We start from the raw sequence: 57,671 nt of genomic DNA, 5'->3' as shown, positions 1-57,671 counted from the left end.
TAGGTGCCAGTTTACAGGAATTGAAGCTAAACAATAAGAAAGTTATGGAAGATTTACATCCATTAAAATATAGCGATACCTATGCTTCTTCCATTTTATTTCCATTTGCCAATAGAATAAAAGATGGCACTTATTCATTTGATGGCAAACAATATGCCTTTAAAACCAACGAAACTGGCAATAACAATGCACTACACGGTTTGGTTTTCAACAAAACGTTTCAGGTGGTCAAGGAAGAAAAAAACGAGGATTTTGCTTCCGTTACATTATTTTATAATGAAGAAAATGAATCTATTGGATTTCCGTACACCTACGCTATCCACGTGGAGTATATTCTGAAAAAAAATGCTTTAGACATCCATATCAAAATTGTTAACACCGATTCAAAAGCATTCCCATTTACTATCGGCTGGCACCCTTATTTTACAAGTAGTAATTTATATAACAGCACCTTGCATTTTGATAGTGATAAACAAATTGTGTTTGATGACAGATGCATCACCACTGGTGTAACCGATATTGAAAACACACCTGTATTTGAAATTAAGGACAAAAAATTGGATGATTGTTTTATTTTAAACACCAACCAAACACAGTTTAACACACCTGATTATCAGCTTTTTATCAGTGCATCTTCAAAAGAAAATTTTTTACAGATATATACCCCACCAAGAGCCAACACCATTGCTATTGAGCCTACTACGGGCGTATCGGATAGTTTCAACAACAACATAGGGTTACAAACATTAAAGCCTAAAGAAACCTATCAACTAAACTGGAATGTTACTATAAAAGATTAAATTACTAACAAAACTTTAAGTACATGACAAAAATTTATTAACATCAAATCATTAAAAGAAGCTCCTTCAATAATTCCTCCCCTTTTTTCAAGGGGGAGCCTGTACCGAATTTATTTCGGTATGCCGATAGGCGGAGGGATCAACTTTAATAGTTATTTTAATGAAATGTTTTTTTTGTCATGGATTAAAAACAAAACAATACTATGGACACAACACTGGTTAATGACGTGAAAACAGGTTTTAAAAGTAAATTTGGAGCAGAGCCTCTGCTTATTTTTTCCCCTGGAAGAATTAATATTATTGGCGAGCATACCGATTATAACGACGGATTTGTGTTTCCTGCCGCTGTTGATAAGGGCATTGTGGCAGCCATTCAAAAAAGCGATTCAAAAACATGTATGGCGTTTGCTATTGATATGGATGAAACCATTGCATTTGAATTGGATAAACTAAAACCTTCGTCTGAAGGAAGTTGGGAAAATTATGTGTTCGGGGTTATTGCCGAAATTCAAAATAGAAATAAATCGGTTGGCAATTTCAATATTGCTTTTAGCGGCGATATACCTTCTGGCTCTGGTATGTCATCGTCCGCTGCTCTGGAAAATAGCGTGGTTTATGGTTTAAATGAACTTTTTAATTTAGGGTTGACCAAAACCGAAATGATTTTTATTTCGCAAAAAGCGGAACATAATTATGTGGGCGTAAACTGTGGTATTATGGATCAATATGCCAGCATGTTCGGTATAGAAAACCATGCGCTTTTATTGGATTGCAGAAGCATTGAAGCGAAACCTTTTGAAATCAATTTTAAAGACCACGAGCTTATTTTAATAAACACCAATGTAAAGCACAGTTTATCGGACAGTGCTTATAACGACCGACGTTCAGCCTGTGAAAACATTTCAGCCTTGTTGGGAATCAAAGCATTAAGAGATGCTACAGAAACCGATTTATTGAAAATTAAAGACCAAGTAACTCCTGAAAACTATCAAAAAGCACTGTATGTGATTCAAGAAAACGACCGCGCCGTAAAAGCTTCCAAAGCGATGACCGATGGTGATTTAGAAACACTTGGTGCTTTAATTTATGCATCGCACAACGGCTTGTCCAAACAATATAAAGTGAGTTGCGATGAATTGGATTTTTTAGTGGAACAAGCACAATTGAACGGCCATGTTTTAGGAGCAAGAATGATGGGCGGCGGCTTTGGGGGTTGTACCATAAACTTGGTGGCAAAAAATGCTTCAAAGGCTTTTAAAGAAGCGGCTTCAAAGGCTTACAAAGAAAAATTCAACAAAGACTGTTCCATTTATTCCGTAAAACTATCGGACGGCACGCACGTCATTAACTAATTAAACACCTTATTAAAATGAATTCAGATTTACAGGATTTTTCACATAAACGATATAATATATTAACAGGCGAATGGGTTTTAGTATCGCCTCACCGTGCGAAACGCCCTTGGCAAGGACAAAACGAAGCGATTTCAAACGAAGTACGACCTGCACACGACCCCAATTGTTATCTGTGTGCCGGAAACACGAGGATCAATGGCGAGGTAAACCCACAATACCAAAATGTTTTTGTTTTTACAAACGACTTTGCTGCACTTCAAACGGGTTCAAAAAACTTTAATGTGAATGATGGCTTATTGATTGCGCAAAGCGAACAAGGTATTTGTAAAGTGGTTTGCTTTAGTCCGGACCACTCTAAAAGTTTAGCCGATATGGATGTTAAGGATATTGAGAAAGTGGTTTTTGCATGGCAGAAAGAATACACCGAACTCGGTAACAATCCGCTTATAAATTACGTCCAGATTTTTGAAAACAAAGGGGCTGTTATGGGCTGTAGCAATCCGCATCCGCATGGTCAAATTTGGAGTCAAAGTACCTTGCCAAATGAAGTTGATAAAAAAAACAGTCAACAATTAAATTACTTTAAGAAAAACAAAAGTAGTCTTTTAGGCGATTATCTTGCTCAAGAATTGGATAAAAAAGAACGCATTATTTTTGAAAACGATGCCTTTGTGGTGCTTATACCGTTTTGGGCCGTTTGGCCTTTTGAAGCGATGATAGTTCCTAAAAAACATCAAAAAAGTATTTCAGATTTAAAAGAAAACGAGTCTTTCCTGTTTGCCGAAGCTATTTCGGTTATTACAAAAGCTTATGATGCATTATTCAATACTTCGTTCCCATATTCGAGTGGTATCCATCAAGCACCCACAGACGGAAAAGACAACGGGCATTGGCATTGGCACATGAGTTTTTATCCGCCCTTGTTGCGCAGTGCTACGGTAAAGAAATTTATGGTTGGTTACGAAATGTTTGGTTCGCCACAGCGTGATATTACGCCCGAAGTGGCCGCTAAAATGCTTCGCGACTTGGTGTAAATATTATTGGGAAACTAAAATCATCAAACCCTCCTCATTTCTATAAATCGAAATTTGTCCTCCCTTGAAATAGAAGTGAGGAGATTAAATGCGGCCCTGTTTTTAGATAAACTTCATCAAATTAATCCGTAACATACTAATTCATAATTTCAAAAGTTATATTTTTGAAATGTAATTAAATTTTCATGATGCGCTATCTCTATTTCCTTTTAACCTTTTGCTTTTTAATACTTTGGAGTTCTTGCCGAAAGGATTTTGATTTTTCCCCAAGTACAGGAACGCTTCAATTTTCAAAAGACACCGTGTATTTAGATACTGTTTTCACTAATATTGGCTCCAGTACCTACAATTTAAAAGTATATAACCGAAGCAATAATGATATATTGATTCCTTCCATCAAACTGGCATTGGGCAATAGCTCTAATTACCGATTGAACGTGGACGGGATAGCAGGTAAAACCTTCCAAAACATTCAAATACTGGCTAAAGACAGTATTTTTATTTTTGTTGAAAGCACCATTGATTTCAATAATTTTTCAAATCCGAATGGCAAATTTTTATACACCGATCAAATAGAATTCGATGCGGGTGCTAACCTCCAAAAAGTAGAACTCGTCACTTTAGTGCAAGATGCTATTTTTATTTATCCCAACAGAGATAATTCCACCAAGGTTATTGAAACCCTAAAGCTCAATGTAGGTGGCGAAATTTTGGAAACAGCGCTACAAGGTCGGGAACTACGACCAAACGAACTGACCTTTACCAATACAAAACCCTATGTTATTTACGGCTTTGCGGCGGTACCAAATGGGGAAACCTTGACCATAAATGCTGGAGCCCGTGTGCATTTTCATGATAATTCTGGGCTTATAGTTGCCGAGGGCGCTTCCTTAAAAGTGAATGGTGCTTTTAGTACCGACCAAAAACTACTGGAAAACGAAGTTATTTTTGAAGGCGACCGTTTGGAACCCGGTTTTTCGGATATTGCTGGGCAATGGGGCACGATTTGGCTTTTTGGAGGAAGTTTGAACAATACCATAAACTACGCAACCATTAAAAATGCCACCGTGGGTATTTTATGTGATGGCAACCCAAATGTGCCGACCGAAAAATTAAAGATCACCAATTCGCAAATATATAATTCGAGTAGTTTTGGGATATTGGGCAGAAACACCTCCATTAAAGGCGAAAATGTGGTGGTAAACAATAGTGGGCAATCATCGGTAGCGGGTACTTTTGGCGGAAAATACAATTTTACCCATTGTACCATAGCCAATTATTGGAATGGTTCCAGACAATTGCCGTCTTTACTTTTAAACAATTTTGTTTTGGATGAAGACAATAACGCTACCATTACCGATTTAACACAAGCCAATTTCAACAATTGCATAATATACGGAAATGACAATCCTGAAATTTTATTGGATGAAATTGAAGATGCCTCGGTAGTTTTCAACTTTAAGTTTACCAATTGCTTGATCCGTTTTCAAAACAACAACAATAACTTTAAGGGGCCTAATTACGACTTGACTGATACGAACCATTACGTTGGAAACATTTTTAACAAAGACCCAAATTTTAAAAATGCCAATGAAAACATGCTGATTATTGGCGAAAAATCGGAAGCGAAAAATAAAGGACTACCAAGCTTTGCAACCCAAGTTCCTTTTGATATTTTAAATGTGAATAGAACGGCTGCTCCTGATATTGGGGCGTACCAATATATTGTTTTTCCTACTGGAAATTGATGGCAAAGAGATAATACAGTGTTGGTAGCACATTATGAACTCATTTAAGCTTTTCCAATTGGCTAAAACCTGTTTACCGGCAGGTCGGAATTATCCTTTTGCACCCATTTCTGCGTGCCAAAACCGCAACTTCACATCCACAAAACACATTATCCAACAAAACCCAACAACCTTATCTTTTGCAAAAAAATAGATTATATTTGATTTCCAACTAAAAAAATATCATGGAGGAGTTTCTCATATTAATTGTCATAGTTTTAGTCATAATTATTCTTTCTAAAAACAATTCACACCGTAAGGAAATAAACAATTCCATTGACGGCATCCATCAAAAGCTAAATCAACTCAGAAAGGAACTGTCATCTCTTCAAAATCCTGATTTTAAACCTAAAGAAGAAGCAAAACCAACTCCGAAAGTTGCCCCGGACATTATAAAACCGGTAGAGCAAAAACCCGTAATTTTATCACAAAAACCAATAGCGGCCGATGTTGTTTCAAAACCCATTGCTGTACCAAAACCTTTACCAGTAACCAATCCTTTAAAACCCCAAGCACCAATGATGCCCAAAAAATCTTGGTTTGAAAATTTTAAAGAAAACAATCCCGATTTAGAAAAATTTATTGGAGAAAATCTTATCAATAAACTCGGGATTCTGATTTTAGTTTTGGGCATCAGCTTTTTTGTAAAATATGCCATTGATAAAAACTGGATTAATGAATATGCACGTGTTGGCATAGGGATTTTATCTGGCTCGTTGGTAATGGCAATTGCACACAAACTCAAAAAAAATTATGCTGCTTTTAGTTCGGTCATGGTGGCTGGTGCTGTAAGTATCTTTTATTTTACCATTGCCATTGCGTTTCATGAATACCACTTGTTCAATCAAACGGTAGCGTTTATTATCATGGTGGTTATTACCGCCTTTAGCGTATTGATTTCGGTGGCTTACAACAGGCAAGAATTGGCGGTTTTATCATTGATTGGCGGATTTGCAGTGCCATTTATGGTAAGTACCGGAAGTGGCAATTACATGGTATTATTTACTTATATCACCATTTTAAACATCGGTATTTTAGCAATTTCATATTTTAAAAAATGGAACATCGTTACCATATTATCATTTCTTTTTACCACCTTACTTTTCTTTTCGTGGGTTGTAAAAGAACTTTTCAACGACACCTTACCGCATAGTGGCGCATTGGCCTTTGCCACCTTATTTTATTTTGTTTTCAGCATCACGGTTGTTTTAAACAACTTACGGAACAAAGGCACTTTTTCATTGATTGAATATGGAATCCTGATTGCGAACACCTTCTTTTTCTTCGGAATTGGGATAACCATCATTCATGATTGGGAGCTTCAAATAAAAGGGGTGTTCACACTTTCGTTGGCGGTATACAACCTCATATATGCCATTATTCTTTATAAAAAGTTTGGATTGGACAAAAATGCCATTTATCTACTTATAGGTTTAACATTAACCTTCGTTACCTTAACAATCCCAATTCAATTTAAAGGAAATCACATTACGTTATTTTGGGCAGCCGAAGCGGTTTTATTGTTTTGGCTATCACAAAAATCAAAAATCAATGGCTTTAAATGGGGTGCGATGGTCGTTCAATTTTTAAGTATTGTTAGTTTGGTAATTGATTGGGGGCAAAAATACGCGTACACAAATGAAGATGATGCATTGCAACTCATTTTAAACCCCATATTCATTACGGGCATCGTGGTAATGGCAGCATTAATTGCCACCTATACTATCATTAAAAAGGAAAACGTAAGTTTTAAATTTTTAGGTTTCGATTTATTCCCTTATTACAAAAACCTGGTATTGATTGTAGCCATTGGTATGGGCTATTTGGTTGGTTTATTGGAAATCGTTTACCAATCCAATCAATTTATTGCCAACAAGCCATCGGCACTTTCATTTGCGGTTGTGTATCATTTTGCGTTTAGCGCGTTCTTGTTGTACTTTGGCTTAAAAAGTAAAACCATCTTCTTTAAAAAAGGAGTTTTATTGCTTGCCATTGCCAATATTGTTCTTTACATCCTGTTATTCTACAAGCTTGCTTCAAACGAGATGGTGGCTAATTATAATTTGGAATTGAATTATAACCATGCTTTTATTTTCCATTATATCATTCTTGCGTGTTTGGTTTACTTTGGGATTTGTCTGCTAAAATATTCCAAAGAAAATCCGGTTTTCAACTTTTTAAGTCCAAAATTGGCACTTTGGCTTTTTGCTTTCGCCATTGTTTATGTTTTTAGTGTCGAAGTGATTATCCATAGTCTAAAATTCGCCCCACAATTGGTTGATGTCAACCAACTCAACAGCAGCTTTCCTAAAAAAGCAATCGATAATCACTATTTTGACGACTACGGCAGGATCCAATATATAAACAGTGCATTTGATGCTGTAAAACGCCAAATCATCAAAATAGGCTATCCTATTCTGTGGGGAGTTTTATCGTTCCTGTTTTTAATTATCGGAATAAAAAGACAATGGAAACAACTCCGTATCATTGCCCTTTCCCTTTTAGGAATCACCATCATAAAACTTTTTGCTTATGACATTAACAACGTATCTGAAACAGGAAAGATCATCGCCTTCATCCTTTTAGGGGTGCTTATTTTGGTCATTTCCTTTGTATATCAAAAAATTAAAAAATTAGTGGTAGATACCGATACTCAAAACCACCCCGATGCTCATGTATAAAAAGCTTATAAAACTGTTCTTATTGCTTTCAACGGCAACCCTGGTTTCCCAAAACTATAGAGGAACCATTTCAGAAATAAAAGAAAACGGATTCCATAAAATATTGCTGTTACCAGAAGTGCGTTCAGCAAGTGTATCAAACACCAATTATTTTCGAGTTTTAGACAGCAATAAAAATGAAGTGCCTTATGTATTGCTGAATGATGAAAGCACTCTGCAATCTTCATATATACCATTTACTTTCGAAACTGAAAATAACACCAAAGATTCTGTTACTACCATTATAATTGAAAATAAGAATAAGCTAGAACTAGACCACTTTACATTTAAAATCGCCAATACCAAAGTCAAAAAAACATATAGCATCAATGGCAGTAATGATAAAAAAGAATGGTTTGGGTTGGCTACCAATCAATTGTTTTTCGGGTTGAATGAAGCTGAAAAAACCACGGTGGAGCAAACTTTTTCGTTTCCGTTAAATGATTATGCATTCCTGAAATTTGAGTTTAATAACAAAGAATCGCTACCGCTTCAAATTCTAAATGTTGGTTTTTATGAAAATTTGTTTTCAACGGTTCCTCAAGTGGAAATTATCGATTTCAAAATAAAAAACAGTACCAATAAAAAAAATAAGACAACGCAATTAACGATCACTTTCACTAGGCCACAACATATTGAAAGCATGGCTTTTGATATTGAAAATGAGGTGTTTATGCGTAAAGCAAAAATTTTGGCGAATAAAACCAGAACCATCAAAAAAAGAACAGAATCCTATCAAGAAAATGTGTTTGATTTTGAACTGCACTCTGGCACCCACAATACCTTTGAATTACCTTATATTTTTGAAAAAGAGATTATTATTGAAATTGAAAACAATGATAATCCGCCACTAAATATCAAACATTTAAAATTTTTCCAAAAGCCCCTTTATGTGATTTGCTATTTAAAGAGCCATGAAACTTATGAAGCCATCGTTGATTCCACATTACAAAAACCAATCTACGATTTGGTTAATTTTAAAACCACTTTTAATGCTGATTTACCACAAGCAATCATTACAAATTTTAGTAAAATAAATACTGAAAATAAATCTGCTTCAGTCGAAAAATCATTTTGGCAATCCAACGCCTTTATGTGGGCCAGTATTCTATTGGCTATATTGGTAATTAGCTATTTTGCTTTAGGCTTGTTAAAGGATTTGAAAAAATAGTACTTAGTTTCTTAAAAAACCAATGTTGTACGCTGTTAATGGTATGTCGTTAATTTCCCTAATTTTTGCTTGGTTATTTTTGTACCTTACCTGCGGCAGCTACCGTGTACCCATATCTTTTAAGGCAATAGTTGTTTTGTCCATAGGGCATCAAGCATTGTGGAAACAGATGGGTCCCTAATATTATACTCCGTAGGAGTTATACCCCTACATACGATTTTAAACGCCAGTTATGTAATATTGATTTTTTTATCAATGAACTAAAGCTTTTTACTTTACCAAATTTATCTCAACTCTACGGTTTTCGGCACGTCCAGTGCTTGTAGCGTTATCTGCCATGGGTTTGCTTTCACCAAAACCTCTTGAGGTCAATCGATTTGAAGCTACCCCTTTTTCAATCAAGAAAGTCATTACAGAACTTGCTCGCTCTTCCGATAAGGTTTGGTTCAATTTATCACTTCCAACACTATCGGTATGGCCTTCTATTGAAAACTTGGCATTAGGATACTGTCCTAGAATAGTAACAATTTCATTTAAAACACCATGAGATACAAACTTGATAGTTGATTTGCCAGAATCGAACAAAATGGTTTTTGCATAGGTATTTAATGTTTTTTGAACTTCTTCGGTTACTTCTGGTGTTAATTCTGGGCATCCCTTGTTGGCAACAGTGCCAGGTACATCCACACAATCATCGTCTTTATCCAAAACACCATCTTTATCGGTATCTTTCCAGGGGCAGCCATGGTTTTCTTTTGGCCCTGCCACTTCCATACAATCATCAAGAAAATCTAAAACACCATCCTCATCTTTATCGCCCCATGGACAACCATGGTTTTCAATGACACCTGATACGCCTGGGCATTCATCAACATTATCCGGCACACCATCCAAATCTTTATCACCCCATGGGCAACCATTGTTCTCAATAGGGCCTGCATCCTTTGGGCAACCATCTAATTTATCGATCACCCCATCGCCATCCCTATCTTTGGTTCTTCCTTGGTAAATAGGTATTTTTAAACCTGCATACACATCGGCACCTTTACTGTTATCGCCCGTTAAAGCAGTAATAACCGAACCTGAACCAACATACAAGGGCCCTGCCCTTAAACCAGCGCCCGCTTGAAATCCGTTATTTTCTACCATGCTTATTGGCACATAAAAACTAAACCATTTACTTTCAAAACGGGGTGTTAACGACACGATGTTTGAAATACGGCTTGCGTTTTCCTTATCTTTAGAAATAAGCGAAAAATCGGTGTTTAAATTAACATAAAACTTGCTATTGAAACTCCAATCGGCGTTTAAGTGAAGGGCAGTAGGCAGCGTTGCCTTGATGCCTTGAGAACTTGATTGTAAAGTATAGAAAGTGCTTAAAATATCATCAATATCATCGGCATTATCAAAATCTTCTTCACTCACCCCTGTATTTGTAATATCGTAAATATCCTGTAACCCTTCTTTATATTTAATACTTCCAAAATCGGTAATAGATAAACCTATCTTTAATTTGTATTTGTTTTTATCTTTTTGGGTATATGTATCACCATCTGAATTGGTTGTGGTATAATTTGCATGGTTTGGTCTCCATTCATAAACAAAACCTAAATCGGCGCCAAAACCAGTAGCCTCCGGAAGTTCATAATCATAACTATCATTATCAAAATTGGCATAACGGCCGTAGGTTACTTGACCGGTAGATGAAATACTACCCGCTGTGTTGCCACCTCCCAAATCGGTTCCATCGGCATCATAATCTATGGTAACATTTTTACCAACAGCATAAGCGGTACCACCACCTTGAAGATATTTTAGGGTAAGGCCGCCTTTTAAAAAGTGTTCGTCCTTGGTAAATAAAACTCTAGCATACGTAGCACCAAGTTCTGCCCAAGCATGGGAAAAAATATTAAAATCGCCTTCGTTTACGTTAAAATCATCTGTAGTATCATCATCAATAGCGTCGATGGTGGTTCCATTAATGTTATTAACATTCACAACAGATCGTGCTCTGGTAAAAATGGCAATGGAGCTATTATTATTTAAATTGAACATAAATGCGGGTCCCATAACATCCATATTCACGCCTAAATTATTATTTGTAGATGGATATTTTTTTGCTTCCAAATCAAAGTCATAACCATCTTTAATAGCATCCATAATGTTTACACCATAATAATCATTTCCGCCAAACACACTAACGCCTATAAGGTTAATATCGGTTTTAAAACGAGAATCCGTTATGGTGGCTGGGTTGGAAACAACACTGTTTACACCACTGTAATTATCGGTAAGAAACCCGACATAAGATTGTGCCTCCACACACAAAGCACTTATGGCGAATGACACTAAAAAGGTGATTTTTTTCATAATATTTAATTGTTAGATTTGGTTATCAATTTTGAGGCAAAAATAAACGTTTCTTGTTAAAATATGTTAAAATTCTTTATAAAATACAATCATTGGTCTAAACTTCCATTATGATGTTTCTATTTATCAAAATTACTTATTGAATTCGTGACGTGAAGATGCAGAAAAATAGTATGGTTTTATCAAATACCACCTTTAGCACAGTTTGACTTTATTAAAAAAAATATAACTTCCTTTAAATTTAGGATATTAAACATAAAAAGATGCTTTTACTAGTAGCTAGAGACAACTTAAAAACCTTCCGTCAAAATTGAAATACAAATATTTTTAAAAAACTTATTGTTTCCCATTTGGGAAATTTTTATATTTAACAAAAATTCTGAATGAAACAAAATTTTGAAATAGAATTGTTACCAGAAGCTGTTGAGTTTTTGGAAAATCTCGACAGTAAAGCACGAGAGAAAATTTATTACAATATCAAAAAAGCACAATTCACAAACAATAATGAACTCTTTAAAAAGCTGAATGAGTTTATTTGGGAATTCAGAACTTTATATAATAACAAAACTTATCGACTTTTTCCTTTTTGGGACAAAGCTGGAGAGCAAGAAACGTTTGTAATTGCAACCCACGGAATAATAAAAAAGACGCAGAAAACACCGCCAAAGGAAATTAAGAAAGCGGAAGATATTAGAATCAAATATTTAGAGAATAAGATAAATAAAAAATAACTATGAAAAAGGAATTTAAAACAGTTTCGCTCGATACAATGATTGACAAACACATTGGTAAGCGCGGAACGACCAAACGGGATGCTTTCGAGAATGAATTGAGAATCGATTTATTGGGAGATGCAATTAGGCAAGCCAGAAAAGAACGCAATTTGACACAAGAGCAATTGGGAAAACTTGTAGGTGTTCAAAAAGCTCAAATTTCAAAAATAGAAAATAGTGTCAAAAATGCCCGATTTGAAACTATTTTGAAAGTATTTGAAGCATTAGGAGCCAAAGTAAATTTCAATGTAGAAATGAACAACAAAAAATTAGCATATTAACTGAAAAGAAAGGCAAACGCTAGCACGGTAAGCTATGGCTCAGTTATTGCCCACTTGGAATCCCGATAACTATTGGACTGCAAATTTCCCAAAGCCAATTTTATCAGAAAAGGCTCGTGCCGAAACATGCAGCTCACATACACAAACGTTAAACGAACTGTTCCTAAAACATAAATTCAACATGTTTCTTGACATCTAATCATCCTGATTTTATTTGCTTCAGTTTTAAAGAATAATAAGCAAAAGCTTCACAATAGAAAAGGTGGAAGTTTTAGAGAAAACTATAGAAATAAACTACCTCGACCCATGGGTGCGAGGTATTATCCCGAAATTTCGGGACCAAAAAGGCAAAAACTAAATTCCAAAAAAAAAAATAAAAACGAGGCAAGCCTCGGGGTATTAAACCCAAAAAATGAATAAAATAAGGGAAATAGAAAAAATAAAAATTTGTGAATTTATTCGTAATATAATCATTTTATCTTTTGTGACAATCGTTTAGTTGCTAAGTCGTCCAGTTTATTCTAAATTTGAAAAAAAACTTGGCGCCTTTGCGCCTTTGCGAGAAAATAAGATGAAAATTTACACCAAAACAGGCGATACAGGTACCACGGCATTATTTGGTGGCACGCGCGTACCAAAACACCATATTAGAATTGAAAGCTACGGAACGGTTGATGAACTAAATTCACATTTAGGATTGATTCGTGACCAGAATATTGATGGGCATTACAAAGATATTCTTATTCATATACAAGATAGATTGTTTACGGTTGGGGCTATTTTGGCAACCGACCCAGAGAAAGCGATTTTAAAAAACGGCAAGGAACGATTGAATATCCCTAAAATATCCAGCGAAAACATAGAATTATTGGAGCATGAAATGGATGCAATGAACGAAGCTTTACCGCCCATGACGCATTTTGTGTTGCCCGGTGGCCATCAAACGGTGTCATTCTGTCATATTGCGCGTTGCGTGTGCCGAAGAGCCGAACGTTTAACAGCGGCACTTAATGACATTGAAGGTGTTGACCCTAACGCTTTAATGTACTTAAACCGTCTATCTGACTACATATTTGTGTTGGCACGAAAGTTGTCCAATGACTTGCAAGCAGATGAAATTAAGTGGATTCCTGAGAAAGTACGAAGTTAGAAGTACAAAGTATTAAGTAGGATAACTTAATAACCACATGATTTGGAATTGTGATTTGCGTTAGGGATTGAGGCATTGTTGGAGCTCCTCGCAGAGAGCGACTGCCGAAAGCCCGACCTCCCGATAGCTATCGGGAAGGGTAACGCCCAAATTAACAAACTTGATTTCAGTTGTTTAGATAGTAAAAACAGACGTTCTTAAAAATAATAATTAAATATTTCATTTTTTCCTTGTGTGTTTAAACTAAAAATTTATTTTTGCACAAAATTAAAACGCATAAAAAATGTATTGGACTTTAGAATTAGCATCTTATTTAAGTGATGCGCCGTGGCCAGCAACAAAGGACGAGTTAATAGATTACGCTATTAGAACGGGCGCGCCTTTGGAAGTTGTTGAAAATTTACAGTCTATTGAAGACGAAGGTGATGCCTACGACTCCATTGACGAAATTTGGTCTGATTATCCAACTGATGAAGATTACCTTTGGAATGAGGATGAATATTAAATAAAGCATAAAGAAAAGTTAAAAAGTCTCGGTTTGAGGCTTTTTTTTTGTCTTAAATCTTAATTAAACATATAACAAAATGTATCTTTGATTGCTTTTTAAAGAGCATGAAAAAACAACCTAAAAATCTAGATCTGCTCTAGAATAACATAACATACACACCATGAGTTTTTTAAATTCTGTACTTAAAGTATTTGTTGGCGATAAATCGAAACAAGATGTAAAAGCCATCACCCCTATTGTAAATCAAATCAAAACCTTTGAAGCTGCCATTGAAAGCTTGTCGCACGACGCATTAAGGGCCAAAACCGCTGAGTTTAAGGCGACCATTGTCGAGGCCATCAAACCCATAAACGAACAGATTGACAGCTTATTGGTTGAGGCCGAAAATACCGAGGATATTGACAGGCGCGAGGATATTTACCAAGATGTGGATCGGTTAAAAGACGAGGCTTATAAAATTACCGAGGATGTTTTAAACGCTATTTTGCCCGAGGCTTTTGCAGTGGTTAAGGAAACTGCAAAACGTTTTAAAAACAATACCACGCTTACGGTTACTGCCAGTACGTTTGACAGGGAATTATCGGGCTCAAAAGACTATGTAACGTTAGATAACGACCAAGCCATTTGGTCCAACTCTTGGGATGCTGCCGGTAAAGCCATTACTTGGGATATGGTACATTACGATGTGCAGCTTATTGGTGGTATTGCCTTGCACCAAGGTAAAATTGCCGAAATGCAAACGGGTGAAGGTAAAACCTTAGTGGCTACGTTACCCATGTATTTAAATGCGCTTGCTGGAAAAGGCGTGCATTTGGTAACCGTTAATGATTATTTGGCGAAACGTGATAGCGCGTGGATGGCGCCTATTTTTCAATTTCATGGCCTGACGGTGGATTGTATTGATTACCACCAGCCTAATTCTGAATCGCGAATAAAAGCATACAACGCCGATATTACCTATGGCACCAATAATGAGTTTGGTTTTGATTATTTGCGTGATAACATGGCACATTCTCCTAACGATTTGGTGCAACGTCCGCACCACTACGCCATTGTGGATGAGGTGGATTCAGTGTTGGTAGATGATGCCCGTACCCCATTGATTATTTCTGGGCCGATACCACAAGGGGAACGCCATGAGTTTAACGAGTTAAAACCTAAAGTGGATGATATTGTTGCGGTACAACGCAAGTATTTAACAGGGGTTTTAGCCGAAGCTAAAAAACTGATTACATCTGGCGATACTAAAGAAGGCGGTTTTCAATTGCTTCGCGTGTATCGTGGGATGCCAAAAAACAAAGCGCTTATTAAGTTTTTAAGTGAAGAAGGTGTTAAACAACTGCTTCAAAAAACCGAGAACTTTTACATGCAGGACAACAACCGCGAAATGCCAAAGGTGGATGCGGAATTGTATTATGTAATTGAAGAAAAAAACAATCAGATAGAACTTTCTGATAAAGGTATTGAATACTTATCGGGGAAAGACAATCCGAACTTTTTCATCATGCCTGAAATTGGTATTGAAATTGCGAAAATTGAAAACCAAAATTTACCGTTGGCTGAAGAAGCTAAACTAAAAGAAGAATTATATAAAGATTTCGGCATCAAATCAGAGCGTATCCATACGCTTAACCAATTGCTTAAAGCCTACGCGTTGTTTGAAAAAGACATTCAGTATGTGGTAATTGACAATAAAGTGATGATTGTTGATGAACAAACGGGCCGTATTATGGACGGGCGTCGTTATAGCGACGGATTGCACCAAGCGATCGAAGCCAAAGAAAACGTAAAAATTGAAGATGCCACCCAAACCTTTGCAACCGTTACCCTTCAAAACTACTTTAGAATGTACCGCAAACTGTCGGGTATGACGGGTACTGCGGTTACAGAAGCTGGTGAGTTTTGGGAAATCTATAAATTGGATGTGGTGGAAATTCCCACCAACCGTGCCATTGTGCGTGATGACAGGGACGATTTGGTCTATAAAACAAAACGCGAAAAATACAATGCGGTTATTGATGAAGTCACGCAATTATCCTTAGCGGGTCGCCCTGTTTTAATTGGTACTACCTCGGTAGAAATAAGTGAGTTACTTGGTAAAATGCTTACCATCAGAAAAATTCCGCATAATGTGTTAAATGCCAAACAACATAAAAAAGAAGCAGAAATTGTAGATCAAGCCGGTAAATCCGGGCAAGTAACCATTGCAACCAATATGGCTGGTCGTGGTACCGATATTAAATTGACCGATGAAGTTAAAAAAGCTGGTGGATTGGCCATTGTTGGTACAGAACGCCATGATTCCCGTCGTGTGGACCGCCAATTACGTGGTCGTGCCGGTCGTCAAGGCGATGTTGGTAGTTCGCAATTCTACGTGTCGTTAGAAGATAACTTGATGCGTTTATTTGGTAGCGAACGCATTGCGAAAATGATGGACCGCATGGGCTTGAAGGAAGGCGAAGTTATTCAGCATTCCATGATTTCAAAATCCATTGAACGTGCCCAGAAAAAAGTGGAAGAGAACAACTTTGGGGTTCGTAAGCGCTTGCTGGAATATGATGATGTTATGAACGCGCAACGTGAAGTGGTTTACAAACGTCGTCACCATGCCTTATTCGGGGAGCGTCTTCGTGTCGATTTAGCGAATATGATTTTTGATACTTCTGAAGGTATTGTTGAAACCAATAAAATGGCTAGTGATTTTAAAAATTTCGAGTTTGAATTGATTCGTTATTTCTCCATGAGTTCACCGATTTTTGAGGCTGAATTCGGGAAGCTTTCGGCACAAGAAATTACCGGTAAAATATACAAAGCAGCATTCGACCATTATAAAGAAAAAATGACCCGCAATGCAGACCTTGCATTCCCTGTTATTAAAAATGTGTATGAAACGCAACGCGATAAATTTAAACGTATTGTTGTGCCGTTTACAGACGGTTTAAAAACCTTAAATGTGGTTACCGATCTTGAAAAAGCATACGAAACCAACGGTAAACAATTGATTACCGATTTTGAAAAAAACATCACGCTTGCCATAATTGATGATGCATGGAAAACCCATTTACGTAAAATGGACGAGTTGAAACAATCGGTACAATTGGCGGTACACGAACAAAAAGACCCCTTATTGATTTATAAGTTTGAAGCCTTTGAATTGTTTAAAACGATGATTGATGAAGTGAATAAAGATGTGATCTCCTTTTTATTTAAAGGTGAATTACCTCAAGAAACACAAAGCACCATCCATGAAGCGAGAGAGCGCAAACGGGAAAAATTGAATGTGCAAAAAGATGAAATCCCTAATTTAGATGAACGCTCGGTACAAAGTAGGGTCGCAGGCAATACCCAACGCCAACCCCAAGTGGTAGAAACGATTGTGCGCGACCGACCAAAAATTGGACGTAACGACCAAGTGACCATCAAACATGTGATCACAGCCGAAAATAAAACCCTTAAATACAAACAAGCCGAACATTTATTGGCCAAAGGTGATTGGGTTCTGGTTGAAGATTAACAAAGGAACCGCCATGGTGAGGAGGCACGACTTGGTCATATCATGAATTAACAGTTGTAGCTTAAATTAAACGGATTGCCACATCATGCAAAACCAAAAAAAGCATGATTCGCAAATTGATAATGTTTTATTAGAAACTGAACTGATCTTGACTTTTTCTATTTCCTGAAAAATGTCTGAAATTCGCCCATATTTCGTCTATTTTCTTATGCGTAGCGATGCTATGCCTCTCAAAAATAGTCTCATCTGAACATCCCGACATATCGGGATTCGGTTAAAAACAAAAAGTCAAGATGAGTTCTTCATTAATATTTTCATGATCGTAATCAAATTGTGAAAAACTGTAATCATTCAAATCTATCATTCCCCAGTTTGTAGGTTCAGGGATTTTAGAAGCTATTTTATGAGTTCCTCCATTTTTTATAGAGCTTCCAATTACAATGATTGTTTCCAATTTTAAATTTTTTAGATTGCACAAAACTTGCGTGCAACTCATTATCCCCTAAAAATTTCAGATAACAATATATTGTGTTCCTCTTTTTTGGATTTAGATTATTGCTTTACGGTATGCTTGCGTTAGCGATAGGAACGGTTAGCTTTTGGCGAGTATGCGCAGCGAGCCAAAACTGGTAGTGTATTGCGCGCCCCCTGTGGTAACGCCCAAATCATTAAAATCCATTTGATTACCTATTCCGCCAGAAAAAAGGCGTGAATAAAATAAGTACGGTAAAAAGTTCCAACCGCCCAATAAGCATTAAAAACGAGGACCACCATTGTGCCAACGGTGGTAATGCCGCATAGTTGTTTACGGGACCAAATTTACCAAGTGCCGGCCCGATATTCCCCAAACTGGACGCCGACAACCCGACGGCGGATTCAAAATCGATATCGAACATGGAGAACACCAAAGCACCGATAATAAACGATAGCATATACAAAATAAAAAACGCCAACACATTAAAAACGATAAACCGGTTGATGGCTTTGTTGTTATACCTTACTGGCACAATGGCATTGGGGTGAAGGGTGCGTTTAAATTCTAAAAAACCGTTTTTTATAAGGATTAAATGGCGTACTACTTTGACGCCTCCAGAGGTACTGCCCGCAGAGCCACCCAAAAACATGAGCCCGAAAAAGAATACCGTTAAAAAAGGGGTCCATAAAGTATAATCGGCACTTACAAATCCGGTGGTTGTAATAATGGTAAGCACTTGAAACAACGAATGCCTAAAAGCACTTTCGGCTTTGCCCCAAACCATGGCATGATCTATGGACGATATGGACACATCTGCTTTAAAATATATAATGAGTGCCGCAATGATGGTGAATACTACGACGAATTTAAAGTACAATTTAAACTCTTCGTCTTTTATTATTTTTTGGACTTTTCCCTTAAACGCAAAATAACCCAGCACAAAATTGGCCCCTGCCAAAAACATGAAAAATATAATAATGTATTGGATAATAGGTTGATTGTTCCAATAGGCCACACTGGCATTTTTTGTTGAAAACCCACCCGTGGATAAGGTTGCCATGGAATGGTTTATGGCATCGAAAAACGACATGCCCGCCAGTTGAAGCAATACCGTTTCGGCTACTGTATAACCCAAATAAATAAGCCATAAACGTTTGGCGGTATCTGTAATTCTTGGGTGCAGTTTATCGCCGCTGGGGCCTGGGGCCTCGGCAGCAAAAAGTTGCATCCCTCCTATTCCCAATAAAGGTAAAATAGCAATGGCAAGTACAATAATACCCATGCCCCCAAGCCAGTGTGTGGTACTGCGCCAAAACAAGACCCCTTTAGGTATTATTTCAATATCATTTAAAATAGAGGCCCCTGTGGTGGTGTACCCAGACATGGTTTCGAAAAACGCATTGGTAAAACTTGGCACACTCTCGGTTAAAACATAGGGCAAGGTGCCGGATAATGACATGATAATCCACCCAAAAGTTACCACCACATAACCTTCGCGCTTGTTCATTTCCTTTTTATGCCTTGCCGTAAAAAGCATGGTTACAATACCCACTATAATGGTAAAAAGACCTGCAAAGAATATCTGTAAGGTTACACCATCATCATACAAATAGCTTACAAGCGATGCCAATAACATAAAACCACCATTGAACAACAGCAGTAATCCTAAAAAGTGTAAGATGATTTTATAGTTTAGTTTCAATTTATTTTTTGTTGCTGTTTTTTATTTGCTACGAATAAACGAATATTTTTTAATTTCAAAATAACTACTAAAATTGCCACCTCCCCCTATCGGCATACCGAAATAAATTCGGTACAGGCTCTCCCCTTAAAAAAAGGGGAGGAATTATTGAGGGAGCTAATTTTTTATTCACACCACTTTTTTTAAAGAAATAATTTCTCAACACGTTTGATGGATTGCAGTAAACAGCACACCACCACACGATCGCCTTCTTGAATTTTAAAATTACCGAGTGCAATCATGCCCAAACCGTCTCTTATAACACCACCAATAATGGCAGACCTTGGAAAATCGATCGCTTTAATGGTTTTGTTACAAACGGCAGAAGTTGCTTTTACTTCAAATTCCAACAATTCTGCATTCAAATTGTTAAGTTTTGTCATGGCAACCACTTCGCCCCTGCGTATATATCTAAAAATATTATTGGCAGCCAACAGCTTTTTATTTACAAGTGTGTCGATACCAATGGAATGCGAAAGCTCAAAATAATCCATGTTTTCAACCAAAGCAATGGTCTTTTTTACCCCTTTGGATTTTGCTACCAAGCAAGACATGATATTGGTTTCAGAATTAGCGCCCACCGCTACAAAAGCATCCATTTCATTAATGTTTTCTTCATCCAATAAATCAACATTCCGTCCGTCGCTATTAATAACCAGTACTTTGGTCAGTACTTCAGCTAGGTCAAAGGCTCTATCTCTATTGCCTTCCAATAGCTTCACATTAAATCCTTTGTCACTTAAATCCCGAGCGGTTTTAAACCCAATTTCAGTACCTCCCAAAATCATAACGTTCTTTAAATCCCTGTTCACTTTTCCGGTAAGTCTGCAAAGTTCGTCGGCACCACCTTCGGAAGTTATAAACACCACACTATCACCACGCTTAAATTTGGTATCACCTCGTGGGATAATAGTAAATTGTGTACCAAAACGTTGTATGGCGATGGGTACAAAATGGATTTCGGGAAAAATCTCTGCAGCTTCCTTTACGGTTTTTCCAACAAACGAAGCCGACCTAGACAATATTAAGCCCGCCATGGTAAGCGCACCACCTTCAAACTCGTAATTTTCGTTGAACGACGATTGTTTTAGTGCCAATTCAATTTCCGATGCGGCTAAAGCTTCAGGGGAAATCAATTCATCGATTCCAAATTTGGAAAAGCCAATTTCGTTTTTATGCTGAATAAATTCGGTATTGGAAATTCTGGCAATGGTTCTTTTAGACCCCAGTTGTTTTGCCAAAACACACACCGTAATGTTGGTGGTTTCGCTGGAAGTAACGGCAATAAATAAATCACTGTTCTCTACACGGGCTTCCTTTAAAATAGCGATGGATGTTGCGTCGCCTTTTATCACTCTAATATCCAAATGCGTATCGGCGTAGGCTAAACTGGTTTTATTCGGGTCTATTAAAGTAATCTCTTGAGATTCGTAAGATAATAATTTGGCTAAATGAAACCCTACTTCACCCGCTCCTGCAATAATTATTTTCATCTGTTTTTTTCTATTGTTTTTTTATGCCAGAACTACCGGCAGGTGTTGCATCCATATAATCATTCCCTGTGTGACAAAAATATAACCACGGATGTTTCATCTGTATATAATCATAAAAAAGTAGTACAAATATACTATAAAATAAATATCAGTTTATTGAAGTCGTAAATCGCTCGTTGATCAACTTATCGTTTACAATATAATATTACACACACAATCGCCTACTTTGAAGTTAATTACTGTCAGGGGAAAATCACACTTTTTATTTGCCACGAATCCACGAATCCACGAATAAAAATAAAAATCGTTATAAAGATAATTGTCACGAATAAAAAAATCTATAGATTTCTTAAAAATTAGTGCAGATTTTTGTTGCATTTATTTATAATAATGAAAATTAGTGTATTCGTGGCGTTTTTTTTTAAACAGAGTGTGCGTTTGTCCTGTTATTACTATTTTAAAGTCGGAATAAATTATGTAGGTTTGCCAAAAAAAGATACAGCCTTGTCAAAAATTAAGCCTTACAAAAACAGCGATTTAGGAAAAAAAGAGCAGGTAACCAAAATGTTTGATACCATTTCTGGAGATTATGATGGGTTAAACCGCGTCATATCTTTTGGAATAGATATTAAATGGCGTAAAAAAGTGGTCAAAATGGTCAAGGAAAACAACCCTGATACTATTTTGGATATTGCTACCGGCACGGGCGATCTAGCCATTAATCTAGCCGAAACCAGTGCTACTAAAATTGTGGGTCTAGACATTAGTAGTGGCATGTTGGACATTGGAAAAGAAAAAATAAAGAAGAAAGCGTTAGAGTCTAAAATAGAGATGGTTTTGGGCGATAGCGAACTTATGCCTTTTGAAGACCATAGTTTTGATGCCATTACCGTGGCTTTTGGCGTTAGAAATTTTGAAACGCTTGAAAATGGCCTAAAGGAGATATACCGCGTGCTAAAACCAAACGGAACTTTTGTGATTTTAGAAACCTCTATGCCCACTAAATTTCCGTATTTGCAAGGTTATAGGTTTTACACCAAAAATATTTTACCCCTTATTGGAAAAGTATTTTCCAAGGACCGGAGTGCCTATAAATATTTATGCGAATCGGCATCAGTTTTCCCTTATGGGGAAGCTTTAAACAATATTTTGCGAAAAATTGGGTTTATTAATGTTGAGGATTTTCCGCAAACCTTTGGTGTTGCAACTATTTACAAATCATCAAAATAATACCATGAAGCACTTTTTTGCATTAATATCATTAATATCCATCATACAAACTTCCAATGCCCAGTTATTTAGAAAAGAAAAGGTATCGTATGACGCGAACCAAGGAAGGGGCTCTACCGATAATAATTTATTGCGTTGGGGGTATTTTTTAGGTGTCAATAATTATGATTTCAATTTTGATTACAACGAAGATTTACGGGATATTTACGTAAAACGAAGCCCAGGATTCAGTGTGGGTTTAATAGGAAATGTACGCATTAACAGTTTTATCGATTTACGATTGGAACCCGGTTTATTGATCAGTACCCGAGAATTGTATTATAGCCAATCTTATTTTCAAGGCATTCCTGTTACAGCCGCCGATTTAACCCGGGAAGTAAAATCAACTTATGTCCACATTCCATTGTTGGTAAAAATTTCAACAAAGCGTATCAACAATTTTAAACCTTTTGTTGTTGGTGGTTTTTCAACTGCTTTAAATTTATCGAGCAACGAAACCAACCCGAACGATAACAGTAACGGGCAATTTAGAACCACTTCGAATAACTTGTTTTATGAACTTGGTTTTGGTATCGACTTTTACTTATATAATTTCAAATTCACGCCTTCCATCCGTGGGCTTTTTGGAATCAATGATGAATTGGTGCGTGATGAAGACCCCAATAGCCCTTGGACCAGCAACGTAAACAGTATGAAATCTAGAGGTGTTTTTGTGAATTTTACGTTTCAGTAGTTTCAGTTTTCAGTCGCAGTCGCAGTCGCAGTCGCAGTTTTCCGAGAGACCAAGAAATGATTCAATGGTTTGTGCTAATTATCAAAATTCGCATTTAAAAAAGGAAAATCAAGAACCTTGGGGCAAGTCCACAAGGTATGGCCATAAAAAGGCCTTTTCATTCGAGGCAAGCCTCGGGGTATCAAAACCCTCTGGTGGGAATCAAAGGGTTACATGTAGTTTTAGAATGCACTATTGCGCTTGGATTCACATAGATTCACAAAAATATAATCCACTGAATATTTTTTTGCCCGTATGTTTCTCTGCGTATCCCTTAAGCTTATTGTAATTATGTGGAACAATTTCTTATAAAAGACCTAAAGATTCTAAACCTAACGTGACAAACTGAAAACCGCAACTGAGGCTGCGACTGCGACTGCGACTGCGACTGAAAACTATTTCGTGGCTCGTAACATTTGGCTAGCACCGAAAGCTCAGGGCCTTTTCGTGGCTCTGAGCATTTCCCTCTTCCCCGGAGGCCCTGGGAGTTTTTCAACTTTAAAACCAACGGCTTGCATGGCTCTACGAACGCTTCCTTTGGCGGCATACGTCACTAACGCACCGTTTTCTTTTATGGCGTCATACATTTTTTTGAAAATGGTTTCGGTCCATAATTCGGGTTGTACGCGCGCTCCAAAAGCATCAAAATAAATAAGGTTGTATAATGCTTTATCTGCTATTTCTGAAAAAAAGCGATTTTGTTTCGTCAGCGAAAAAGTTTGTGAGACAGGGTGCTTTTCTTCCCACGGAAGCTCGTGCATCGTTTTAAAAAGCGCTTCGTTGCTTTCGGCTTTCAATTGGGTTGGATAGTTAAGTTGCACAATTTCATCCATTAAAACAGGAAAGCCTTCAATACCCACATAATCAATATGAACGCCTAATTTTTCAGATTCCAACAGCGTTATAAAAGCGTTTAGGCCGGTGCCGAAGCCTATTTCTAGGATTGAAATAGTTTGATTCAATGTTTTCGGAGACTTATCGACTGCGCTCGAAGAGACATCATGAGGACAATTTATTCTATTACAAAAATGATACAGCCCATGTTTTATAAACACATGGTAGGCTTCTTGTATGGCACCGTGTTTGGAGTGGTATTGTTCGTCCCACTCGGGTAAATGTATGGTTGATGAACCATCGGCAGTAATAACGATTTCTCTTTCCAAATTTATTGTTTTAAAAAAACCACCCACCTCATAAAAAAGGTTCCGGTTGGGTAATACCGGCAATTTCGTCAGCAGTTTTACCAGCGTCTTCCGTATAACGGCATTGCTCGTCTGCCGAAACTTCATTTACAAAAGCTTTTCCATTTACTATCACCTACCTGCATGGATTTGTAATGGGTTGCCATAGACGTTGCCTGAATAGCATAGACGGCAATAATTTCTTTTCCAAACGATTTATAGACTATTTTGTCCCCTTCTTTTGCCTGTGCCTCCGCATTGTCTTTGCAAGAACCCATTACCAAAACACAAATACAGGTAAACAGTGCATTCTTCATAACATTAAAATTTTAATTTTTAATGGAATTGTTGTAAATATACCCCTTTTTTAAAAACGATTTTACTTAAATTTGTATCCAAATAACAAGATTTATGAACGCAATAATCAATGACATAGCGGTTATTAAAGCCAAAACCACCAAAATAAAAGAGGTAGATTTTGATAATTTAAAATTTGGCCATGTTTTTTCAGACCACATGCTTGAGTGCCATTTTAAAAACGGCACTTGGGAAGCACCAAAAGTAGTGCCTTACCAAGCGATTACCTTAGACCCATCAGCAAAGATTTTTCACTATGGGCAATCTGTTTTTGAAGGTATGAAAGCTTATAAAGATGCCCATGGAGATGTCTGGTTATTTCGTCCGTTAGAAAATTTCAAGCGTTTGAATATTTCATCAAAACGCTTGGCTATTCCAGAATTGCCAGAAGCCTATTTTATGGATGGTTTGAAAGCGCTTTTGGAAGTGGACAAAGATTGGATCCCTACTAAAGAAGGCAGTTCTTTATACATTCGCCCCTTTGTTTTTGCTTCGGGAAAAGGCTTCCATGCTTCTCCTGCCGACGAATACAAATTCATCATTTGTACCGCGCCATCAGGTGCTTATTTTTCGGGGAAAGTAAAGGTTTTAATCGAAGAAACCTATTCGCGTTCCGCCAATGGAGGCGTGGGTTATGCCAAAGCTGGCGGTAATTATGCAGGACAGTTTTATCCAACCCAACTGGCGGTTGAAAAAGGCTATCAACAGGTTATTTGGACGGATGACACCAACCACGAGTATATTGAAGAGGCTGGGGCGATGAATATTTTTATTAGAATAAACGATACCCTTATTACAGGACCAACGAGCGACCGTATTTTGGATGGCATTACCCGAAAAAGCATCATCGATTTAGCTAAATCTGAAGGTATTCCTGTAGAAATTAGAAAAATATCGGTAAAAGAAGTGGTTGAAGCTGCTAAAGATGGGAGTTTAAAAGAAATGTTTGGCGCAGGTACTGCGGCGGTTATTTCGCCAATTTCCGGATTTGGATATAAAAGTGAAGATTTTGATTTACCTGAATTAAACGAAACCTATGCCAGCTATTTAAAAAAACGTATCACCGATATACAAACCAACAAATCGGAGGATCCATTTGGATGGCGATATAAGGTTTAATAGCCCATCCCTTGCCCTTCCGGAAGGAAGGAAATCCATACCTTATAAAAAAAAGGTTGTGTAAAATGTAAATGAAAATCGTCATTGCGAGACCCAATAAAAAAAATTCAAGCGGTAAAAATGACATTTCATAAATACTTGATATTAAATTAGTTAAATACGATGTCAATGGTAGTTTTTTCATTAGAAAAAAAGCGAAGCAATCTTTTTTAATGGAGTTCAAGGTGCTTTTGGTTAATTGATAAACAGATTGCTTCGTTGCTTGCAATGACGTAAAAATATATTTTTAGACAGTCTCTTTTTTTTATTTCTTCAATATAGAATCTATATCTGGCTTAAAGTAATTGGGCCCTTTCAGCACCTTACCATCTTCTCTGTAAATAGGATGGCCGTCTTTACCCAATTTGCTCATGTTACTGCGCTGAATTTCATCAAACACTTCTTCAATTTTGTATTGCATGCCATGTTCTATGATGGTGCCACACAAAATATAAAGCATATCGCCCAAGGCATCGGCAACCTCAACCAAATCGTTATTGTTTGCGGCATCCAAATACTCCTCATTCTCTTCTTTCATCAAGTTGAAACGCAAGGTGTTTTTTTCTTTTCCTAGATTGGCTTTAAGCGTTTCGCTGTGCCCTAATTTAAATGCGGTGTGAAATGCTTTTACTGCTTCAATTTTGTTTTTCATAGATAATAGATAATTATTTTGTCATTCCCGTGAATCCCGATCTATCGGGAGGAAATCTTTTAAAGGATTTCATTAAATTTGCATAAAAATAACTATATGTTCAGTAAAGGTCAAATCATTTTCGGAGTTTTATTTTTTATTGTCTTCGCCATCGTTATCGCCTATACCTACCGAAAAGATTTGAAACTGCACAAACGCTTCTATGCGGGGAGCGTGTGGGTACTTATAGCCTTCATCTCTTTTATTTTATTTATTTCGGCCATTAAGTTTTTTTTTAAATAAGCTGTATTTTTCTTAATACTTTGCCTGCCTGCTTGCCTGCCAATCTTTTAAATTGAGTCTCTATTGTATTTTGTTTATAAATTAAACAGATTGCTTCGTGATGCTCCTACCATTGACAAGTATTTTATATAATTGATTATCAGATATTTATATATTATCAAAATTTTAAAAACACCCCTAAAGTCTCCTCTAGGTGGCAATCCATGTTTTCAAATTTTCAGTTTCAAATTCAATTTAATGGTCAACAATAGCGCTTGATGATTTTTTTTATCTGATGCCTCGCAACGAACCCGTTCACTTCTTCTTGGCTTAATTTAATACGATACCATATCATTGTTTTCATCCAAAGACAGCAAAGTAAGTTTAATAGCCCTAACATAATTAACTGAACGGTAGACTAAGTTTTACTATTTTTGTTTTCTAAGAAGGACTTAAAAATGAAAAAGCAAGCATTCAAATTTTTAGCAAAGGTTAACAAAGTGATCTTACCCAGTTATTCTAAAAAAAAATTGGATTTAACTAAAGCCAGTAAACTACAAATGGCCATCATTGGTTGGAGATGGTTTGTTACCAAAAATGCTTTAGGGTAACTATTACCAAAAATGCTTTAGGGTAACTATATACTTCGCTTTCTAGTTTTAATTTAAAAAAAACTCTACATAGGTTTTATGCACAAAACAGCGCATATTTGGCAAACATGAATTGAAACATAAAGATTAAATGGCTATTTTTGTTTCATACCAATTAAATGTTTCATTTGTGATCTGTCCTTTTAAAAATCCCATTAAAAAAAGTTTACTTCTTTTAAAATCATCACTTTTTATATTTGCTTTCATTATTATTTCATGTAAAAAAGAATCCAAATACATCCCAGTTTCAGAAAATGACATCTTTGCATCCACAGAACAAATTCCAGACAGTCATTTTTTAGGAGACCAAAACTGTAAAGAATGCCATAAAGACCAATTTAAAGCATGGAAAGGATCAGACCATGATAAAGCGATGCAGTTGGCAGATAGTACTTCTGTATTAGGTGATTTTAACAATGAAAAATTTACCAGCCAAGGTGTTACTTCCCGTTTTTATAAAAAAGAAGGTGGTTTTTATGTGAATACCGAAGGCCCTGACGGGAAAAACCACGATTATAAAATTGTTTACACCTTTGGCATTACCCCATTGCAGCAATATATTGTTGCGTTCCCCGACGGGCGTTTTCAATGTTTAAGGACCGCTTGGGATTCCGTAAAAAACAAATGGTTTGATTTGTATCCCGATTTTAAAGTGGTGCATTCCGAATGGTTGCATTGGTCCAGAGGCGGATTGAACTGGAATACCATGTGTTCCGACTGCCATTCTACAAACGTCCGGAAAAATTACGATTTCAAAACAAATAGCTACCATACAAAATATGCCCTGATAAACGTAAACTGTGAAGCTTGCCATGGGCCTGGGAAACAACATGTGGACGATGTTAAACGCCTAGGGAACAACTATACAGCCACAGGAACCATGCAGATGACACTAAATACCAAACCACATGATTTAGTGGACCAATGCGCCCGTTGCCACATACGTAGGGAGCAATTTTCGGAAGCCTTTAATTTTGAAGGCACCTTGTTAGACCACTATTTTCCTCAATTAATTGAAGAACCCATTTATTACCCAGATGGTCAGATTTTAGACGAAGATTATGTTTACGGTTCTTTTATCCAAAGTAAAATGTACCAAAACAATGTGGCGTGCAACAATTGCCATGATTCGCATTCGTTAAAACTGAAATTTGAAGGTAATGCTTTATGCGCTCAATGCCATATTCCCGAAAAATTCAATACCCCTAAACATCATTTTCACGACATGGGGACTGAGGGTGCTCAATGTGTTAATTGCCACATGCCCGGAAAATATTATATGGGCAACGATTTTAGGCGCGACCATAGTTTTAGAATACCCAGACCCGACCAAAGCTTACAATACGGCACTCCCAATGCCTGTGCCGGTTGCCACAAAAAAGACAATACATGGGCTTGGGAATCATTTCAAAAACTATTCGGAGCCGTTGATTCCATTCATTTTTCCGATAAATTGGCTCCTGGCATTACGGGCCAACCAAATGCCCATACCGGACTCATTGAACTGGCAAATAACATAAAACAACCCGAAATGGCAAGAGCTTCCGCTGTAAAAGCTTTATCCAATTATAATACAGAAAATTTTATTAACAACTATCTAAAATGGTTAAATGATGCATCTCCATTGGTAAGAGGTGCCAGTGTGGATGTTTTGAGCGAAATCAACAATGCCGATCTTGTCAAGTCATTTTTACCCTTATTGAACGACCCTAAACGAAGCGTTAGAATCAAGGCTTTTTATGGTTTGAGTGCTTTAAGCGAAAGTCAAGTTCCTGAAACATATAAACAATCCTATCAAAAAGTGAAGAAAGAGTTTTTTACGCATATAAATACGAATTCAGATTTTGTGGGTGGACGCATTAAAGAAGCCAATTATTATTTGAAACAAGGTAACATGAAAAAAGGCATTGAAGGTTATGAAAGTGCGTTGAAATTGGATAATATCAATAACCAAGCGCGATTGACCTTAGCTAATTTATACTATAACAATAAAGAGTATAATAAAGCCGAAGCCGCCTTTAAAACGGTTATGGAACAAGAGCCGGAATATGGGCCCGCATATTATTCTTTAGCACTTATGTTCGCAGAATTGGAAAGAACGGATGACGCCATTGTTCAATTGAAAAAAGCAAGCGAAAAAATGCCCGACAACATTCGGGTTTATTATAATTTAAGCTTGCTCTACGATAAAAAACAAGACCAAAAAAACGCCGAAAACAGTCTTGTCAAAGGCTTGAAGATTGATGGAAACAACGAAAGTTTGTTATATGCATTGGCATACCATTATTCTAAACACGACCAACCGGAAAAGGCTAAAAACATATTGGTTAGATTGGTTCAATTATATCCCAACAATCCACAATATGCCAATTTTTTGCAACAGCTGAGCCCCAAAGGTTAAACTACCATATCCAATTAAACCTTTTTTAATATGAATCGTCTAATTGGTATATAAATTGAATTTCTTATGAAATGCCCTTTTTGAATTCAGGAAACCAAGAATCTTAAAGGCATTGAATCTAACCGTTGAAAAACAACACCTATAATCAGATGGAAAACAGGCATATCCAACATCTATATTTAAGAGCAGGATTTGGCATTGGTTATGATAAACTACATTTGCTGAAATCCAGATCCAATTCTGAAATTTTATCAGAATTGTTTTCAGAAGCCAAAAACATCCAGCCAATAAAACTTGACCTTTCAGAAATGGAAAGTCTGATCAAGGAAAATTATAAAGATGCAAAGCTTAAAATGGACAAAAAAACCACCATGGCGTTGCAAAAAATGAATCGGGAAAAAATCCAGGAACTGAATTATGCCTGGATCGACCGATTGAAAAACCCATCTTCCGTTTTAAATGAAAAAATGACCTTGTTTTGGGCCAATGTTTTTGTTTGTAGAGACAATAGTGTTTATCATATTCAGCATTACAATAATACCTTAAGAACTTATGCCCTTGGTAATTTTAAAGCGTTTGTAAAAGCCATTGCAAAAGAAGCATCCATGAGCAAGTATTTGAACAACCGCCAAAACGTTAAGGAAAGTCCCAACGAAAATTTTGCCCGGGAATTGATGGAACTTTTTACCCTGGGCATTGGAAATTACAGCGAACAAGACATCAAAGAATCGGCCAGGGCTTTTACGGGTTGGTCCTTTAAATTTAATGGCGATTTTTTTCTGCGGAACAACAAACACGATTACGGCGAAAAAACATTTATGGGCAAAACGGGTAATTTTGATGGCGATGCTATTATTGATATTATTTTGGAACAAAAGCAATGTGCCAGATTTATATGCGCCAAAATTTACCGCTATTTTGTGAACCCTACCATAAATGAAAGGCACCTGGAAGACATAACAAATGTATTTTATAAAGATTACGATATAAAAAACCTCATGCACTATGTTTTCAATTCCAAGTGGTTTTATGATGACGAAAATATAGGGGTTAAAATTAAATCGCCCATTGAGCTTTTGGTTGGCATACAACAAATAGTTCCTGTGGAATTCCAAAAACCGAAACAACTGCTTTACCTTCAAAAATTAATGGGACAGATATTGTTGAACCCACCAAATGTAGCGGGCTGGAAAGGCGACAAAAACTGGATAGACTCCAATACGTTAATGTTCCGGTTAAAATTACCATCCATACTTTTAAACAACGCTGTGATAAATTTAGAGGAAAAGGGCGAGTTCGAAGATTCTTTTGAAGACTATTATAAAATTCAGAAAAAGAAAGATACCTATATAAAAACCACCAAGTCTTGGGATGCTTTTGAAACCCAATACGGTAAATTATCCCCCGAGGAATTGAAAACGTTTTTAATAGTTTCTGTAATAGATGAAGATACGGATGCTTTTCTATCAAATCTAAAAATTGCGAACAACAGGGATTTTTGCGTTCAACTCATGTCAATTCCCGAATATCAACTTTGTTAAATTAAGGTTATGAAATCGCAATTACAATTATATTTATTAATAACTGTGAGTCTATGGCGATTGCATCTGACTTTTAAAACAATAAATTTTAACAGATGAAAAGAAGAAATTTTTTAAAGCAAAGTACGTTAGCGAGTAGCTTATTCTTTGTGCCAAGTTTTGTGAAAGCTTTTGAAAGTGTAGCGAAGGAATCTTTAGGATTTAAAAAGCTGGTTATTATTCAATTATCCGGAGGAAATGACGGTTTGAATACGATTGTGCCTTATAATAATGACATCTACTATAAAAACAGACCTTCCTTATCTTTATCAAAAGATAAAATCATCAAAGCCACAGATGAATTGGGGTTTAATGAAAACTTAGGAGCGCTCAAAAATTTATTCGATAAAGGATACCTTTCCATTGTCAACAATGTTGGCTATCCAAACCCAGACAGATCACATTTTAGGTCAACCGACATTTGGCATACCGCCTGCGATTCCAATGAATATTTAAATTCAGGTTGGTTGGGAAGATATATTGATACCTACGGAAAAATGCCCTATTCAGGCATTGAATTGGATGATAGTCTTTCTTTAATCATGAAAGGAAATTCCATTAACGGTATTGCCACCAAAAACCCGGCTATCCTGTACAATAATATCCAAACGCCCTACTTCAAAAAAGTATTGGACCACCAGAGTGATGCGCATTTAAGCGAGCACAACTTAGGGTATTTGTACAAAACGATGATTGAGGCAAAGTCATCCGCAAAGTATATTTACGAAACCTCTAAAACATTTAGCACCAAATTGGAATACCCAAACAATCCTTTTGGGCAACAACTAAAAACCACTGCGGAGTTTATCAATTCCAACCTTCAAAGTAAAGTCTATTATATTTCCATGGGTGGTTTTGATACGCATGCTGGACAAGTTAACAAACAAGGTAAATTGCTACAAACATACAGCGAAGCGATGGAAGTCTTTGTGAAGGATTTAGAGCAAAACGATACTTTTAAAGACACGTTGATACTTACATTTTCAGAATTTGGAAGACGTGTAAAACAAAATGCCGCCGGGGGAACCGATCATGGTGCAGCAAACAATGTGTTTGTTATAGGGAAAAATTTGAAAACCCCAGGGTTTTATAACGATGCCCCTAACCTACTGCAATTGGATGAAAATGGTGATATAAAACATACGGTAGATTTCAGGTCGATATATGCTACGGTTTTAGATAAATGGCTAGAGGTAAATGACAACGTTATTTTAAACAAGTCGTTTAGTCAATTGGATTTTATTACCTAAATTATGCGAATCAAGTGTTGAAAGTATTAAAACCAATTAGGATTTAGAATATATATTAAGGGCGTAAGCCCTAAAATCCTCGTAGATACAAACATTATTTATGAAATAAACAGGGGCGTAGCCCTGTAATCTTCGTTAAATAACACCAAAACGACATGAAAGATGGAGTCCTGAAATATAATAAACATGGCAAACATGTTCACCATTATTTTCAAAGATGTCAGGGCTAACGCCCCTAGTTCATTTTCATGATACATTTTGCTACTAAAACTACAGGGCTAACGCCCCTAAGTTTAGCGCGCACTCCAATTTTGGTTCGGATGAATAGTTACTATATTTTAACTCTTGATTCGCGTCAATTATTTCAGAACATATAAAACTGTTTATTGTAAATTATACCCGTTGGGGATTTCTTCTTTGTAAGGATGCTAATTCCAAAAAAATTCAAATTTTAAAATTCTAAATCTTAAGCTTTGCTCTGTTCAAAAAGAGTGATTTGGAATTTATTTTTTGGAATTTATTTATTCAAACCATTGCACATTACCAATTAATGATTATTTTTGCACCCAATTTCGGGTTAACCTCTGGCGAGAATCGTGAATGTTGTTCTGAATTAACATTATTAAATATAAAGATATGGAATCTTTAGTAAAATTTGTACAAAACGAGTTTGTAGCAAAAAAAGACTTCCCAGAGTTTGGGGCGGGAGACACGATTACTGTTTTCTATGAAATTAGAGAGGGCGAAAAAGTCCGTACCCAGTTTTTTAGAGGTGTTGTATTACAAAGAAGAGGATCTGGATCATCGGAAACTTTTACCATTAGAAAAATGTCTGGTACAATTGGCGTGGAGCGTATTTTCCCTGTTAATTTACCGGCGCTTCAAAAAATTGAAGTCAATAAACGTGGTAAAGTGCGTAGAGCTAGAATTTACTACTTTAGAGGTCTTACTGGTAAAAAAGCGAGAATCAAGGAACGAAGACAATAATAACATACTCTTGCAAAAGCATTTAAAAAGCCTTGATTTTTTCAAGGCTTTTTTTATTAACAAAAGTTAATAACTCTGGTTTACAATCTGTTGATATATAAAATGTTAAAAGTATTGGTTTTTCAGGAAATAGTTTCTATCTTAGCACAACTGGAAATAATAACAGCTTTGGTTGGTTTCATGTAAAGAATGAATTTATATTATATTCCGCATAAAGTAACGTTCTTTATAAAAAATTGTTTTTTGAGGTTTGATGTGAACAGGTGTAAACGTGAAGAGCATAAAACCATGACATTATAACAAGTGCCAAATGCGAAAGCAGGTGGTAACCGGTATAATGGAAAGCTTAAAAAAACGGCAAACTGAAAAGTGCGTTGTTGCAATAGAAGCAATGCCTTAAGAAAACTCAACGTGAATAACGAAAAGTGGTATTAATGGCATCAAGAAAAACAATTAACTGGAACATTTTGGGTAATAAGTCAATACATTTTGAAAATTACAGAACAGAATGTTTCGTTGAAATAACAGCACTTGAATTGAAAAGATTTAAGCGAAAGTTTAAATTGATTTGGTAGCAATACTAATTAGATCATGTTATGTTATTTCAAAGAAAGCCATGTCAAAGGAGATTAAGTTCTGCAGTGATATGGCTTTTGTTTTTTATAGCATCTCCATTGGTTTTTTAATAAATCCTTACTCGTTCCGAACATTTTTGGTTTTCCCTTAAAACTTAGTGTTTTTCTGTCCTTTTCATTTCTCCAATACCTATAAATACAAGTCTATTTTTGTATATTCGCGTCGCGAAAACGTTATAGGAAATCGCATGTCACAATTAGCCAATTATTAATATAAAAACTTTCCCATTTAATGTCTAAAATTATTTATACAAAAACCGATGAAGCTCCTGCTCTGGCAACCCGTTCTTTTTTACCCATAGTTAAAGCTTTTGTCAAGTCTTCTGGTATTGATATTGAAACTAAGGATATTTCTTTAGCTGCAAGAATTTTAGCTGTTTTTCCTGAGTTTTTAAATGAAAAACAACGCGTTTCTGACGATTTAGCCATTCTTGGAGAGATGGCAAAAAGCCCTGAAGCCAATATTATTAAATTACCGAATATCAGCGCTTCCATTCCACAGTTAAAAGCGGCCATAAAAGAATTACAGTCCCAAGGATTCGGAATTCCAAATTACCCCGATGAAGCGACCAATGGTACTGAAAAAGATATTAAATCTCGTTACGATAAAATTAAAGGAAGTGCTGTAAACCCTGTACTTCGTGAAGGCAACTCAGACCGTCGCGCACCAAAAGCGGTCAAGAATTATGCAAAGAAAAACCCACATTCCATGGGAGCTTGGAGCCGCGATTCCAAAACACATGTGGCAACCATGGAATCGGGAGATTTTTTCCATAACGAAAAATCGCTAACCTTACCAGATGCAACCACTATCAAAATAGTGCATACCGATGTTAATGGAACTGCTACGGTTTTAAAAGATAGTTTCAACCTATTAAAAGGTGAGATAATTGACGCGACCGTTTTAAGTAAAACAGCCTTAGTAAACTTTTTAGAAGCACAGATTGCGGATGCAAAAGCCAAAGGTGTGTTATTTTCTTTACACCTGAAAGGCACTATGATGAAAGTGAGCGATCCCATTATTTTTGGATATGCCGTTAAAGTGTTTTTTAAAAATGTGTTTGCAAAACATGCGGAAACCTTAGAAAAAATTGGCGTGGATGTAAATAACGGTTTTGGCAATCTTGTTGAAAAAATCCAGGAATTACCCCAGGCAAAACGCAATGAAATTCAAGCAGATATTGATGCTGCTTTTAAAAATGGCCCTGCTGTGGCCATGGTTAATAGCGATAAAGGCATTACAAACTTACATGTACCTAGTGATGTTATTATTGATGCTTCCATGCCGGCGATGATTCGTACTTCTGGGCAAATGTGGAATGCCGCAGGAAAACCCCAAGACACCAAGGCAGTAATTCCAGATAGTAGTTATGCCGGGATTTATTCAGCAACCATCGATTTCTGTAAAAAACATGGCGCCTTCGATCCTACAACCATGGGAACAGTTCCTAATGTTGGTTTAATGGCTCAAAAAGCAGAGGAATATGGTTCGCACGACAAGACTTTTGAGATAGCTTCCAACGGAACCGTAGGCGTTATGGATGTTTCAGGAAACACATTATTACAACACCATGTTGAAGCTGGAGATATTTGGAGAATGTGCCAAACCAAAGATGCGCCTATCCAAGATTGGGTTAAACTAGCCGTTACCCGTGCTAGAGCTTCTGAAACTCCTGCAGTTTTTTGGTTGGATGAAAACAGGGCCCATGATGCCGAATTAATTAAAAAAATAAACACTTATTTAAAAGAGTACGATACCAAAGGATTGGATTTAAAAATATTGGCACCTGCTGACGCCACTGTTTTTACATGCGAAAGACTGATAGAAGGCCAAGATACCATATCGGTTTCCGGCAATGTGTTGCGCGATTATTTAACCGATTTGTTCCCCATATTGGAAGTTGGAACCAGTGCTAAAATGCTATCCATTGTGCCTTTAATGAATGGTGGAGGCTTATTTGAAACCGGTGCGGGAGGTTCAGCTCCAAAACACGTAGAGCAATTTTTAGCCGAAAACCATTTACGTTGGGATTCGTTGGGTGAATTTTTAGCCCTTGCAGTGTCCTTGGAACATGTAGCTGTTACCAATAACAATGCTAAAGCACAAATTTTGGCGGATACTTTAGACGATGCTACGGGAACATTACTGGACAATGGTAAGTCGCCATCTCGTAAGGCAGGCGAATTGGATAATAGAGGAAGCCATTTTTATTTAGCTTTATATTGGGCAGAAGCTTTAGCGAATCAAACCAAAGACGCTACGTTAAAAGCTGAATTTGCATCTATGGCGAAACAATTGGCCGAAAATGAAGCTGACATTGTAAATGAGCTAAACCAGATTCAAGGACATCCCGTAAATCTGGGAGGTTATTACAAGCCCAATGAAAATTTAATCAATAAAGCCATGCGACCAAGCAAAACACTTAATGGCATTATAGTCTAAAATAAAAATAAACACTTTACAAAAAAGCGCCTAAAAAGGCGCTTTTTTATACTTTTATAAAAAAAAGCTTTTAATGAAAAACATAGTGCTATGTTTTCTTATTGTATTCAGTTTTAGTCTTGTTTCTGTTCACTCTCAGGAAAAATTCACCTTAAACGGAACCATTTTAGAAGAAAAGAGTAATGAAACCTTAATAGGCGTAAGCATCCTTTTTCCAGAATTGCAAACAGGTACAACCACCAACGAGTATGGATTTTATTCCATCACCTTACCAAAAGGCAGCTATAAAATTGTAATCAGCTATATTGGATTTGCCACTAAGACGAAAACCATAGTTCTCGATAAAAACATCACAATAAATTTCAGTTTAACAGACGCTATCGAAAATTTAGACGAAATCGTCATCACCGAAAATGTAGAAAAACTTAATATAAAAGCGCCCCAAATGAGTGTTAACCGATTAACGGCAAGCACCATAAAACAAATACCCGTAGTACTTGGAGAAGCAGATATTATAAAAGCCATTACCCTACTGCCAGGAGTTACAAGTGCAGGCGAAGGTGCCTCTGGGTTTAATGTTAGAGGCGGTTCGGTGGACCAAAATTTAATACTTTTGGATGAAGCCACCATTTATAATTCCTCACATTTATTCGGGTTCTTTTCGGTATTCAATCCAGATGCCATTAAAGATTTAAAATTGTATAAAGGCGGTATTCCGGCTCGTTATGGCGGTCGTGTGTCGTCCGTTCTGGATATTTACCAAAAGGAAGGGAACAGTAAAGAATTCCATGCCAATGGAGGCATTGGTCTTGTTTCCAGCAGATTGCTTGTTGAAGGCCCATTAAAAAAAGATAAAGGCTCGTTTCTTTTTGGTGGCAGATCAAGTTATGCGCATCTGTTCTTACCGCTTTTTGATATTGACAATAGTGCCTATTTCTACGATTTAAACACCAAACTGAGTTACAGATTAAATGATAATAACAACATCTACTTATCAGGCTATTTTGGGCGCGATGTATTCAGGATCAACGATTCTTTTGAAAACATCTATGGAAATTCTGTTTTAAACTTTAGGTGGAACCATCTCTATTCAGATAAATTATTTTCAAATTTATCATTGATCTATTCTGATTATTATTACGATTTAAAACTTGGGTTTGTTGAATTTGACTGGGTTTCAGGGATTCAAAATTTCAACATGAAATACGACTTTAAGCATTATATAAACAACACCTTCAAGCTTCAATTTGGATTGAACAGCATTTATTATAAATTTAATCCGGGTGAAATAAAACCCACTACTCCAACTTCTGGCATCAACCCGTTTAAACTTATAGATAAGTTTGCGTTTGAGAATGCTGTTTATTTAGATGCCGAACAGGATATTTCAGATAAATTGTCCGTAGCTTATGGCTTGCGGTTCAGTTCTTTTTTGAGATTGGGACAAGATGAACTCAATATCTATGAAAACAATCGGCCCGTTATATTCAATGATGATTTTAAAATTTATGAACAAGCCGAACCTATTGGTACCCAATCTTTCAAACGGAGTGATGTTATCGCGAAATTTTTCAATGTGGAACCTCGTTTATCCATAGCGTATCAACTAAATTCAAAAAGCTCTATTAAAGCTAGTTACAACAGAATGAGCCAGTATCTGCATTTATTGTCAAACACCAGTTCCCCAACGCCTTTAGATGTTTGGACACCCAGTGGCAAGTATGTTAAGCCCCAATTGCTCGACCAGTATGCTTTAGGTTATTTTAAAAATTTTGTGGACAATAGCTATTCTTTGGAAATCGAGACCTTCTATAAAAAGGTAAAAAACAGAATTGATTATATTGATGGTGCCAATTTAATAGCCAATAATGCGATTGAACAGGTTATTTTAAATGGTAAAGCCAGAGCGTACGGCCTAGAGCTGCTTTTAAAGAAAAACGAAGGTAAGTTTAATGGATGGTTGGCATATACCTTGTCCAGATCGGAACAGCAAACCAAAGGAAGAACACCAAACGAATTGGGCATAAACAACGGTAATTGGTATAAAACACCTTATGATAAAACCCACGATGTTTCATTTACTGGAAGTTACCAATTGAACAATAATTGGAAAATCAATACCAATTTTCTTTTTCAAACCGGACAACCAAGTACGTTCCCAAATTCCCAATATGTATATAATGGGATCAACATCCCAAACTTTAGCGATAGAAATTCCAACAGGTTGCCATCTTACAACCGTTTGGATATTTCTGCAACCTATGCCCCAGAACAAAAAAAATACTCGAACTGGCAAAGCTATTGGGTTTTTGGTATATATAATGTTTATAACCGCAGAAATGCAGCGTCCATCACTTTTGGAAAAAACGATGTTTCGGGCAATAATGAAGCCACAAGGTTGTCTATCTTCGGTATGGTTCCATCCATTTCATATAATTTTAAATTTTAGCGTGATGAGAAAACTAATTTACATCCTAACTATAAGCTTATTTGTATGTTCTTGTGAAGACGTTATACAATTAGGTTTAGAAACTACAGAACCAAAATTGGTAATTGATGCCTCCCTGAATTGGCCTAAAGGCACAAATGGCAATATTCAATACATACAACTTACATTAAGTGCGCCATATTATGATAAAACCGTACCGCCAGCAAACGGTGCTAAAATAACGGTAACAAATTCAGAAAACTACACGGTTGAGTTTATAGAAGATGGCAATTCAGGCCTGTATAAAACCGATGGTTTTATGCCAATAATGAACGATATTTACACCCTTACCATTACTTATAATGATGAGATTTATACCGCTACCGAAACTTTAACACCCGTTACCAATATTGATTTTGTTGAACAAAAAAACAATGCGGGCTTTTCTGGAAAGGAAACAGAAATAAAAGCATATTACACCGATCCACAAGGCATTAAAAACTATTACTTATTTGAGTTTATAAGCACCTCTTCAAATTTGCTGAGCATCGATGTTTATAATGATGAATTTACCGATGGCAACCAAATATTTGCATTCCATTCAGATGAAAATCTTAAAACTGGCGATGAACTTATTACAAGAGGTTACGGAATATCCAAGCGTTACTTTGAATTCATGAATATCCTTTTGCAGCAAAGGGACAATGAATCTGGCGACCCTTTTGAAACGCAGCCGGCAACGGTAAGGGGCAATTGCGTAAACCAAACAAATCCAAACAATTTTCCATTAGGCTATTTTAGGGCTTCTGAAGTGGCTATTTTTAAATACACCATTAAATAATGCCTCTCTTCACATACTATTTGTAGCTAGAATTAGTTATAAATAATATAAAATATACAATTTTAAGAATATATTAACTATATAAAATCTTACATAGTTTATTTTTATTGAAATTTCATCAACCAAAAATTACTTTTATGAATAAAAAAAAGCTCGCTTTAATAATTGGCGGAATCGTTCTATTGATTATTGTTTATTCTTTTTTCGGCCAAAGCAATAACGAAAACGTATTATTAACAACCAAAGTAGTAAAAGGTACTTTTTTAGACGAAGTTATAATTTCCGGAGAAGCACAATCTACAAGCTCCAAAGAAATCAACGGGCCCATCAACGCCAGACGGTTTAACATCTACCAACTAAAAATACAGGATTTGGTAGCAGAAGGTACTGTTGTGAAAAAAGGCGATTATATAGGTAAATTGGATGCTTCAGAGGTTAATAGTAAAATTAATGACGCGCAACTAAATTTAGAAAGTGCCGAATCAAAATACACACAGCAGCAACTTGACACCACACTTACCTTAAAACAAGAACGAACTGCCATTAAAGATCTTCTGTTCAATATTGAGGAAAATCAATTGGAACTAAAGCGTTCCATTTATGAGCCCCCAGCAACCATTAGACAATTGGAAATCAAAATTGAAAAATTCGAGCGTGATCTAAAAGAAAAAAAGGAAGACTATTCTATTAAAAAAAGGCAGGCCAATGCTAAAATGATTGAGGTTGGCACCGAAGTATCTAAAATAAAAAAACAAATAGAACAATTAACCGATTTACAGAAAGAATTTACTGTTTACTCTGAAGATGATGGTATGGTAACCTATGTTAAAGACTGGAACGGCACTAAAAAGAAAGTGGGCGCCACCATATCACCTTGGGAACCGGCCTTGGCCAGTTTACCGGATTTATCAAAAATGGAATCTAAAACCTATAGTAATGAAATTGACATAAGAAAGATAAAAAAGGACTTAAAAGTTAAAATTGGTTTTGATGCTTTTCCAGACATTGAAATAAGTGGCATTGTAACCGATGTAGCGAATGTAGGCGAAAACAAAAGAGGATCGGACATTAAACTTTTTCAAGTGTTGATAAAACTGAATGAGAAAAACAAGAACATTAGACCCGGTATGACCACCTCCAATAGGATTTTAACGCACCAAGAAAACAACGTATTAATGGTGCCTCTGGAAGCTATATTTTCAAAAGATTCCATTAGCTATACGTATGTTAAATCTGGATATTCAGTGGAAAAGAAACAAGTGGAACTAGGGTTGGCCAATAATGAAGTAGTGATTATTGAAAAAGGATTGAAGGAAAATGATGTTGTTTACTTAACGGCACCTACGGATATGGAAGAAAAAAGTATAACGCCATTAAAGTAACACATGATAGACAAAATACTTTTAGAAAAACTAAAATCCAATTTTAATGAGGCTTTTTGGTTTATTAAAACAAATAAGGTAAGAACATTTTTAACTGCGTTGGGAATTATTTTTGGAGTGGCATCGGTTATTACCATGCTTGCCATTGGCAATGGTGCCGAAAAAGAAATTTTATCGCAGTTGGAATTAGTGGGCGTTAACAATATTGTAGTAACGCCCATACCGGATATTGAAAATGAAAGTGAAAAGCAAAGCGATGAGGAAGCTACAAACAATGAATCTAAAAAATTTTCCAAAGGCTTGGACATATTAGATGCTTTAAGCGTAAATAAAACCATTCCAAGTGTTAAGCTTGTAAGCCCCGAAATAATTCTTGATACGTACGTTATAAACAACGGGAAACAAAATTCGGTTAAGTTAATTGGGGTATCGCCCACATTTTTTGAAGTCTCAAACATAACTATTGAAAAAGGTAAAAGTTTCTCAGAATATCAAATTAAAAATGCACTACCGGTATGTGTAATAGGCAAAAAAATCGAGAAAAAACTGTTTACTGGCGAAAGTGCTTTAGGCAAACAAATTAAAGTTAAAGACGTTTGGTTAGAAGTTGTTGGTGTTATTGAAGAAAAATTAATTTCTGATAAGGCACAAGAAGATTTGGGCATTAGAGATTTGAACCAAGATATTTACATCCCCATAAAAACATTTTTAGGGCGCTATAGAGACAGAAAAATAATAACAGACGATTTGGATGCTCGAAACAGTAATGATGAAGGGCCCAAAAAGAGAATCCCTAGAGGCAACTACCATCAAATAGATAAATTGACCATACAGGTTTTTAACTCAAACGAATTAAAATCCACTGCCGAGGTTTTAAGCAAACTGCTCAGACGAAGGCATAATGATGTATTGGATTTTGAAATCGCCATTCCTATACAACTCCTTAAACAACAACAAAAAACAAAACAAATTTTCAATATCGTATTAAGCATCATTGCCGGTATTTCATTGCTTATTGGAGGTATTGGCATTATGAACATTATGTTGGCATCGGTATTAGAAAGAACAAAAGAAATAGGAATAATACGTGCGATTGGGGCTACTGAGGAAGATGTTATTTTACAGTTTTTATCAGAATCTGTATTAATTAGTGTTGGCGGTGGTATTATTGGAATTATCGTTGGTATTATTGGTGCTTATGTGATTGAAATGGTTTCGGGCATAGAAACCGTACTATCCTTAAACTCTATATTGCTTTCCTTTTTTATTGCGGTTGTGGTAGGATTGGTATTCGGAATATTTCCGGCAAAAGCAGCTGCAAACAAAAAACCCATTCAAGCACTTCGGTCTGAATAATATAAAAATGAATTGTAGTTTCCCTCAAATACCCATTATACGTTTTAAATGAAACTACATCAAACCACTAAAACAAAACAGATGAAAAAAACAGTGTTATTATTAATGGTAATTTTTCCATGCATCATTTTTTCGCAATCAAAAAAAGTAACACTGGCCGACGCCATTACCATAGCCCAAAAACAATCTCCCGATTATAAAACAACACTAAACAGAAACCAATCGAATTATTGGCGTTTCAGGAATTACAAAGCTAGTTTTCTGCCTCAATTAAGATTTAACGCAACCTTACCCGAATACAATAAAGCGGTACGTAGAATAACCAATGATGCCGGTCAGGATATTTTTGTAAATCAAGACCAATTACTTTTGGAAGGCGGCTTGTCCATAGCACAAAACATCCCATACACAGGGGGTACGCTCTCATTAAATTCTAATTTGGAGCGCATTGAACTTTTTGGACTCGATGATAACATCGGTTATTCGGTCATCCCTTTTTCGGTAAGGTACTTTCAAAATTCCTTGTTTTACAACCCTTTTAAATGGGATAAAAAAATTGAACCATTAATTTATGAAGAATCAAAAAGAGATTTTGTTGAAAAAATGGAAGACATTTCCGTTAATGCCTGCCAACGCTATTTTCAATTGCTTAAAGCACAAGTGCAACTGGAAATTGCTAAAGTAAACTTATCTAACCAAGACACACTGTATCAAATTTCTAAAGGACGGTTCAAAATAGGGAAAATTGCAGAAAACGAATTGTTGCAAGTAGAATTGACATTATTGAATTCCAGAAATGATGTCACTACCAATATTATAGAGTTAAAAAGGACCTCTCAAAATTTAGCGCGATATTTAGAATTGGATACAGAAAATTTAGAATTAGTCATACCTGATAAACTACCACTATTTGATGTAAATGTTGATAAAGCTATAGAAGAAGCTCAATCCAACAGGAAAGCAGTTATAGAATTTAGAAGAAAACGATTGGAAGCAGAACAGGAATTAGCACGTGTAAAAGGAAGCAACAAATTACAATTAGGTCTGAACGCCAACTTTGGAATCTCCCAAAATGGGGATGATTTCAATAATCTTTTTACCAACTTCAATAAACAGCAAAACCTTTCTTTATCGGTCTCCATTCCAATATTTGATTGGGGGGTGTCTAAATCCAAACGCAAAATGGCTGAAGCAGATTTAGATTTAACCAATAACGATATAGACCAAGAAAAACAATTGTTTGAACAGGAAATTTATTTACATGTTTTAAATTGGTCCAACCAAAGAGACTTTTTAGCTACCTCTGAAAAAGCAAAAGAAATAGCCATAAAGCGCTATGAAATCTCACAGAAAAGATATGTTTTGGACAAAATAACCATAACGGACCTAAATATTGCCTTGCAGGAAAAAGACAGGGCAGTTCTGCAATATTTAAATTCACTTGAAAAATTTTGGCAAGATTATTATATTTTAAGACAATTAACGCTTTATGACTTTATAAATGATAAAAAATTAGAAGTTGAGAGTGTCCTTTTTGATTAAAATCGGCGATTAATTCCTATTTTTGAATGATGAATTTCACAAAAACCACCGAACAGGATTCCAATTACGATCATCTGGAAAAGATGAATGTCCAGACATTATTGTATAATATTAACAATGAAGATAAAACCGTTCCATTAGCAGTTGAAAATGCACTACCAGAAATTGAAAAATTAGTTGCTGTTGTTGTGAAAAAACTTAAGGATGGTGGTCGTTTGTTTTATTTAGGAGCAGGCACCAGTGGTCGTTTAGGAATATTGGATGCGTCAGAGTGCCCACCAACCTTTGGGGTCTCTCACGATTTGGTTATTGGATTAATAGCAGGTGGCGATGTCGCCATAAGAAAAGCGGTAGAGTTTGCCGAAGATTCAACCACTCAAGGTTGGGAAGATTTAAAATCTTATCAAATTTCAAATAAAGATGTTGTTATCGGTATTGCCGCATCGGGCACAACGCCCTATGTAATATCTGCATTAGAAAAATGTAATGAAAACCATATTGTTACAGGGTGTATTACTTGCAACAAAAACAGTCCGCTTTCCCAAGTTTCAAAATTCCCCATAGAAGTTATTGTGGGCCCTGAATTTGTAACCGGTAGTTCTAGAATGAAGGCAGGAACCGCTCAAAAAATGGTGCTTAATATGATTACAACAACTGCCATGGTTCAATTAGGCCATATAAAAGGCAATAAAATGGTGGATATGCAATTGAGCAATAATAAATTGGTTGATCGAGGAACAAAAATGATCATGTCTGAACTCAATATTTCACAAGAAAAGGCCCAGGCTCTTTTAAATACTTATAAAAATGTGCGCTTAGCAATAAAAAATTACAGCCATGGAAACCGATAGAACTGATAGAACAATACTATTCAAAGGTGTAAAAATATTGGTTTTTGCCTTAATGACCCTATTTTTAGGTCCCATATTCATGCACGTCGCTTTTAGCAATAAAGACAAGCCTCTTTACATTCCTATACTAATTGTGGGATGTTTAATTTCGGCCATGGCGGTATTCTTGATTTTTAAGGGAATAAAAACCATCATGGACAGTATGTTCAAAAAATGAATGATTAATTTATAGATGTTTGCTTTGGGGTTGTGGGGTTATAGCCAAAATCTGAATCTTCCATAGAAATATTTAAGGCATCCAATATATAATTCATAATAGCATAATGGTGAATGGTATGGCTATTGGCTTGTGCAAACAATGCCCCATAAGTATATGTCATTTCTACTTTGCCTAATCCCAAATCATCAAAAACCACAACAGGATCATTCATATCACATTCAAACTTCATTAACTTATCAATAATAGAATCTAAATACTGCTTGGCACTACTACACTCAGATTCTACTTTCTTGTTTCTACTTCTTGCGGTTAAATCAATCCCATTATCCAAACTCGTACCGAAAATACAGTCATAAAAATCCAGAATATGGCGAATATGAGAACCAATACTTGAATAGTAAGGGGACACTGAGTGATCGCTTATAATTTCATCAGAAAGCGACCCTAAGAGTGATTTTGATTTACTAAGCGTGTGAATTGAAGACTGAATTATTGTATGCATTGTTCTAATATAGAGAATTAACCGGGATAAAAAAATAATTGTGTTATTAGTCTTATAAAAAATTAAGCCTTACAGATAATCGATCCAAATAATATTAATCAATGGGTAATTTTAGGGTGATTTGTGTCCCTAAAGGCGTATGGTCATCATCATAAAGGTCACCAATTAAAAGGCTATAGTCATTATTGAGATTTTTGGAGAAATTCTTCAGGCGTTCTTCAGTAATTTTAATGCCTACCGCTTTTTGATTATGAATTTTTTTTGATTTTATTTCAGCTGACCGCTTTCTTCCAATACCATTATCAATAATATCAATTTTGAGATGTGAATCGCCTTCATTTTCAATTTTCAATTTTAATTTTTTGTTGGTTTTACGAAGTGAAAGACCATGCCAAATGGCGTTTTCAATAAATGGCTGAAGAATTAAGGGCGGTATTTGAATATGTTCTTGATTCACCGCTTCATCCACTTCCAATAAAAATTCAATGTCATTGTTAAACCTAATATTTTCAATGTTCACATACAACGTAATGGTTTCCAATTCATCTTTTAAAGAGATGACTTGCTCAGTTGAAGATGATAAGATAAGCCGGGTCAACTTGGAAAACTTATTTAAATAATAAACCGCATTTTCCTTTTCGTTATCTATGATGTAGCGTTTAATGGAATTCAAGGAATTGAAAATAAAATGCGGATTCATTTGGTTTCGTAGAGACTCGACCTTCAATTCGGCCAACTCTTTTTCAAATTTTATCTTTATGCTTTCCAATTTATCGGCTTCCGCTTGTTTGCTCAAACCTTTTACGTCACGCTCCAGTCTCTTTTGGATTTTCTCACGTAATTTTTCGTTTTTTTTAAGTTGTTTAATCAATTTTTCTTGTGATTCATTGCGTTCCTGAATAATCCGTTTTTGCTTTTGCCCCAATCCCAATGAGAAAAATATGTTTTCAACAAGTATTCCAATATAAAATATAGTAAAGCGCAATTCATTCTCTACCGGTAATAGTTTTAGCTTAAAGATTACCGTAGCGGTCATGGATGAAACAAATAGGAAAAGTGACCCGATAATAATATAATATTTAAGATTGGCCTTAATTTTAAACAGTAGTACATAACTAACAATTGACAATATGAAAATTGACACTAAAAATATTAGGTCTCCTTTCCGAATAAATTGAATATCTCCGGTAATTCTATATAAAACTCCAAATAACACCGTTGCTATGAAAATACCATAAACTGACCTAAAAATAAGATTATGCCATTTTTTGGAATAGGCCTTTAGGTCAATAAAGGTAAATGCGAATATGAAGTAAAGTAAATTATAGGTCCATGTGATATTAATATTGAACTCATTGATATAATAGTGAATGGGCTTGATCCATTCGAAAATAAATCCGGAGGAAACATCATCTACATGACTTATTAAAATTAAGAAGGTATATGAACTGTAAAATAAATAGGTGGTATCCCTATGCTGAAAGTAAAGCAAAAAATGATAGACTGTCAGAATGAACAGCACACCTAAAACAAAAATAACAATACCGTTGTCATTTGGGTATTTCAGGATCTCATATATTTGTAAGCAAACCAACAAAATCATCTATTTATAGGGAATCGTATCATTTATTCAAATAAGCGGTACTTTTAAATTTACCATGGTTCCAATTGCAGTATTATTATCATCCATTAAATCTATAATTTCCAACTCATAATCATGCTTAAATTTTATAGAGAACATGGCCAAACGTTCTTTGGTTAACTTAATACCAACAGAATTTGGTTGGTGTACCTTTTTAGATTTTATTTCAGCAGACTTCACGCGACCAATACCGTTATCTATAATATGTATATTTACAAATGCCGATCCTTCTTTTTCCAAATTCACAACCAATGATCTATCGTCTTTTTTCAATGACAGCCCATGCCAAATTGCATTCTCCAAAAACGGTTGCAGTATTAACGAAGGAACTTTAATGGTGTTAAGATTTAATTCATCATCTGCGTTTATTGAAAATTGTATGGTATTATCAAATCGTATATTTTCAATATTCACATAAAGTTCCATCGTTTCAATTTCTTCAGCCAACGAAATTTCCTTTTCCATGGAAGCCGATAATATTTTACGGATTAATTTCGAAAACTTGTTTAAGTAATAAACTGCATTTTCTTTTTCGTTATCAATAATATAGCGCTTTATGGAGTTTAACGAGTTAAAAATAAAATGTGGGTTCATTTGGCTTCGCAATGCAGACACTTTCATTTCGGCCAATTCTTTGTCGTATTTGGATTTTATTTTCTCCAGTTTATCAGCTTTGGCCTGGTCACTTATGGCGGCTATATCCTTCTTAAGTTGTTCTTGGATCTTAAGTTTTAATTTCTCATTGGCTTTTAATTGGCGAATTAAAACTTCCTTGGCATTATTTTTCTCGGTCAGAATTCGTTTTTGTTTATGCCCAAGGGCGAGGGCAAAAAATATATTTTCAATGATTAATCCAAGATAAAAAATGCTGTATCTAATTTCTTGTTCTTCAGGTGTAAGTCCGGCACGCTTGATCATCGATACAACTATGGAACTAAGTACCAGAAACAGCGATCCAATTATGAGGTAATATTTTATTGGACTTTTAACTTTAACCAGAGGATAATAATACAATATGGCAGCTAAATAGGCTGGAATTGTAAAACCAATATGACCTTTGATAACATAATTTACATCGCCGGTAACAAGGAACAAAACCTCAAGCAAAATGGCATATCCAAACAGAACCAGGATAATCCATTTAAATAAAATATACCATTTGTACGATTCCGATCTGAGATCTATTAATTGTGAGGCAAAGATGAGATAGACCAAATTATAGACCAGAATGAAATTTAAACTTAAATGATCTAAAAACCCTTTTATTGGTTGTATCAGGATTTGAATAAAACCATGGTTAGGACGATTCAATAGCCCAATAAAAATTAAAAAAACATAGAGACTATAAAAAAGATAGGCTTTGTCCCTGTGTTGAAAATAGAGCAAAAAATGGTAGATTCCAAGAATGAATAAGATTCCTAAAACAAAAATTGTAATTCCATTTTCATTTGGATGCTTTAGGGTTTCTAAAAAAGTTTGCATGAATAATAATATAAAATATTATCCACTTAATGCTTGCATCAACGGATGTTTTTTTGTTCTCGATACAGGAATGCTGGTACCATTATCCAATACAATATATTGGCCATCACTTTTAATAAATTCCTTTATGTAACTTATGTTGACCAAGTAAGAGTTGTGGACCCTAAAAAAGGTTTCGTTATGGAAAAGCACCTCAACTTCCTTTAATTTTTTTGAAAGTATTTCTGTTTTTTGGTCTTTAAAATATATTTCTGAATAATTGCCACTGGATTTGCAATAGATAATATCATTTGCATCAACAAAAATGGTTTTTCCAGCTACGGGAATGGCAACCTTTTTCGATTCACCGGTTGGTGTAATGCTTTCAATCACTTTACGTATTTCAAAACCCAATTCATTTTTGGTTTTATTGACCCTAACGCGTTCAACGGCTTCGGAAAGGTCATCGGAATCTATAGGCTTTAACAAATAATCTATGGCATGTTCTTTAAATGCCTTTATGGCATAATTATCAAAAGCCGTTGTGATTATCAGATCAAATTCCCGATATTTCAAACTTGCCAAGAGTTGAAAGCCATCCATTTCTGGCATTTCAATATCCAAAAAAACACAATCGGGTTTTAAATAATTAATGGCAGAAATAGCTTCCACCGGATTTGTGAGCGCATCGCACACCTCAATATCCTTACAAAAATTCTCCAGCTCCCATTTAAGGTTTTTCACGGCACCAAACTCGTCATCCACAATTATGGCTCTTATCATTCTGCTATGCTTCAAATATTCATTCATCAAAGATAATCACATTATAAAGGGTTACTCTCGAATTTACACTACCTGCATAATTTATTGTATGTATGGTTAAAAACTATCATAATAAGTAAAAAATAATTACAACCAACCGTTTTGTTAATATACAACTTTTTTATTACAGTTCACACATAATAACCTGCCATACATAAAGTTAGGCAAAACTTCACACCAGACTTATAATATCTTTAATCATTGTTGTTAAAAATATTCCCAAAGCTGTCATTCTTTTCCTATAACTAAAACAGCCTTTAAATGAAATCAACACAAATAAATTACCACAAAATTTTATTGACACTACTCTTTCTTTTTTTAGGTCAAAATACCCAAGCCCAACTTCTGGACAAGCTAAAACAACGTGCCGAAGAAAAAGGATTACAGACCCGGGAAGTATCCTTCGATAGCACAGACAATGCAAAGAACAGGGCCACATCATACGAAGAGGAGGAATTGGTCATCAATTCGGCAAGCGATTTCTTTACAACAGATGTTGTTATGAAACTATATTATGATTATGAAAATAAAGCCGTTATCCATACGCAATATTTTGATGCCGATGCCATTGCCATGCGCACAGAATTTCCAGACCCAACAAAAAAACCGTTGTTCCATGACAGCAAAGGCTATGCTTATGCTTACAATGAGGGTGGTTATGTAAAAATGAAATTAGCAGCTTCTGACATGATGGGCTTTATGACTGCCAGTATGATTCCCCAAGCGTATAAACTGCCCGCACAGCCCTATTTGGAAGCATTTAGTGCCCTGGCAGAAAAAGAAATTTCTCTCAATTTCTTGATATTGGAGCTCGCTTTTATCTATAAACCGAGCCATTTTGAAGACGACTCATATTATACACCTTCCAAAACCAAGTGCAACAATTCAAATACTTGTACAAAGTTTAGCTATAACGATCCTGAATACCCGGGAAGCTATATCCAGTTTGATGACAACGGAAGATTGTCAGAATTATATATAAACACCATCAACCCAGAAGTTAAAAAAGAAGATCATCCTACAGGCAGAATTGTTTACACCTACCAAAATGTAAGCGTAAAACTACCGGATGCCACAGAGCAATCCCTGATGCCGGGGCCTTTTGGTAAACTAATGGAAAAAGGATTGCAACCCTGGAAAAACAATAAAAAGAAAAACGATAATTAAACAGATGAAAACAAAACTTATCATACTCGCGACGCTTTGCTTTTGCTTAAACACACATATTGAGGCACAAGGTAAACTTAAAAAAATAACAGACGGATTAATGGGCTCCGGCAAATTGGATGCCTCAAAATTACCTGAAATCTATCAGTTTGATTGGGAATATAAAACCGAAATAAAAGCAGAAAAAAATGAACCTATGGAGATGAATTACCTCATAGGCCCTAACAAGGATTACTTTGGTATGGAAATGTCAAGTAAGGAATCCAAGCAAATGGGAAACGTGAGCATGGTCATGGATTCCAAAGCTGGAATTACTACGATGTTTATGAATGCCAACGGCCAAAACATGGCACAAATGATGAAAATCCCAGATCCAGACAATGATAAAAAAAATGAACCAAATTATAGTTTTAAAGAAATTGGCACAAAAACCATATTGGGTTATGAAAGCTATGGCATGGAGTTAGAAAATGCCGACTATAAGGGCACCATGTATTTTACCTTGGATGCACCTGTAAACTTTAGTGCGTTTTTTGCATTCTCAAATAATAAAAATGGCCCGAAAGGCTTCGACCCTGCTTTATTAAAAGTACTTGCCGAAGATGCACTGCTTATGGAAATGAACTTTGAGCATAAAAAGAAAAAGAAACAAAGCTTTACCATGACAGCGGTAAGCCTTGAAAAAAAAGAAACCATCATCAATAAAAAGGACTATCAATTTATAAAGATGGGATTTTAAAAATCGCTCATAAAAAACATTAATCCATAAAAACACAAATCATGAAAAAAATTACAAAAACGTTTACCGTTGCGCTAATCTTTTGTTGGACCGTGTTACAGACCATTGGTGCCCAAACTGAATATAAACTGGATTCCATTCAAAATTTTAACTGGGATGAGAGTGCCATGGCTTTATTAATGACCATTCGCGAACATTACACCTATGCCAATGAAGGGGCAAATTATACTAATTATTTGCATATAAAAAAAACCAATGGTATTTGGGTCAATAACCAACAAACAGATATCGATCTAAATAACCTTGGGTTTCCTTCGGTTTCTACAAATCAAACCTGGGATTCAAATACAAACGATTGGCTAAATGTTGCTAGAGGTTTTTATACATACAACGGGTTTAACGCTCCAGAATCGGTTGTTAATCAATTATGGGATAATAGCTCAATGACATGGTTATATGTAGATAAATATGAGTTTTTATACAATGATGCTCAACGAGAAACAAAACGAATTTCCTACCTCTCCCAAAACAACCAGGATATCTGGATTCCAAATAATGAGTTTGAAACCGTTTATGATGTAGATGGCAGAACTTTAGCTTATATAAATAGAAATTACGACTCCGGTTTAATGCAGATGGTAAATGATGAGCAAACTGTTAACACTATTATAGGAGGTGTGTTAACAGAACTTCTTCAACAAGAATGGGATACAGCAACAGATACTTGGATAAATACTTTTAAAAGGGAATATGTGTATAATAATGACCTACTTGAGCAAATAAATGATTTTAGTTGGGAAGAAGGCGCTTGGCAACCAGCAAGACAAGTAAATTATACATATAATGGTAATGGGCAAATAGAAACAAGCACCACTTTATACTATTTTGATCCTTCTTTCCAAAATTACTCTCGTGTACAATATACCTATACCAATAACCACATTACACAATGGATTTTTCAAAGTTGGGATATTGGGCTGGATGATTGGAGAAACACCCAAAAATGGAATGATGTCTATGATGCGAACGACAATCTTATTGAAAGCTATAGATATAATAATTGGGATGCAACCAATGGGTGGAAAGAAAACACAAAAGCACTCTATTTTTACAGTGAGGTAATACCTTTTAGTTTAAGCGTGGCATCCAACGAACTCTTGGACACAAAAATCTTTCCAAACCCAGCTTCAGAAATTATTACGGTCAAAACATTATCTCCTGTTAAAACCATAGAAATGTATAACACGTTGGGAAAACTATTACTGACAACAACTAAAAGCACCATTAGGGTTGATGTCTTTCAAAATGGATTATATCTATTAAAAATAGAAACCGATAAAGGACAGATCACTAAAAGGATTGTTGTAAAATAATATTAATCAATAAAAACATGTTACTATTCAGCCTCTTAGAAGTTTGACACGGATTTCACAGATTTCAATAATTCTGTATGTCATACTTTCAATAATTTGATTGAATTTTTACAAAAATCCTTTCAAAGCAATAAAAAATCCGTGTAATCCGTGAAATCTGTGTCTAAATTTATTCGTTTTTATAAGTGCCTGAATAGTTACAAAAACATTTATATCATGAAAACAAAATTATACATATTTATCGCACTATTTATAACTCTAAAAGCGCTTGCACAACCCGAAATAGCGTGGCAGAAGATTTATGGAAGTACAATTGATGATTATGCTTATGCCATAGAACAAACTTTAGATGGAGGGTATGTTATGGCAGGGTATGCATCTGGGTCAAATGGAGACGTGACCAATCATCATGGAAATAGAGATTTTTGGGTAGTAAAGACGGATGCTTCTGGAAACTTGCAATGGCAAAAAGCATTAGGTGGTTCTATTACTGATGTGGCATTTTCCATCAATCAAACTACTGATAACGGTTATATCGTTGCAGGACATACCAATTCTAGTGATGGAGATATAACCGAAAGTTTTGGCCGTGAAGATATTTGGGTTGTAAAGTTGGATGATTTAGGGAATCTTCAATGGCAAAAAAGCTATGGCGATGGCAATGCTCAACGCGCTTTTTCTATAGTACAAACAAAAGATGGAGGGTATGTTTTGGCTGGCTATACTTTTATAGGCACAAGCGAAACAGATGCTATTGTAATAAAATTGGATGCTATCGGGAATGTAGAATGGCAGAACAATTATAGGTATGACAATAACAGTAGTTTTGATGAAGCCCAAAATATCAAACAGACTATTGATGGTGGCTATATTGTGGTTGGTTCTACAAATCCGTATGAAAACCTAGTTAATACATCAGATTTTTGGGTATTAAAATTAGATGCTCAAGGTAATGTAGAATGGGATTCAAGACTTGGAGGTTCTGGTGTTGAAGAAGCTTTGGACGTACAACAACTTTCCGATGCCAGTTATATTGTTGTGGGATTTACCTTTTCCAATGATGGTGATATTACTGGAAATCATGGCCAAGAAGATTATTGGATAGTTAAATTGGATACTACCGGAAATTTAGAGTGGCAAAAAACAATGGGAGGAACCGAAACAGACAGAGCTTTTTCTGTTCGGGAAACCATAGATGGAGGCTATATAGTATCTGGATATACAGAATCTAATGACGGAGACATAACAAACGCCCAAGGTAGTTATGATGGATGGATCGTAAAATTGGATACTACAGGAAATCTTCAATGGCAGAAGATATTGGGAGGAACACAAAGTGATTTTATAACGTCAATCATACAAACTACCGACGATGGGTATATTACCATAGGGGAGACCAGTTCTGATGATTCAGGAGCAGGAGACACCATTGGAGGACACGATTTTTGGATCGTAAAATTTGAACCTGAAACTTTAGGAATAAATAGCCCTACAATAGAAGGGTTTGTATCAATTATATATCCCAATCCAACATCAAACTATATCAATATAAAGTCTGAAATAACGATTACAAAAATTGAAATCTTTGATTTACTCGGAAAACAAATTTTGACTACTGGCACTCAAAACCAACTCGATGTAAGTGGTTTCCAAGCCGGTATATATTTAATAAAGCTGTATTCTGAAAACAGACATAGTATTAAAAAAATTGTCATTAAATAAAGCTGATAACAGAATATTAATTCTAAAAATCTTGGCACAATGAAATTCAAAACCCTCCTCCTTGCTTTTATATTTGTATTGGCTTCAGGAAACGCCCAAGCCCAACTATTAAAAAAACTAAAAAAACGTGCTGAAAGGACCGTTGAACGTAAACTGGAAAAAAAAGTTGAAAAGGAAACCGATAAAACAATGGATACCATTCTTGATGGCAACAAAAAAAAGAAACCGGAAAATGATGAAACCGTTAAAAAGAAAGATGAAAAAGAAACCAATACTGACAATGGCAATGAAACATCAGGAAACCAGAATGGCCTAGATTTAAATGAAGGTGAAACGAGTAAGGACCTAAAACCTTGGTCCAAATATAATTTTGTGCCTGGCGATAAAATTATATTTCAGGACGATTTGGTCGGCGAGGAAAACGGTGAATTCCCATCGCGCTGGGACCTCGTAAAGGGCAATGTCGAAAACGCTTCTTTTGCCAATGAAAATATCATCAATTTTGATAATGGAAGTATCATTGCACCATTAATGGAAACCGACGAATATTTACCGGAAGTTTTTACCTTGGAGTTTGATGCTTATTATGATCAGGAAGTAGTGTCTGTTTATTCTTACCACCAGCTTTATAGACTACGTTTTTGGGATGGTGATTCTTATATCACATTACCCGATAAAGCAGGTAGTTATCAACCAATATATGTGTACCGTTATGGTGTCCTTTTTAATGGGACAATAAAAGGCCAAAGGAAAGAATATAAAAGCTTTGAAACTACCATGATGGACCAGCAACCTGTTTGGCGGCATATTGCTATTGCATTTAACCAGCGCTCATTAAAAATATTTGTCGATGAGTACCACGCACTTAATATCCCTAATTTGGGATTTATGCCTAAAAAAGTTTCCATTGAAGGCTATACCCATCCTTATGGAAAGGAAAATTTTACTATCGCCATTAAGAACATCCGTATTGCCGAAGGTGGTAAAGCGTTGTACGATCGTGTGATGGCAGATGGCAAGTTTGTAACCAGGGGTATTTTGTTTGATGTTAACAAAGCGACCATTAAACCGGAATCTATGGGTGTTATCAATGAAGTCGCCAGAATGATGCAAGAACATCCTGATTTAAATTTCAATATTGAAGGCCATACCGATAGCGATGGAAATGACGATTATAACCAGCGGCTTTCCGAACAAAGGGCAGCTGCCGTAAAAGAAGCTTTAATAAATAGTGGTATTAGTGAAGCACGGATGCAAACAACAGGAAAGGGAGAATCTGTTCCAGTTGCAGAAAATAATACGCCGGAAGGTAAAGCAAATAACCGACGTGTGGAATTTATAAAACTCTAATATGAAAACCAAATTTTTAATCGCAACCATGTTATTGGTATTTGTAATGTGTTTTGTTCAGGCCCAAACTCCTCAAGACATGGCAAAGATCAGGCGCATTCAGGATAGTATGATGAACTTACCTCAAATGAAAGAGATGATGCAGCAAATTGAAGAATCGAACAGCAAACAGGAAGCTGAAGAAAAAAAACGTAGCCCTGAAGAAAAAAAAACGCTTCAAAAAAATACCGACCAAGACGATTGGTATTGGAAAAATTTTATGGAAACAACAACAGTAAGCAAAAATAATAAATTGCCAAATTGGGAAGGTGGCCCTGCCGATATTTCACTCCAATATAGAGATGACAGAAAACCCAATTATCTTAAAATTGAAACCATACTGGCAGATGGCAACATTATATTCAATTTCCCAAAAGAGGTGGAAACAAGTTTGTCCTTTAAAAAAATCCCTGCTTTTTACACTCCCTTTTTTGATATACGCGAAATGTCGTCTTTGCAATTTACCAATGCAGATGTTGGTTTTACGTCAAGGACAAGTTTAGCAATCATTAGAGATGGCCAACGACTTGGGAATTTAACCATCGGAAATTCGGTAAGGGTAACTAAAAACCTTCTTTATGACGGTCTTTTAGATTCAGGAGATGAGGGCTATTTGCTATACTGGGCTTACGCTGCTGCTGATTTTTCCTTAAACGCTGATGAAAACTGGGAAGGTAATGTGCAAAAAGAGGGGACCAATACTATCCAGGTTAAAACAAATGTAAATTATAACCTGAATTTTAAAAAAGGATGGAACCTTGTTAAAGCCGAAGTGATTGGCAATTACAAATTAAATCACGAACGCGGTTATGAAATAACTTGGTTTAAAAACCATAAGCATACCATTATTTCCTCCATGCCAAATGACGCCATTTATTATTTTAGAACTGTACCACAATACTAAAACACAAAACCAGTAAACCGATTAAACACCAACGACTATAAAATAATGAACTTTTAATATTCGAATAAACAAAATAAAAACGCTATTAATCAACACTATTATGAAAACTTTTACTCAATTTAAAAAAGCCCTGGCTATACTATTCTTTATGGCTTCACCTATTTGGGTTATAGCCCAGGCTCCAACAACGCCTTCAACAAACTTTAACACTTCCTCCATTAATGGTAATAGTTTAATAATAAATTTTACCAAAGGTGATGGTGCAAAACGCATTATAATAGCAAAAGAAGGAAGCGTAGTAACCGCAATCCCTACTGATGGTGCCGATTATACACCTGGTGTTTTTGGTGCTGGTAACCAAATTTTACCAGGAGAGTATGTAGTTGCTGAAGGAACCGGACAAAATAATATTACCATTTATGGTCTGAAACCTAGTACAACCTATTATTTTAGGGTTTATGAATTTAATGGCACAGATTCAACTACACAATATTTAACATCTTCATATTTAGATGGCAGCCAAGCCACTTTAACCAATCCCACCGTACAAGCCAGTAACATCCAGTTCAGTAACGTTTTGGGGGCCAGCATGACGGTAAGT

45 protein-coding genes (1 of these 45 running past the window's edge) are annotated in these 57,671 nt (G+C 35.9%); 34 read left to right on the top strand and 11 right to left on the bottom strand.

Features of this window, described 5'->3' with window-relative positions; genetic code table 11:
* The 6 genes from ACU1LP_RS03565 to ACU1LP_RS03540 all read left to right on the top strand — a co-directional run.
* Nucleotides 1-800, top strand: partial view of an aldose 1-epimerase gene (locus ACU1LP_RS03565; RefSeq protein WP_445735582.1) — the 3' portion only. The gene continues 100 nt to the left of window position 1, outside the view; 800 of the gene's 900 nt are visible here — the last part of the coding sequence; its start codon lies off the left edge, out of view; the stop codon is at nucleotides 798-800.
* A 203-nt stretch (nucleotides 801-1,003) separates the two neighbouring features.
* Nucleotides 1,004-2,152, top strand: coding sequence for a galactokinase (galK, locus tag ACU1LP_RS03560; protein ID WP_445735581.1), 1,149 nt, complete (start codon nucleotides 1,004-1,006; stop codon nucleotides 2,150-2,152).
* Nucleotides 2,153-2,169: 17 nt separating this feature from the next.
* Complete coding sequence (locus ACU1LP_RS03555) at nucleotides 2,170-3,189, top strand: UDP-glucose--hexose-1-phosphate uridylyltransferase (RefSeq protein ID WP_445730804.1); 1,020 nt, start codon at nucleotides 2,170-2,172, stop codon at nucleotides 3,187-3,189.
* A gap of 185 nt (nucleotides 3,190-3,374) precedes the next feature.
* A complete protein-coding gene (locus tag ACU1LP_RS03550; protein WP_445735580.1) occupies nucleotides 3,375-4,937 on the top strand; it encodes a hypothetical protein in 1,563 nt (520 codons plus the stop codon).
* A 224-nt stretch (nucleotides 4,938-5,161) separates the two neighbouring features.
* On the top strand, nucleotides 5,162-7,657 hold the full coding sequence (locus ACU1LP_RS03545) for a DUF2339 domain-containing protein (protein ID WP_445735579.1): 2,496 nt from the start codon (nucleotides 5,162-5,164) through the stop codon (nucleotides 7,655-7,657).
* On the top strand, nucleotides 7,644-8,867 hold the full coding sequence (locus tag ACU1LP_RS03540) for a hypothetical protein (protein WP_445735578.1): 1,224 nt from the start codon (nucleotides 7,644-7,646) through the stop codon (nucleotides 8,865-8,867). The genes ACU1LP_RS03545 and ACU1LP_RS03540 overlap by 14 nt, the downstream gene beginning before the upstream one ends.
* A gap of 270 nt (nucleotides 8,868-9,137) precedes the next feature.
* On the opposite strand, the gene ACU1LP_RS03535 is transcribed toward ACU1LP_RS03540, so the two are convergent.
* A complete protein-coding gene (locus ACU1LP_RS03535) occupies nucleotides 9,138-11,237 on the bottom strand; it encodes a DUF5723 family protein (RefSeq protein WP_445735577.1) in 2,100 nt (699 codons plus the stop codon).
* A 383-nt stretch (nucleotides 11,238-11,620) separates the two neighbouring features.
* Here ACU1LP_RS03535 and ACU1LP_RS03530 point away from each other — a divergent pair, with 383 nt between their 5' ends.
* The 5 genes from ACU1LP_RS03530 (at nucleotide 11,621) to secA (ending at nucleotide 17,463) form a co-directional block, all read left to right on the top strand.
* Nucleotides 11,621-11,968, top strand: coding sequence for a type II toxin-antitoxin system RelE/ParE family toxin (locus ACU1LP_RS03530; protein WP_445735576.1), 348 nt, complete (start codon nucleotides 11,621-11,623; stop codon nucleotides 11,966-11,968).
* 2 nt (nucleotides 11,969-11,970) lie between these two features.
* The gene (locus tag ACU1LP_RS03525) at nucleotides 11,971-12,291 is read left to right on the top strand and encodes a helix-turn-helix domain-containing protein (RefSeq protein ID WP_445735575.1); all 321 of its coding nucleotides are present in this window, start codon (nucleotides 11,971-11,973) and stop codon (nucleotides 12,289-12,291) included.
* A 571-nt stretch (nucleotides 12,292-12,862) separates the two neighbouring features.
* Complete coding sequence (locus tag ACU1LP_RS03520) at nucleotides 12,863-13,441, top strand: cob(I)yrinic acid a,c-diamide adenosyltransferase (protein WP_445735574.1); 579 nt, start codon at nucleotides 12,863-12,865, stop codon at nucleotides 13,439-13,441.
* A gap of 283 nt (nucleotides 13,442-13,724) precedes the next feature.
* Nucleotides 13,725-13,946, top strand: coding sequence for a DUF2795 domain-containing protein (locus tag ACU1LP_RS03515; RefSeq protein WP_044638512.1), 222 nt, complete (start codon nucleotides 13,725-13,727; stop codon nucleotides 13,944-13,946).
* Nucleotides 13,947-14,109: 163 nt separating this feature from the next.
* Nucleotides 14,110-17,463, top strand: coding sequence for a preprotein translocase subunit SecA (gene secA / locus ACU1LP_RS03510; RefSeq protein WP_445735573.1), 3,354 nt, complete (start codon nucleotides 14,110-14,112; stop codon nucleotides 17,461-17,463).
* A gap of 274 nt (nucleotides 17,464-17,737) precedes the next feature.
* On the opposite strand, the gene ACU1LP_RS03505 is transcribed toward secA, so the two are convergent.
* The 3 genes from ACU1LP_RS03505 to trkA all read right to left on the bottom strand — a co-directional run bounded on the left by ACU1LP_RS03505 (nucleotide 17,738) and on the right by trkA (nucleotide 21,172).
* Nucleotides 17,738-17,917, bottom strand: coding sequence for a hypothetical protein (locus ACU1LP_RS03505; RefSeq protein WP_445731558.1), 180 nt, complete (start codon nucleotides 17,915-17,917; stop codon nucleotides 17,738-17,740).
* A gap of 229 nt (nucleotides 17,918-18,146) precedes the next feature.
* Complete coding sequence (locus ACU1LP_RS03500) at nucleotides 18,147-19,640, bottom strand: TrkH family potassium uptake protein (RefSeq protein ID WP_445731557.1); 1,494 nt, start codon at nucleotides 19,638-19,640, stop codon at nucleotides 18,147-18,149.
* Between the two features lie 182 nt (nucleotides 19,641-19,822).
* Nucleotides 19,823-21,172, bottom strand: coding sequence for a Trk system potassium transporter TrkA (trkA, locus tag ACU1LP_RS03495; protein WP_445735572.1), 1,350 nt, complete (start codon nucleotides 21,170-21,172; stop codon nucleotides 19,823-19,825).
* Between the two features lie 504 nt (nucleotides 21,173-21,676).
* Here trkA and ubiE point away from each other — a divergent pair.
* Nucleotides 21,677-22,402, top strand: a complete 726-nt coding sequence (ubiE, locus tag ACU1LP_RS03490) for a bifunctional demethylmenaquinone methyltransferase/2-methoxy-6-polyprenyl-1,4-benzoquinol methylase UbiE (RefSeq protein WP_445731559.1) — start codon at nucleotides 21,677-21,679, stop codon at nucleotides 22,400-22,402.
* Nucleotides 22,403-22,406: 4 nt separating this feature from the next.
* Entirely contained in the window at nucleotides 22,407-23,135 is a 729-nt protein-coding gene (gene porT / locus ACU1LP_RS03485) for a type IX secretion/gliding motility protein PorT/SprT (protein ID WP_445735571.1), read from the top strand.
* A gap of 473 nt (nucleotides 23,136-23,608) precedes the next feature.
* On the opposite strand, the gene mnmD is transcribed toward porT, so the two are convergent.
* Nucleotides 23,609-24,337 (bottom strand): tRNA (5-methylaminomethyl-2-thiouridine)(34)-methyltransferase MnmD, encoded by a 729-nt coding sequence (gene mnmD, locus ACU1LP_RS03480; protein WP_445731554.1) that lies wholly within the window; start codon nucleotides 24,335-24,337, stop codon nucleotides 23,609-23,611.
* Nucleotides 24,338-24,459: 122 nt separating this feature from the next.
* The gene (locus ACU1LP_RS03475; protein WP_445731553.1) at nucleotides 24,460-24,672 is read right to left on the bottom strand and encodes a hypothetical protein; all 213 of its coding nucleotides are present in this window, start codon (nucleotides 24,670-24,672) and stop codon (nucleotides 24,460-24,462) included.
* A gap of 94 nt (nucleotides 24,673-24,766) precedes the next feature.
* Here ACU1LP_RS03475 and ACU1LP_RS03470 point away from each other — a divergent pair, with 94 nt between their 5' ends.
* Complete coding sequence (locus ACU1LP_RS03470) at nucleotides 24,767-25,831, top strand: branched-chain amino acid aminotransferase (RefSeq protein WP_445731552.1); 1,065 nt, start codon at nucleotides 24,767-24,769, stop codon at nucleotides 25,829-25,831.
* Between the two features lie 304 nt (nucleotides 25,832-26,135).
* On the opposite strand, the gene ACU1LP_RS03465 is transcribed toward ACU1LP_RS03470, so the two are convergent.
* The gene (locus tag ACU1LP_RS03465) at nucleotides 26,136-26,522 is read right to left on the bottom strand and encodes a hypothetical protein (RefSeq protein ID WP_445731551.1); all 387 of its coding nucleotides are present in this window, start codon (nucleotides 26,520-26,522) and stop codon (nucleotides 26,136-26,138) included.
* A 719-nt stretch (nucleotides 26,523-27,241) separates the two neighbouring features.
* Between ACU1LP_RS03465 and ACU1LP_RS03460 the strand changes: the two genes are divergently transcribed.
* From ACU1LP_RS03460 to ACU1LP_RS03400, 13 genes are all read left to right on the top strand, one after another.
* The gene (locus tag ACU1LP_RS03460) at nucleotides 27,242-27,394 is read left to right on the top strand and encodes an SsrA-binding protein (RefSeq protein WP_445731550.1); all 153 of its coding nucleotides are present in this window, start codon (nucleotides 27,242-27,244) and stop codon (nucleotides 27,392-27,394) included.
* A gap of 130 nt (nucleotides 27,395-27,524) precedes the next feature.
* Entirely contained in the window at nucleotides 27,525-29,834 is a 2,310-nt protein-coding gene (locus ACU1LP_RS03455) for a tetratricopeptide repeat protein (RefSeq protein ID WP_445731549.1), read from the top strand.
* A 149-nt stretch (nucleotides 29,835-29,983) separates the two neighbouring features.
* Complete coding sequence (locus ACU1LP_RS03450) at nucleotides 29,984-31,375, top strand: DUF1800 domain-containing protein (protein ID WP_445733435.1); 1,392 nt, start codon at nucleotides 29,984-29,986, stop codon at nucleotides 31,373-31,375.
* A 95-nt stretch (nucleotides 31,376-31,470) separates the two neighbouring features.
* Nucleotides 31,471-32,664: a DUF1501 domain-containing protein gene (locus ACU1LP_RS03445; protein WP_445735570.1), complete on the top strand. Its 1,194-nt coding sequence runs from the start codon at nucleotides 31,471-31,473 to the stop codon at nucleotides 32,662-32,664.
* A 636-nt stretch (nucleotides 32,665-33,300) separates the two neighbouring features.
* Complete coding sequence (rplS, locus tag ACU1LP_RS03440) at nucleotides 33,301-33,651, top strand: 50S ribosomal protein L19 (RefSeq protein ID WP_445733433.1); 351 nt, start codon at nucleotides 33,301-33,303, stop codon at nucleotides 33,649-33,651.
* A gap of 867 nt (nucleotides 33,652-34,518) precedes the next feature.
* Nucleotides 34,519-36,729, top strand: a complete 2,211-nt coding sequence (locus ACU1LP_RS03435; protein ID WP_445733432.1) for an NADP-dependent isocitrate dehydrogenase — start codon at nucleotides 34,519-34,521, stop codon at nucleotides 36,727-36,729.
* Nucleotides 36,730-36,802: 73 nt separating this feature from the next.
* On the top strand, nucleotides 36,803-39,178 hold the full coding sequence (locus tag ACU1LP_RS03430) for a TonB-dependent receptor (RefSeq protein WP_445733431.1): 2,376 nt from the start codon (nucleotides 36,803-36,805) through the stop codon (nucleotides 39,176-39,178).
* Between the two features lie 4 nt (nucleotides 39,179-39,182).
* Nucleotides 39,183-39,998 carry a DUF4249 domain-containing protein gene (locus ACU1LP_RS03425; protein WP_445733430.1) on the top strand — a complete coding sequence of 272 codons (816 nt, stop codon included), beginning with the start codon at nucleotides 39,183-39,185 and terminating at the stop codon, nucleotides 39,996-39,998.
* Between the two features lie 137 nt (nucleotides 39,999-40,135).
* On the top strand, nucleotides 40,136-41,380 hold the full coding sequence (locus ACU1LP_RS03420; protein WP_445732084.1) for an efflux RND transporter periplasmic adaptor subunit: 1,245 nt from the start codon (nucleotides 40,136-40,138) through the stop codon (nucleotides 41,378-41,380).
* Nucleotides 41,381-41,383: 3 nt separating this feature from the next.
* Complete coding sequence (locus ACU1LP_RS03415) at nucleotides 41,384-42,736, top strand: ABC transporter permease (protein ID WP_445732085.1); 1,353 nt, start codon at nucleotides 41,384-41,386, stop codon at nucleotides 42,734-42,736.
* A gap of 81 nt (nucleotides 42,737-42,817) precedes the next feature.
* Entirely contained in the window at nucleotides 42,818-44,278 is a 1,461-nt protein-coding gene (locus ACU1LP_RS03410) for a TolC family protein (protein ID WP_445732086.1), read from the top strand.
* Between the two features lie 29 nt (nucleotides 44,279-44,307).
* Nucleotides 44,308-45,129, top strand: coding sequence for an N-acetylmuramic acid 6-phosphate etherase (gene murQ / locus ACU1LP_RS03405; protein ID WP_445733437.1), 822 nt, complete (start codon nucleotides 44,308-44,310; stop codon nucleotides 45,127-45,129).
* Nucleotides 45,116-45,346, top strand: a complete 231-nt coding sequence (locus ACU1LP_RS03400; protein WP_445732087.1) for a DUF6095 family protein — start codon at nucleotides 45,116-45,118, stop codon at nucleotides 45,344-45,346. The genes murQ and ACU1LP_RS03400 overlap by 14 nt, the downstream gene beginning before the upstream one ends.
* Before the next feature lie 4 nt (nucleotides 45,347-45,350).
* On the opposite strand, the gene ACU1LP_RS03395 is transcribed toward ACU1LP_RS03400, so the two are convergent.
* From ACU1LP_RS03395 to ACU1LP_RS03380, 4 genes are all read right to left on the bottom strand, one after another.
* Nucleotides 45,351-45,758, bottom strand: a complete 408-nt coding sequence (locus tag ACU1LP_RS03395) for a hypothetical protein (RefSeq protein ID WP_445733429.1) — start codon at nucleotides 45,756-45,758, stop codon at nucleotides 45,351-45,353.
* A 187-nt stretch (nucleotides 45,759-45,945) separates the two neighbouring features.
* Complete coding sequence (locus ACU1LP_RS03390) at nucleotides 45,946-47,454, bottom strand: sensor histidine kinase (RefSeq protein ID WP_445732089.1); 1,509 nt, start codon at nucleotides 47,452-47,454, stop codon at nucleotides 45,946-45,948.
* Between the two features lie 27 nt (nucleotides 47,455-47,481).
* Entirely contained in the window at nucleotides 47,482-48,975 is a 1,494-nt protein-coding gene (locus tag ACU1LP_RS03385; protein WP_445733428.1) for a sensor histidine kinase, read from the bottom strand.
* An 18-nt stretch (nucleotides 48,976-48,993) separates the two neighbouring features.
* Nucleotides 48,994-49,737, bottom strand: a complete 744-nt coding sequence (locus ACU1LP_RS03380; protein WP_445732091.1) for a LytR/AlgR family response regulator transcription factor — start codon at nucleotides 49,735-49,737, stop codon at nucleotides 48,994-48,996.
* A 300-nt stretch (nucleotides 49,738-50,037) separates the two neighbouring features.
* Here ACU1LP_RS03380 and ACU1LP_RS03375 point away from each other — a divergent pair, with 300 nt between their 5' ends.
* The 7 genes from ACU1LP_RS03375 to ACU1LP_RS03345 form a co-directional block, all read left to right on the top strand.
* A complete protein-coding gene (locus ACU1LP_RS03375) occupies nucleotides 50,038-50,943 on the top strand; it encodes a hypothetical protein (protein ID WP_445735569.1) in 906 nt (301 codons plus the stop codon).
* 4 nt (nucleotides 50,944-50,947) lie between these two features.
* Nucleotides 50,948-51,682 (top strand): hypothetical protein, encoded by a 735-nt coding sequence (locus ACU1LP_RS03370; protein WP_445733426.1) that lies wholly within the window; start codon nucleotides 50,948-50,950, stop codon nucleotides 51,680-51,682.
* A gap of 41 nt (nucleotides 51,683-51,723) precedes the next feature.
* Nucleotides 51,724-53,055 carry a T9SS type A sorting domain-containing protein gene (locus ACU1LP_RS03365; RefSeq protein WP_445733425.1) on the top strand — a complete coding sequence of 444 codons (1,332 nt, stop codon included), beginning with the start codon at nucleotides 51,724-51,726 and terminating at the stop codon, nucleotides 53,053-53,055.
* Between the two features lie 216 nt (nucleotides 53,056-53,271).
* Nucleotides 53,272-54,777, top strand: coding sequence for a T9SS type A sorting domain-containing protein (locus ACU1LP_RS03360; RefSeq protein WP_445733424.1), 1,506 nt, complete (start codon nucleotides 53,272-53,274; stop codon nucleotides 54,775-54,777).
* Between the two features lie 39 nt (nucleotides 54,778-54,816).
* Entirely contained in the window at nucleotides 54,817-56,127 is a 1,311-nt protein-coding gene (locus tag ACU1LP_RS03355) for an OmpA family protein (protein WP_445735568.1), read from the top strand.
* 1 nt (nucleotide 56,128) lies between these two features.
* Nucleotides 56,129-57,070: a hypothetical protein gene (locus ACU1LP_RS03350; RefSeq protein WP_445735567.1), complete on the top strand. Its 942-nt coding sequence runs from the start codon at nucleotides 56,129-56,131 to the stop codon at nucleotides 57,068-57,070.
* A 100-nt stretch (nucleotides 57,071-57,170) separates the two neighbouring features.
* A partial coding sequence (locus ACU1LP_RS03345) for a hypothetical protein (protein ID WP_445735566.1) occupies nucleotides 57,171-57,671 on the top strand: 501 nt, incomplete at its 3' end.

The organism is Mariniflexile sp. (assembly GCF_052728615.1).
The sequence above is the reverse complement of the archived record's forward strand: the minus strand, read 5'-3'. Positions and strand labels throughout refer to the sequence as shown.

What these genes read in the sequence shown, in the direction of transcription:
- galK (WP_445735581.1), top strand. Translation starts at nt 1,004, where the DNA reads ATGGACACAACACTGGTTAATGACGTGAAAACAGGTTTTAAAAGTAAA.
- ACU1LP_RS03555 (WP_445730804.1), top strand. Translation starts at nt 2,170, where the DNA reads ATGAATTCAGATTTACAGGATTTTTCACATAAACGATATAATATATTA.
- ACU1LP_RS03550 (WP_445735580.1), top strand. Translation starts at nt 3,375, where the DNA reads ATGATGCGCTATCTCTATTTCCTTTTAACCTTTTGCTTTTTAATACTT.
- ACU1LP_RS03545 (WP_445735579.1), top strand. Translation starts at nt 5,162, where the DNA reads ATGGAGGAGTTTCTCATATTAATTGTCATAGTTTTAGTCATAATTATT.
- ACU1LP_RS03540 (WP_445735578.1), top strand. Translation starts at nt 7,644, where the DNA reads ATGCTCATGTATAAAAAGCTTATAAAACTGTTCTTATTGCTTTCAACG.
- ACU1LP_RS03535 (WP_445735577.1), bottom strand. Translation starts at nt 11,237, where the DNA reads ATGAAAAAAATCACCTTTTTAGTGTCATTCGCCATAAGTGCTTTGTGT.
- ACU1LP_RS03530 (WP_445735576.1), top strand. Translation starts at nt 11,621, where the DNA reads ATGAAACAAAATTTTGAAATAGAATTGTTACCAGAAGCTGTTGAGTTT.
- ACU1LP_RS03525 (WP_445735575.1), top strand. Translation starts at nt 11,971, where the DNA reads ATGAAAAAGGAATTTAAAACAGTTTCGCTCGATACAATGATTGACAAA.
- ACU1LP_RS03520 (WP_445735574.1), top strand. Translation starts at nt 12,863, where the DNA reads ATGAAAATTTACACCAAAACAGGCGATACAGGTACCACGGCATTATTT.
- ACU1LP_RS03515 (WP_044638512.1), top strand. Translation starts at nt 13,725, where the DNA reads ATGTATTGGACTTTAGAATTAGCATCTTATTTAAGTGATGCGCCGTGG.
- secA (WP_445735573.1), top strand. Translation starts at nt 14,110, where the DNA reads ATGAGTTTTTTAAATTCTGTACTTAAAGTATTTGTTGGCGATAAATCG.
- trkA (WP_445735572.1), bottom strand. Translation starts at nt 21,172, where the DNA reads ATGAAAATAATTATTGCAGGAGCGGGTGAAGTAGGGTTTCATTTAGCC.
- porT (WP_445735571.1), top strand. Translation starts at nt 22,407, where the DNA reads ATGAAGCACTTTTTTGCATTAATATCATTAATATCCATCATACAAACT.
- ACU1LP_RS03475 (WP_445731553.1), bottom strand. Translation starts at nt 24,672, where the DNA reads ATGAAGAATGCACTGTTTACCTGTATTTGTGTTTTGGTAATGGGTTCT.
- ACU1LP_RS03470 (WP_445731552.1), top strand. Translation starts at nt 24,767, where the DNA reads ATGAACGCAATAATCAATGACATAGCGGTTATTAAAGCCAAAACCACC.
- ACU1LP_RS03465 (WP_445731551.1), bottom strand. Translation starts at nt 26,522, where the DNA reads ATGAAAAACAAAATTGAAGCAGTAAAAGCATTTCACACCGCATTTAAA.
- ACU1LP_RS03460 (WP_445731550.1), top strand. Translation starts at nt 27,242, where the DNA reads ATGAAAAAGCAAGCATTCAAATTTTTAGCAAAGGTTAACAAAGTGATC.
- ACU1LP_RS03455 (WP_445731549.1), top strand. Translation starts at nt 27,525, where the DNA reads ATGGCTATTTTTGTTTCATACCAATTAAATGTTTCATTTGTGATCTGT.
- ACU1LP_RS03450 (WP_445733435.1), top strand. Translation starts at nt 29,984, where the DNA reads ATGGAAAACAGGCATATCCAACATCTATATTTAAGAGCAGGATTTGGC.
- ACU1LP_RS03445 (WP_445735570.1), top strand. Translation starts at nt 31,471, where the DNA reads ATGAAAAGAAGAAATTTTTTAAAGCAAAGTACGTTAGCGAGTAGCTTA.
- rplS (WP_445733433.1), top strand. Translation starts at nt 33,301, where the DNA reads ATGGAATCTTTAGTAAAATTTGTACAAAACGAGTTTGTAGCAAAAAAA.
- ACU1LP_RS03435 (WP_445733432.1), top strand. Translation starts at nt 34,519, where the DNA reads ATGTCTAAAATTATTTATACAAAAACCGATGAAGCTCCTGCTCTGGCA.
- ACU1LP_RS03430 (WP_445733431.1), top strand. Translation starts at nt 36,803, where the DNA reads ATGAAAAACATAGTGCTATGTTTTCTTATTGTATTCAGTTTTAGTCTT.
- ACU1LP_RS03425 (WP_445733430.1), top strand. Translation starts at nt 39,183, where the DNA reads ATGAGAAAACTAATTTACATCCTAACTATAAGCTTATTTGTATGTTCT.
- ACU1LP_RS03420 (WP_445732084.1), top strand. Translation starts at nt 40,136, where the DNA reads ATGAATAAAAAAAAGCTCGCTTTAATAATTGGCGGAATCGTTCTATTG.
- ACU1LP_RS03415 (WP_445732085.1), top strand. Translation starts at nt 41,384, where the DNA reads ATGATAGACAAAATACTTTTAGAAAAACTAAAATCCAATTTTAATGAG.
- ACU1LP_RS03410 (WP_445732086.1), top strand. Translation starts at nt 42,818, where the DNA reads ATGAAAAAAACAGTGTTATTATTAATGGTAATTTTTCCATGCATCATT.
- murQ (WP_445733437.1), top strand. Translation starts at nt 44,308, where the DNA reads ATGAATTTCACAAAAACCACCGAACAGGATTCCAATTACGATCATCTG.
- ACU1LP_RS03400 (WP_445732087.1), top strand. Translation starts at nt 45,116, where the DNA reads ATGGAAACCGATAGAACTGATAGAACAATACTATTCAAAGGTGTAAAA.
- ACU1LP_RS03390 (WP_445732089.1), bottom strand. Translation starts at nt 47,454, where the DNA reads ATGATTTTGTTGGTTTGCTTACAAATATATGAGATCCTGAAATACCCA.
- ACU1LP_RS03385 (WP_445733428.1), bottom strand. Translation starts at nt 48,975, where the DNA reads ATGCAAACTTTTTTAGAAACCCTAAAGCATCCAAATGAAAATGGAATT.
- ACU1LP_RS03380 (WP_445732091.1), bottom strand. Translation starts at nt 49,737, where the DNA reads ATGATAAGAGCCATAATTGTGGATGACGAGTTTGGTGCCGTGAAAAAC.
- ACU1LP_RS03375 (WP_445735569.1), top strand. Translation starts at nt 50,038, where the DNA reads ATGAAATCAACACAAATAAATTACCACAAAATTTTATTGACACTACTC.
- ACU1LP_RS03370 (WP_445733426.1), top strand. Translation starts at nt 50,948, where the DNA reads ATGAAAACAAAACTTATCATACTCGCGACGCTTTGCTTTTGCTTAAAC.
- ACU1LP_RS03365 (WP_445733425.1), top strand. Translation starts at nt 51,724, where the DNA reads ATGAAAAAAATTACAAAAACGTTTACCGTTGCGCTAATCTTTTGTTGG.
- ACU1LP_RS03360 (WP_445733424.1), top strand. Translation starts at nt 53,272, where the DNA reads ATGAAAACAAAATTATACATATTTATCGCACTATTTATAACTCTAAAA.
- ACU1LP_RS03355 (WP_445735568.1), top strand. Translation starts at nt 54,817, where the DNA reads ATGAAATTCAAAACCCTCCTCCTTGCTTTTATATTTGTATTGGCTTCA.
- ACU1LP_RS03350 (WP_445735567.1), top strand. Translation starts at nt 56,129, where the DNA reads ATGAAAACCAAATTTTTAATCGCAACCATGTTATTGGTATTTGTAATG.